Below are 57,671 nucleotides of genomic sequence, written 5' to 3'. Positions count from 1 at the left end.
GGAGTGGCTGCTGGCCGAGGTGCGGGCCAGCGACCCCGACGTCATCTTCCTGGCCGAGGCGTTCACCAAGCCGGCGATGATGCGGGGCCTGGGCTCGGTGGGCTTCCACCAGTCCTACACCTACTTCACCTGGCGCACCGCCAAGGGCGAGATCGAGGACTACCTGCGCGAGCTGAGCAGCATCACCGACCACGTGATGCGGCCCAACTTCTTCGTCAACACCCCCGACATCCTCCACGCCTACCTCCAGTACGGCGGCCCGGCGGCGTTCAAGGTGCGCGCGGCGCTCGCGGCGACGGCGTCCCCCACCTGGGGCGTCTACGCGGGCTACGAGCTCTACGAGCACGTGGCGGTCAAGCCCGGCAGCGAGGAGTACCTCGACTCCGAGAAGTACCAGCTGCGGCCCCGCGACTGGGCCGCCGCCGAGGCGGAGGGCCGCACGCTGGCGCCCTACCTCACCCTGCTCAACGACATCCGCCGTCGGCACCCGGCGCTCCAGCTGCTGCGCAACCTGGTCGTGCACCGCTCCGACGACGACAACATCCTGGTCTTCTCCAAGCAGGCCGGCGACGACCGCGTCATCGTCGTCATCAACCTCGACCCGCACGCCGCCCGGGAGACCACGGTGCATCTCGACCTCGCCGCTCTCGGCCTGGCGTGGGGCGAGTCGTTCGTCGTCCACGACGAGATCACCGGTGCCGACTGGAGTTGGGGCGAGCACGACTACGTGCGCCTCGACCCGTACCACGAACCCGCCCACATCCTCAGCGTCAGGAGGACCGCCCCGTGACCGTCCCGACCGAGCCGCGCGCCCCGCAGAGCGTGGAGCCGGCCCGCGCCGTCGAGCACGCCGCCCACCCCGAGCCCGAATGGTTCAAGACCGCGGTGTTCTACGAGGTGCTGGTGCGCTCGTTCCGCGACTCCAACGGCGACGGCACCGGCGACTTCCGCGGCCTCATCGAGAAGCTCGACTACCTGGCCTGGCTCGGCGTCGACTGCCTGTGGATCCCGCCGTTCTTCCCCTCCCCGCTGCGCGACGGCGGCTACGACGTCGCCGACTACACCGGCGTCCTGCCGGCGGTCGGCACGATCGAGGACTTCCGCGAGTTCCTCGACGCCGCCCACGAGCGCGGCATCCGCGTGATCATCGACTTCGTCATGAACCACACCAGCGACCAGCACCCGTGGTTCCAGGCCAGCCGCACCGACCCCACCGGCCCGTACGGCGACTTCTACGTGTGGTCCGACACCGACGAGCTCTACCAGGACGCCCGCATCATCTTCGTCGACACCGAGCCGTCGAACTGGACCTGGGACCCCGTACGCCAGCAGTACTACTGGCACCGGTTCTTCTCCCACCAGCCCGACCTCAACTTCGACAACCCCGCCGTCGGCGAGGCGATGATCGAGGCCATGTCGTTCTGGCTCGACATGGGCATGGACGGCTTCCGGCTCGACGCCGTGCCCTACCTCTACGAGCGCGAGGGCACCAACGGCGAGAACCTCCCCGAGACCCACGCCTTCCTCAAGCGGGTGCGGTCCTTCGTCGACGAGCACTACCCCGGCCGCGTGCTGCTGTGCGAGGCCAACCAGTGGCCCGCGGACGTCGTGGAGTACTTCGGCGACTTCGAGGTCGGCGGCGACGAGTGCCACATGGCCTTCCACTTCCCGGTGATGCCGCGCATCTTCATGGCCGTGCGCCGCCAGTCGCGGTTCCCGATCTCGGAGATCCTCGAGCAGACCCCCGCGATCCCCGACAGCTGCCAGTGGGGCATCTTCCTGCGCAACCACGACGAGCTGACCCTGGAGATGGTCACCGACGAGGACCGCGACTACATGTGGGCCGAGTACGCCAAGGACCCCCGCATGAAGGCCAACATCGGCATCCGCCGTCGCCTCGCGCCGCTGCTCGACAACGACATCAACCAGATCGAGCTGTTCAACGCGCTGCTGTTCTCCCTGCCCGGCTCGCCGGTGCTCTACTACGGCGACGAGATCGGCATGGGCGACAACATCTGGCTCGGCGACCGCGACGGCGTCCGCACCCCGATGCAGTGGACGCCCGACCGCAACGCCGGGTTCTCCTCCGCCACCCCGGGCAAGCTCGACCTGCCGCTCATCCAGGACCCCGTCTTCGGCTACGCCGCGGTCAACGTCGAGGCGCAGATGGAGAACCCCTCCTCGCTGCTGCACTGGACGCGCCGCATGCTCCAGGCCCGCCGCAACCACCCGGCGTTCGGCCTGGGCACCTTCCACGACCTCGGCGGCTCCAACCCGGCCGTGCTCTCCTACGTGCGCGAGCACCACGCCGCCGACGGACCTGCGGACCTCATCCTCTGCGTCAACAACCTCAGCCGCTTCCCGCAGCCCGTCGAGCTCGACCTGCGGCGCTTCGCCGGACGTCGTCCGGTCGAGCTGCTGGGCGGGGTTCAGTTCCCCGAGATCGGGGAACTGCCCTACCTGCTGACCCTCGCCGGGTACGGCTTCTACTGGTTCCGGCTCACCGCCGCCTCGGGCACGAGCACGGAGGAAGGCGGCATGCTGTGAGCACCGCGACGATCGACCACCTCGACCCCGACGTGCTACGCGCCTACATCGAGCGCACGCGCTGGTTCGCCGGCAAGGGCCGCGACCTGCACATCGGCGAGGTCACCCGCCTCGGCGTCCTGCCGGGCGACGGGCCGGTCGTCGTCGTCCATCTGGTCGAGGTCGTCTACGACGACGCCGCCGGCGGCCGCGAGCTCTACCAGGTGCCGCTGGTCTTCTACCGCGACCCCGAGCCCCGCCTCGAGCACGCGCTCGTCGGATCCTGGGAGGAGCCCGCCGACGCGCCGCTCCCCGGAGCCGTGCACGCCTACGACGCGCTGCACGACCGCGAGGCCACCGCCCAGTGGCTGCGGGCCTTCGCCGCCACCCCGGCCGGCGGTTCCCGCACCGCCGACGCGTTCGTGGTGCACCGGGTGCCCGGCCACGAGCTCGACGTCGACGCCGTCCCGAGCCTCTACCCCGGCGAGCAGTCGAACTCCTCGGTCTTCTTCGGCGAGGACGCCGTCATGAAGGTCTTCCGCAAGGTCACCCCGGGGGTGAACCCCGACATCGAGGTGCACGACGTGCTCACCCGCGCCGGCTCGGAGAACGTCGCGGCCCTCTACGCCTGGCTCGAGCACCTCGACGCCGACGGGAGCCCCTGGCAGCTGGCCATGCTCCAGCAGTTCCTGCGCACCGCCACCGACGGCTGGACCCTCGCCCTGGGCAGCGTCCGCGACCTCCTGGCCGAGACCGTCACCCATGCCCTCGAGGCCGACGCCGCCGACCAGGTGCACGCCCGCGACGCCGGCGGCGACTTCGCCGGCGAGGCGGCCCGCCTGGGCGAGTCGGTGCGCGCCGTCCACGACCTGCTCGCCGAGCAGTTCCCGACCGAGCGCGCCGACGCGCAGGACGCCGCCGCGCTGGCCGCCGTCCTGCATCGTCGCCTCGAGGCCGCCGTCGACGCCGTCCCCGAGCTGGCCGAGCACCGCGACGGCGTCGCCGCGCTCTACGACCGGGTCGCAGCGCTGGAGGGGTTCGAGCGTCAGCGGGTGCACGGCGACCTGCACCTCGGACAGACGCTGCGCACCTCCAAGGGCTGGAAGATCGTCGACTTCGAGGGTGAGCCCGCCGCGCCGCTGGCCGAGCGGGTGCGACCCGACTCCCGGTGGCGCGACGTCGCCGGCATGCTGCGCTCCTTCGACTACGCCCCGCGGGTGGTCGAGCGCGACTTCGCCCTCGACCACCCCGGCACCGACGAGGCCCGCGACCAGCGCGCCGCCGAGTGGGCGCACCGCAACCGCAACCACTTCCTCACCGCCTACGCCGGTGGCGAGCTGAGCGCCGACGAGCGGCTGCTGCTCGACGCCTACACCGCCGACAAGGCCGTCTACGAGACGGTCTACGAGACCCGCAACCGGCCGACCTGGGCGGCGATCCCGCTGCGCGCGGTCGCCGAGATCGGAGCCGCGTGATGAGCGCCTCCTCCCCCGACGCCGCGATCCGGCCCGTGCCGACCGCCGAGCTCGAGCAGATCGCCCGGGGCGAGCACGGCCACCCGCACGCGCTGCTGGGGCCGCACCCCTACGACGGCGCGGTGACGCTGCGCGTGCTGCGCCCGCTGGCCGAGCGGGTCGTGGCCCGCGGCACCTTCGGGGAGATCGCGCTCGAACACGAGCACGAGGGCGTGTGGGCCGGCGTCCTGCCGGTCGCCGACGTGCCCGACTACCGGCTCGTGGTCACCTACGACGGCGTCGAGGTCGGGCCGCAGGACGACGCCTACCGGTTCCTGCCCACCCTCGGCGAGGTCGATCTGCACCTCATCAACGAGGGCCGCCACGAGAACCTGTGGCAGGTGCTCGGCGCACGGGTGCACCACTACGAGGCGCCCGGCGCCGCTGCGGTCGACGGCACCTCCTTCGCGGTCTGGGCGCCCGCGGCGCGCGGCGTACGGCTCAAGGGCGACTTCAACCGCTGGGACGGCCGCGAGCACCCGATGCGCCAACTCGGCACCTCCGGCGTGTGGGAGCTGTTCGTGCCCGACGTCGGCAGCGGCACCGCCTACAAGTTCGCGATCCTCGGCCCCGACGGCCAGTGGCGCGAGAAGGCCGACCCGATGGCCACCTGGGCCGAGCAGCCGCCGCACACGGCGTCCAAGGTCTTCGCCTCCTCCCACGTCTGGGGCGACGGGGAATGGATGGCAGCGCGCCGCGAGAAGCACCCGGTCGCCGAGCCGATGAGCGTCTACGAGATGCACCTCGCCTCGTGGCGCAAGAACTACGACGGCAGCCTGTGGAGCTGGGAGCAGCTCGCCGACGACCTCGTGGCCTACCTCGCCGACCTGCGGTTCACCCACGTCGAGCTGATGCCGGTGATGCAGCACCCCTTCGGCGGCTCGTGGGGCTACCACGTCACCGGCTACTTCGCCGCCGACAGCCGGTTCGGCGACCCCGACGGCCTCAAGCTGCTCATCGACCGGCTCCACCAGGCCGGCATCGGCGTCATCCTCGACTGGGTGCCCGGTCACTTCGCCACCGACGAATGGGCGCTCGCGCGCTTCGACGGCACCCCCCTCTACGAGAGCCCCGACCCGCAGCGCGGCTGGCACCCCGAGTGGGGCTCCTTCATCTTCGACTTCGGCCGCCCCGAGGTGCGCAACTTCCTCTACGCCAACGCCCTGTACTGGCTCGAGGAGTTCCACGCCGACGGCCTGCGCGTCGACGGCGTCGCCTCGATGCTCTACCTCGACTACGCCCGCAAGGACGGCGAGTGGACGCCGAACATCCACGGCGGCCACGAGAACCTCGAGGCGGTGCAGTTCCTCCAGGAGATGAACGCCACCGTCTACAAGCGGGTGCCGGGCATCACCACGATCGCCGAGGAGTCGACGTCGTGGCCCGGCGTCACCCGGGCGACGTCGTCCGACGGGCTCGGGTTCGGCTTCAAGTGGAACATGGGCTGGATGCACGACTCGCTGGGCTACCTGGCCCGCGAGCCCGTGCACCGCAGCTACCACCACGGCGAGCTGACCTTCAGCCTCGTCTACGCCTTCAGCGAGAACTACGTGCTGCCGCTGAGCCACGACGAGGTCGTGCACGGCAAGGGGTCGCTGCTGCGCAAGATGCCCGGCGACCGCTGGCAGCAGCTGGCGAACCTGCGCGCCTACCTGGGCTTCATGTGGGCCCACCCCGGCAAGCAGCTGCTCTTCATGGGCAGCGAGTTCGGCCAGGAGTCGGAGTGGGCGGAGTCGCGCGAGCTCGACTGGTGGCTCCTCGACCACCCCGAGCACCGCGGCCTGCACGCGCTGGTGCGCGACCTCAACGGCGTCTACCGCGACACCGCCGCCCTGTGGCGTCGCGACCACGAGGGCGCGGGGTTCTCGTGGATCGACGCCAACGACGCCGGCCGCAACGTCTTCTCCTTCGTGCGCCGCGGCGCCGAGGGCGATGCCGATCTCGTCTGCGTCGCGAACTTCGCGGCCGTCCCCCATCCCGGCTACCGGCTCGGCCTGCCCGCGGCCGGTCGCTGGGAGGAGGTGCTCAACAGCGACGCGTCGGTCTACTCCGGCTCGGGCGTGGGCAACCTCGGCGGCGTCGAGGCGGTGGCGGGCGACTGGTCGGGGCAGCCGGCCCACGCCGACGTCGTCCTGCCGCCGCTGGCGACGGTGTGGTTCCGCAAGGCCGACTGACCCGACCTGACCTGACCTGACCTGATCGGTCGGCTGGGCGGGGCCGATCAGCAGGCGGCGCCGAGGTCCTCGGCCTCGTTGGCGGCGTAGCCCGTACGCAGCGACCCGATCGAGCCGCCGGTGACGACGTCGTCCTTGACCTTCGCCGGCTTGCTCGCCGGTGCCATCGCGGTGCCCTCGGCCCGGGCGATCGCCTCGCTGACCTTGCGGTGGATGAGCGGGATGTCGGGGTGGGCGGTGTCGATCATCGGCGGCACCAGCGAGAGGGTGGCGATCTTCTGATCGCGCGCCTTCATCGCCAGCGGGATGAAGGTGTCGAGCTCGGAGGCCGGCAGGTTGGTGGAGATCAGCTCGGTGGAGGCCTGCATGATCTTCTCGAAGTTGGTCAGCGCGGTCTGCGGGCTGATCTGGTGCAGCATCGCGTTCATGACGCACTTCTGCCGCGCCATGCGCGAGTAGTCGTCGGAGCCCTCGCGGGCGCGGGCGTACCAGAGCGCCTGGGTGCCGGTGAGCCGGTGGACGCCGGCGGGCACATAGCCGGTGACGTCGTCGCCGAGACCGCCGATCGGGATCGGCTGCCGCACGTTGAGGGTGATGCCGCCGACGGCGTTGACGAGGTCCTTGAACCCCTGGAGGTTGACCATCGCCCAGTAGTTGATGCGCAGGCCGGTGATGCCCTCGATCGCCTGGATCGTGGCGTCGATGCCGGGGTGGTCGGACTTCGGGAACAGCTCGGTGTTGTCCAGCGCCCAGGTGTTGACGCCGTTGAGGTAGTCGGCGTCGAAGCCCTGCGGGAACTGCTGGCGCATCACCGACCCCTTCACGAAGGGGAAGTTCTGCATGTTGCGCGGCAGCGAGATGAGCACCGTGCGCCCGGTCGCGGCGTCGACGGAGGCCACCGTCATGGAGTCCGGGCGCAGGCCCCAGCGGCCGGCGCCGGAGTCGCCGCCGAGGAGCAGCACGTTGTAGCGGCCGTCATGGGCGCCGGAGGCCTGACCGCTGCCGAACATCGTGAGGATGAAGTCGCGCTGGACGCCGACCACGTGGGCACCGAAGAGCAGCGCACCGGCGACGGTGAAGGTGAGGACGCCGTTGACCCCGACGACCGCGCGTCGGTGGGCGAGGCCGAGGGTGAGCGGCTGCCCGAGCCGCCACGCGTCGATGAGGAGCGCGGCCCAGCCGAGCGCGCCGAGGATGAGCAGGAGGCGCAACGCCAGCAGGAACCGGGGCGCGAGCGCGAGGGAGAGCCCGACGTGCGGGTCGAGCGCGAGGACGACGAGGCTGATGGCGCCGACGACGAGGAGCACCAGCCACAGTCGCAGGGCGATGCGACCGACGCGGCGATTGCCCGCCGCCAGCTGCGCCGACCCCGGGGCCACGAGCGTCATCGCCATAAGCGAGAGCGCGCGGCGGAAGCGGATGCGCGCGGCCCGCTCGGCGACGGGCGTGCGCGGCGGATCGACGGCGGGCCGGAGCATGTCGGCCGAGATCCGGCGCTCGGCGGTCGACCCGGGGGAAGTGACGGGCATGGAACGAAGTATCACCAGTCACAGGCGCCCCACGGGTCACGCCACGCCGTCCCTCAGGAACCGTCCTGGCGCTCCGCCTCGATGGCGGCCTTGCGCGCCAACCGGTGCGCGCGCCGGATCTCGGCCTCCCGGTGCCGCCGCCGGTCCTCGTCGGTCTCGAGGATCAGGTCGGGCACCGGCCGCGCCAGGCCGTCGGAGTCGATGGCGACGAAGACGAAGTAGGCGGTCGCCACGTGCAGCGTGCCCTGGCTCGGGTCGTTCCACGGCTGGGTCTCCACGCGCACCCCGACCTCCATCGAGGAGCGACCGACCCAGTTGACCTGGGCGTCGGTGCGCACGATGTCGCCCACGTGCACGGGCCGCAGGAACAGCATCTCGTCCAGCGCCGCGGTGACGGCCGGGCCGCCGGAGTGCCGCTGGGCGACCGCGCCCGCGGTGGAGTCGGCGAGCTTGACGATCTCGCCGCCGTGCACGTTGCCGAGCAGGTTGGTCTGGCTGCGGGCGGTCAGCATCGCCAGGCTCACCCGGGCATACGACGTCGGGCGCGGCAGGAGCAGGTCCGTCATGCACGGCACGGTAGCGTCACCCGGGTGAGTGAACGCCCCGGCGGTGACCACCGCAGCGACGAGCCCGGGTTCGGGTGGCTCTACGGCGGCCGCGACGGTGCCCCGGAGCCCGGCCCGACGCCTGGCCCGACCCCCGGCCCGACGTCCGGCGACAACCCCGACGCCACCCGCATGCTCCCCGTGCAGCCGCGGCCGGCTGGCGGCGCGCCGGCCCCCGGGACGCCGTCGTCCCCGGCCGTGCCACCCCCGTACGGCCCCGGCTCCCCCGGCGGTCCCGGTGTGCCGCCGGGCGGCCCCGGCGGTCCCGGTGGCCCGGCCTCGCCGGGCGGGCCGCGCCTGCCGCGCCCGCGGCTGCGCCCGCGCTTCCGGGTGCGCTACGTGCTCGCGCTGCTGCCGCTCTACCTCGCCTACCTCATCGTCGTGCCGATCATGGCGTGGAACGACGTCGACAAGGTGGCCTTCGAACCCTCCGGCGACCGGCCCGGTGATCAGCCCGGCACCACCTACCTGCTCGTCGGCAGCGACTCGCGCGGCAACCTCACCAAGGCGCAGCGCCGCCAGTACCACACGGGCGACGCCAGCGGCCAGCGCACCGACACGATCATGCTGCTGCACACCGGCTCGGGGCCGAACCTGCTCATGTCGATCCCGCGCGACTCCCTCGTGCCGATCCCGGGCCACGGCACCACGAAGATCAACGCGGCCTACGCCTTCGGCGGCGCCAAGCTGCTGGTGAAGACGATCGAGGAGAACACCGGCATCCGCATCGACCAGTACGTCGAGATCGGCCTGGGCGGCGTGGTCGACATCGTCGACGCCGTCGGCGGCATCACCATCTGCCCCACCTTCGACATGCGCGACCGCCTGGCCGGTCTCAACATCAAGAAGGGCTGCCAGGAGGCCGACGGCGTCACCGCACTCGGCTACGCCCGTTCGCGGCACACCGACCCGCGCTTCGGCGACATCACCCGCGCCAAGCACCAGCGCGAGGTCGTCTCGGCGGTCGGCAAGAAGGTGCTCTCGCCGTGGACCTTCGTCAACCCGTTCCGCTACTGGGGCGTCGTGCACGCGGCCCCGGCGTCCTTCGCGGTCGGCAAGGGCATGAGCCCCGTGCGCGCCGGCCTGTGGGCGATGGCGATGAACAGCGTCAACGGCAAGAGCGGCCTCACCTGCGGCGTCCCGATCAGCGACCTGGCGGTCCACTGGGACCCCACCCGCTCGAAGAAGATGTTCGCCGCCATCATCGACGACGACACCGAGAGCATCGGCAAGGACCTCTGCTCCCCCACCGGACTACCGAAGGCGATCACCGGATGACCACCGCGACCTACGAGACCCTCCGCTTCGAGCTCGACGACGACGGCGTCGGCACCCTGACCCTGAGCCGACCCGATGCGCTCAACGCGTTCGACCTGACGATGGCGCGCGAGCTGTTGCAGTTCTTCGCCGTCGACGCCCACGACGACGCGATCCGCGCGATCGTGGTGACCGGCGAGGGCAAGGCGTTCTGCGCCGGGATGGACCTCTCGGCCGAGGGCAACGTCTTCGGGCTCGACGAGACGCTCTCGCCGACGCCCGAGGAGTTCCGGGCCGCCTACGACCAGGAGCCCTACGAGAACGGGCTGCGCGACACCGGCGGCAAGGTGACGCTGGCGATCCACGCGCTGCCCAAGCCGGTGATCGCCGCGATCAACGGTGCGGCAGTGGGCATCGGCGCGACGATGACGCTGGCGATGGACATCCGGCTCGCCTCGACCCGTGCGCGCATCGGCTTCGTGTTCGGCCGCCTGGGCATCGTGCCGGAGGCGTGCTCGTCGTTCTTCCTGCCGCGCATCGTCGGCTACCAGCAGGCGCTGGAGTGGGTCTACTCCGCCGACATCCTCACCGCCGAGCAGGCCCTGGCCGGCCGGCTGCTGCGGTCGGTGCACGAGCCGGAGGATCTCGTGGGCACCGCCCAGGAGCTCGCCCGCTCGTTCGTGAAGGACCGCTCGGCGGCGGCCCTCGGTCTGGCCAAGCAGCTGATCTACCGCAACGGTGCGGCCGACCACCCGCTCGAGGCGCATCTCTCGGACTCCCTGGCGATGTACTGGACCTCGATCGCCGACGGCAAGGAGGGCGTGGCCGCCTTCCGCGAGAAGCGCACGCCGTCCTTCACCTCCTCAGCACGCGACCTGCCGCGGATCTTCTGATCCGCGGCAGGTCGGGCGTGCGGGGCTGCGATCAGGACGCCGCGCGAGCCGCCTCGGCCTCGGTCGTGGCACCGGCGGTGGCCAGCTGGCCGGCCTTGTCCTCGAGGTGGGCGCGGATGAACCAGTGGAACAGCTCGAGCTGCTCGGTCTGGGCGATGAACATGTCCTGGGTGACCGGGTCGAGCTCCTCGAGCTCCTTGATCCCGGCGCGGTAGCTGGTGATCACGCCCTGGTAGACGAGGTCGAGCGCGCCCAGGTGCTCCTGCGTGGTGGCCCGGCCGATGCTGTACTCGTTCCAGCTGCGGCCGGCGACGATGGCGCCGGGGGTGCCCTGCGGCGAACCGCCGAGGGTGGCGATGCGCTCGGCGAGGTCGTCGGCGAAGCCGCGGACCACCTCCACCTGGGGGTCGATCATCTCGTGGACGGCGATGAAGTGGGGGCCGACCACGTTCCAGTGCACGTGCTTGAGGGTCAGGTGCAGGTCGTTCGCGGCGAAGAGCCGGTCCTGCAGCAGGTCGACGACGCGCTCGGCGTCAGCGGTCTCGATTCCGGGGGTCGTGTACGCGAGCTTCGGCATGTCGGCAGCCTGCCCGCGGACGCCGTCCGGCAACCGCCGGCGACCCACCCGGAGGTGGGGTCAGCGCGGAGCGAGGGTGCGGCCGAAGAGCTCGTGGAGCGCCGCGAAGTGCCGCTCGGCGGAGGCTTCGTCGTACATCGAGGTGTCGGCCATCGTGTAGCCGTGCACGGCGCCGGCGTAGATCTCGTTGCTCGCCCGCAGGCCGGCGTCCGCCAGGACGCGCCCGAGGGCCTCGACGGCCTCGGGCGGCATGGAGGCGTCGTTGTCGGCGTGGCCGTACACGAACTCCGCGCGCGCGGTCGCGAGCTGCAGGTGCGGGCTGTCGGGCGCCTCGGTGACCAGGCCGCCGCCGTGGAAGCCGCCGACGGCCGCCACCCGGTCGGGGTGCCGTCCTGCCGCCCGCGTCGCGAGGCGGGCGCCCATGCAGTACCCGGTCACGCCGACGGGCCCCGCGGCCGCCACCGAGCCCAGGTGGTCGAGCCAGATCGCGGTGTCGGCGTCCGCGAGCTCCGAGGTGAGCGCCGTCATCCGGTCGCCGAGACCGGTGGCGAAGAACCGCTCGCGAGCGCCGGGAAGCCGCAGGTCCTCGGTCGGCGCGAGCTCCTCGGCGCGGCCGGATCGGTGGAACACGTTCGGCGCCAGCACCAGGTAGCCCCACGACGCGATGCGCTCGGCCATCGTCGCGATCTGCGGGCGCAGGCCGATGGCGTCGATGAACAGCAGGACGCCGGGACACCCCTCCTCGCCGGCCACGTAGGCCTCGGCGGCGCCGTCGGGAGTCGGGATCTCGATCGTGCGGGTCACGTCGTCCGACGCTAGCCGGGACGACAAGGGTGGGCCGGGGCCGCCGACGTGGGGGGTGAGGACGGCCCCGGGCCCAGGCCATTCCTACCGGTCCGCGACCCAGCGCGCGGCAGGACCGTGGAATTGCCCCGTCGACCACCCCTCAGGGGCGCAGCCTGTGACGGTTGGGGCCGCTGAGCACCCCATCCGTCCAGACCAGCGATGCACCGCCGACGGCGACAGAAGAGCTTCCAGGGGTCTAGACCGATGGGAGCGACGTTCCTCGCCCGTCGGCGTTCCGGCGCATCATGGCCACGCGGTCGCCAACCGCTGTTCACCCCACCCCCCCTCCCTGGAGCCATCAGTGACGAGTCCCTCCCGTCGCACGGGTCGTCGACCCCTGCGCGCCCTGCTGTCCACCCTCGCCGCCATCGCGATCGCGAGCGCGGGCCTGACCGCGGCGACCACCGCGCCGAGCGCCGCGGCCACCACAACCGTGACCGGGACCGGTACCCCCCAGACGATCCCCTACGTCACCGACGACGTCGCCGAGGTCTACTTCCCCGTCACCGGATCGCCGAGCACGAGCGGCATCGAGCTTTCGCTGACGCTCGCCCACCCGTGCGTGAAGGAGCTCGAGGCACGCCTCTACGCACCCGACAACACCACCTATGCGCAGGTCTTCAACTTCAACAACATCGGGCCGTGCTCGGGCAGCACCGAACCGACCACCTTCACCTTTGTCAGCGACTCAACCCGCGCGGCGGGCAGCATGAATGGTCAATACACGTCCCAGACCAACACCTATCTGCCGGTCGAGGGCTTCCTCTCCACCTTCGCCAACTCGACGTCCACGGGCACGTGGAAGGTCCGCCTCTACGACTTCCTCGAGGGGAAGACCGGCACGGTGACCTCGGCGACGCTCAAGTTCACCAGCGACGACCCGGTCGCTGCAGCGCCCTCGGTGACCATCGACAGCGGCCCGGACGACGAAACCGTCGACGTCGCGACCTACACTTTCTCCTCCACCTCGGCCAACGCCGCCGGATTCGAGTGCCTCGTGTCGAACCAGTTCTCGACCCGCTCGACCGGCCCGACGCTCAATGGCGGCTACCAGTCCTGCACGAGCCCGGTGACCCTCGACCTCGCCAACGGGGAGTACGCCTTCCGGGTCCGCGCCGTCGACTCCTCCGGCGAGCCGGGCGAATCCGAGGGACGCCGCTTCGCCATCGAGCGAAGCGCCGAGCCCGACGCGGGTGGCCCCAGCGTGACCATCACCTCCGGCCCCGCCGAGGGCTCCACCGTCACCGGCGACGTCACCTTCGGCTTCACCACCCCCGCCGACGACTTCGCCGGCTACGAGTGCACCGTCGACGGCGCCTTCGTCGCCTCCTGCACCAACCCCTACACCATCACCGGCCTCGCCCCCGGCGAGCACAGCTTCGGCGTGCGCGGGTACGACACCGACGGCAACCGAGGCGCCCTGACGGTGCGCACCTTCACCATCGCCACCCCCGGCCCCACCCAGGCCTGCACCGACGCCCAGACCGCCTACGACACCGCGGTGGCCCAGGTGACCTCGCTCCAGAAGCAGATCAAGGACGCCAAGGCCGCCGGCCAGAAGAAGAAGGTCAAGAAGCTCAAGGCCAAGCTCTCCCAGGCCAAGGCCGACCGCGACGCCGCCGCAGCAGCCCTCGAGGACTGCTGACCCACCACACCACCACCACGACGGCCCGGGGAGACACCTCCCCGGGCCGTCGTGCACCCCGCACTCAGGACGACGTAGCCGACCACGGAACGTCTAGACCGGCTCTGTGATCGGTGCGGCATGCGAGACGGCCCGATGCATCATGTCTACGCGGTAGCCAGCCGCTGTTCACCCCACCCCCCTCCCCTGGAGCCATCAGTGACGAGTCCCTCCCGTCGCGCGGGTCGTCGACCCCTGCGCGCCGCCCTGTCCGCCGTCGCCGTCGTCAGCGTCGCCGTCGCCGGCCTGTCCGCTTCCTTCGTGGCGGCCGACGCCGTCTCGCCGACCGGCCCGGCCTTCTTCCCGACGGCTCCGTCTGGCCCGTCGAGCCCCTCGAGCTCGGCGGCGTCCACGACGACGACGTACAGCGCCGCCATCCAGAGCGGCTCCCCCGTCAACCTCCCGGACAACAGCGACACCGCCACGGGCGTGCCCATCAACGTCACCTCCGCCCAGTCGCTGACCGACATCACGGCCACCGTGAGCCTCGCCCACGGGTGCATCAAGGACCTCACCGCCACCGTTGTCGCGCCTAGTAACCAGGCCTTCGCCGTCCTCTTCAACGCCGGCGACGGCCCCTGTGACGATTCGGAGGGTCACACCTACAGCTTCACGAGCATCGGAGCCGGTCCGCCGGACACGTTGAAGGAGGCGACCGCGAAGGGCCAGACCGGCATCTCGACGTTCAAGCCTGCCACCAACATGAACGACGCCTTCGGCTCCCTCTCGAGCGCGATCGGCACCTGGTACATCTACGTGCGCGACACGGTTCCGGGGAACACGGGCGGCGTCACCGCCGCCTCGCTCACCTTCGACAACCCCACCAGCACTCCGCCGTCGGTGACCATCACCAGCGGCCCGGACGACGAGACCGTCGACGTCCCGACGTTCTACTTCTCCTCCAGCTCCAGCAACGTCGACCACTTCGAGTGCCAGCTCATCGACGACTACGCGACCCGCTCGAGCAGCACCACACTCAACGGCGAGTACGCGCCCTGCACCAGCCCGGTGACCCTGTACCTCGACAACGGCGACTACCGTTTCTCGGTGCGCGCGGTCGACAGTGACGGCAACTACCAGAACACCGACTACCGCTACTTCTCCGTCGAGCGCTCCGCCTCCGAGCCGGACGCCGGTGGCCCCAGCGTGACCATCACCTCCGGACCGGCCGAGGGCTCCACCGTCACCGGCGACGTCACCTTCGGCTTCACCACCCCCGCCGACGACTTCGCCGGCTACGAGTGCACCGTCGACGGCGCCTTCGTCGCCTCCTGCACCAACCCCTACACCATCACCGGCCTCGCCCCCGGCGAGCACAGCTTCGGCGTGCGCGGGTACGACACCGACGGCAACCGAGGCGCCCTGACGGTGCGCACCTTCACCATCGCCACCCCCGGCCCCACCCAGGCCTGCACCGACGCCCAGACCGCCTACGACACCGCGGTGGCCCAGGTGACCTCGCTCCAGAAGCAGATCAAGGACGCCAAGGCCGCCGGCCAGAAGAAGAAGGTCAAGAAGCTCAAGGCCAAGCTCGCCCAGGCCAAGGCCGACCGCGACGCCGCCGCAGCAGCCCTCGAGGACTGCTGACCCACCACACCACCACCACGACGGCCCGGGGAGACACCTCCCCGGGCCGTCGCGCGTCCGGGCTCAGGACGACGCTCGAGGTCAGCCCAGGGCGGCGCGCACCGTCTGGTGGAGGCGGTCGGCTCCGGTGCGCTGCTCCTCGACGGCGGTGGCGATCTCGCGCTGGAGGGTCTCGATGCGGCCGACGATCTCGGTGATCGAGGCGAGGGTCCCGCCGGCGGCGCCGGCGCCGTCGACGACTGCACCGATGCGCTTCTCGACGTCCTCGGTGGCGTGGGCGGTGCTGCGCGCCAACTCCTTGACCTCGCTCGCCACGACCGCGAACCCCTTGCCGAGCTCGCCCGCCCGGGCCGCCTCGATGGTGGCGTTGAGGGCCAGCAGGTTGGTCTGCTCGGCGATGGTGGCGATGACGCCGACGACCTGGCCGATCTCCTTCGAGGCCCGCTCCAGGCCGGCGACCACCTCCGCGGCCTGCCCGGCGAAGCCGACGGCGTCCTCGACGACGCTCACGGCCTCGCCGGCCCGGGCGCCGATGCCCTCGAAGGCCACGCGGACGGCGTCGGTGGAGGCGGCGACGTCGGCCAATGCCGCCACCCGTGCGGTCGCGAACGACCAGACGACGAAGAAGCCGAGCACGCGGCTGGCACGGTGCTCCGGGTCCTCGAAGACCGGCGCAGCGTAGGCGTCGAGGATCTCGGTGCCCACGCGCACCTGACCGACGAAGGTCTCCCGACCGCGCGCGCGTGCCTGGAGAGCGCTGGTAGCGAACTCGGGGACGGCGAACCAGTCCTGGAGGGTGGTGCCGGCCATCGGCCCCGGCGGGCGCAGCAGGTGGGCCCGCATCACGTCGAGGGAGGCGAGCGCGGCCGCGTTCGCGAAGTCGATGCGCATCCCCTCCAGCGCGTCGACGAACAGACAGGCACGCGGACTCGCGGCCAGGCACCCCCGGTACTGCGCGACGCGGAGATCGGCGCCCACACCGGATGGCGCATCGGCAGGCGTGGGAACGAGGGCGATGCGGTCGGCCATGGGATCTCCAGCGGTCGGGAGCGGGACGTTCGCCTCCCCCATCGGCCGGTGACGCGAACTGCTGAGCCGACCGGACGCCGGGGCGAGGTGTCGTCGATGGGCCGAGTACCGTCGGCACGTGATGCACGGGGTGCTCGACGCCATCCGATCGGTACCGCCGGCTGCGGCCTACGCGATCATCGCCCTGCTCGTCTTCGGGGAGGCGGCGGTGTTCATCGGCTTCGTCCTCCCCGGCGAGACGGCCGTGCTGCTCGGCGGGGTGCTCGCCAGCCGGTCCGACCTGGCGATCGCGCCGCTGATCGTCATCGTCGTGCTCTGCGCGGTGGTCGGCGACAGCGTCGGCTTCGAGGTGGGCAAGCGGTTCGGCCCCCGCGTGCTGGCGCTCGGCATGGTGCAGCGCCACGAGCACCGCATCGAGAAGGCCCAGGCGGCATTGCGCCGTCGCGGCGGCCCGGCGGTCTTCCTGGGCCGGTGGACGGCGTTCTTCCGGGCCGTGATGCCGGGGCTGGCTGGCCTGAGCCGCATGCCGTACCGCACGTTCCTGGTCTGGAACGCGATCGGCGGGATCGCCTGGGGTGTGACGTTCTGCCTCGTCGGCTATCTCGCCGGCGCCTCCTACGAGAAGGTCGCCTCCCGCATCGGCGAGGGCGCGGCGGTCGTCATCGCCCTCGCCGTCGTCGCCGGGCTCGTCGCGTGGCACCTGCGCCGCGAGCACGACGAGGAGGAAGCGGCCCCGGCCGACGGATGATCCGGGGCCGACCGGCACCTCATCTGCGGCGGGCCGGGCGCCACATGCCCCAGAAGTGCGGGCCATCTCCCGGGACGTCGTACTCCGCGACGACCTCGAACCCGACGCTGCGGTAGAGCGCGACGTTCTGCGGCAGCTGGGTCTCGAGCCAGCACGGACGCGCCTCGGCGTCGGCTCGCGCCAGGCCGTCGGCGAGGAGGAGTCGTCCAACGCCCCGGCCCTGGGAATCCCCCGCGACCCCGAGGTAGTGGAGGTACCAGAAGTCCTCGCCGCCGGGGAGGTGGCGCACCATGGCGAGGTCGACCCGCAGGCCGCGCGCGGTGCCGCCGCGCAGCGCCCGGACCATCGCCAGCGCCTGCTGGGGCGGGCGCAGGAGCGGCGGGCGGACGCCGGGCGGCAACCAGAGCGCCGCACCGACAGGACGCGCCCCGTCGATGGCGAGGGTCGCCGAGCCCCGCCGCAGATCGGCAGCGACCTGGCAGGCGAAGAACGCCGGCAGGAGCGCCCGGCGCCGCTCGCGATCGGGGGCGATGAAGACGAAGGACGGATCGTCGATGAACGCGTCGGCGAGCACGTGCGCGACCGCGGCCACATGGACGGCGTCCTGGCGGAGGACGCGATGGATCTGAGCCTGCTGCGGAGCCGTCACGATTTAGTACGCTAGCGTACTGAAACGCGGGTGGTCACCTGCTTCCAGAGTGCCGCCAAGTCAGCCAGCGGGGGATACGTCCCCGCGCGACCTCAGATCTGGCTCTGCACCCCCGCAAGGAGCTGGCGCGCCATCACGATGCGCTGTACCTGGTTGGTGCCCTCGTAGATCTGGGTGATCTTCGCGTCGCGCATCATCCGCTCGACCGGGTAGTCGCGGGTGAAGCCGTAGCCGCCGAGCACCTGGACGGCGTTGACGGTGACCTCCATGGCCACGTCGGAGGCGAAGCACTTCGCCGCCGCGCCGAAGAACGTGAGGTCGGCGTCGCCGCGCTCGGAGCGACCGGCGGCGGCGTAGGTCATCTGCCGCGCAGCCTCCACCTTCATGCCCATGTCGGCGAGCATGAACTGCAGGCCCTGGAACTCCGCGATCGACTTCCCGAACTGGCGGCGCTCCTGGGCGTAGGCCAGCGCGTAGTCGAGCGCGCCCTGCGCGACGCCGACGGCCTGGGCTGCGATCGTGACGCGGGTGTGGTCGAGGGTGCGCATGGCGATCTCGAAGCCCTTGCCCTCCTCGCCGATCATCCGGTCGGCGGGGATGCGCACGTCGTCGAAGTACACCTCGCGGGTCGGCGAGCCCTTGATGCCGAGCTTCTTCTCCGGCGCACCGAAGGAGACGCCGGGGTCGGACTTCTCGACGACGAACGCGGTGATGCCGCGGGTGCGCGCCTCGGGGTCGGTGACGGCGAGCACGGTGTAGAACTCCGACTCCCCGGCGTTGGTGATCCAGCGCTTGACGCCGTTGAGCACCCATTCGTCACCCTGGCGGACGGCCTTGGTGGTCATGCCGCCGGCGTCCGACCCTGCCTCGGGCTCGGAGAGGCAGTAGGAGAAGCCGCCCTCGCCGCGGGCGAGCGCCCCGAGGTACTTCTTCTTCAGCTCCTCGGTGCCGGCGAGCTGCACCGGGAGCGAGCCGAGCTTGTTGACCGCGGGGATGAGGGAGGAGGAGACGCACGCGCGTGCGACCTCCTCGATGACCAGACAGGTGGCCAGCGCGTCGGCGCCGGCGCCGCCGTACTCCTCGGGCACGTGCGGAGCGTGGAAGTCGGCGGCGAGCAGGGCCGCGGCGGCCTCGTGCGGGAAGCGGGCCTCCTCGTCGACGATCGCGGCGTAGGGCGCGACCTTGGCGTCGCAGAGTTCACGGACCGCCTGGCGGATCGCCAGGTGCTCCTCGGAGAGCGCGTAGAGCGGGTAGTCGTCGGCCATATCTCGATACTAGGACGTCCGACTAACGGCCTCCCACGGGTACCGATCGGTAAGCTCGCGACGTGAACGAGATCACGACGCCCTGGCAGGATCCCGACGTCGTCGACCGTCTGCTCGCCGCCGAGACCTGGGCCGTGGTCGGCCTCTCGGGCGACAAGAACCGCGACGCCTACACCATCGCGGCCCTGCTGCAGCGGCGCGGCAAGCGCATCGTGCCGGTGCACCCGAAGGCCGCCACCGTGCTCGGCGAGACCGGCTACGCCAGCCTCGCCGACATCCCGTTCCCGGTCGACGTCGTCGACGTCTTCCGACGATCCGACGCCGCCGGCGCGGTCGCCGACGAGGCGGTGCGCATCGGCGCACGCGGGGTGTGGTTCCAGCTCGGCGTCCTCGACGAGGACGCCTTCGCCCGCACCACGGCCGCCGGCCTCGACATGGTGATGGACACCTGCCCGGCCATCGAGTGGCGTCGCCGCTGAGGGCGACCGCCCCAGCGGATCAGAACCCGACGCGGCGCGGCGCCGACCCGCTGCGCACGACCTCGCCCTTGGCGTGGGCGGTGGCCTTGAGCTCGGCCTGGAAGGCGACGATGCGCTCCTGGAGCGCCGGATCGGCCGCCGCCAGGATGCGGACGGCGAGGAGCCCGGCGTTGCGCGCGTTGCCGATCGAGACCGTCGCCACCGGCACGCCCGCCGGCATCTGGACGATCGAGAGCAGGGAGTCCATGCCGTCGAGGTACTTCAGCGGCACCGGGACGCCGATGACCGGCAGGGCGGTGACGGCGGCGAGCATGCCGGGGAGGTGGGCCGCTCCCCCGGCGCCGGCGATGATCGCCTGCAGGCCGCGTCCGGCGGCGTCGCGGCCGTAGTCGAGCATCTCCTGCGGCATGCGGTGGGCGGAGACGACGTCGGCCTCGTAGACGATGTCGAACTCGGCCAGCGCCTCCGCGGCGGCCTTCATGACCGGCCAGTCGGAGTCCGACCCCATCACGATCCCGACCCGGGCCGGGCCGCTGTGCTCGCTCATCTCACTCGCTCTCGTTGCCGAGGTCGCCGCGGAACCACGCGGCGGCGTGCCGCGCGCGCTCCAGGCAGTCCTCGAGATCGTCGCCGTAGGCGTTGACGTGGCCGACCTTGCGGCCCGGCCGCAGCTCCTTGCCGTACAGGTGCACGCGCAGCCGCGGATCGCGGGCCATCGCGTGCGGGAAGCCGTCGTAGAGTCGGCCGACCTCGGGGTCGGGGCCGCCGAGGATGTTGACCATGACCGTCCACCGCTCCCGCGGCTCGGGCGAGCCGAGCGGCAGGTCGAGGACGGCGCGCAGGTGGTTCTCGAACTGCGAGGTGATCGCGCCGTCCTGGCTCCAGTGCCCGGTGTTGTGCGGGCGCATCGCCAGCTCGTTGACGAGGATGCGGCCGTCGGCGGTCTCGAAGAGCTCGACGGCGAGGATGCCGACCACGCCCAGCTCGCCGGCGATGCGCAGCGCCGCCTGCTGGGCCTGGGTCGCCAGCTCGGGGTCGAGGTCGGGCGCCGGGGCGACGACCTCGTGGCAGATGCCGTCGCGCTGCACGGTGGCCACCACGGGATAGGCGGCCGCCTGGCCGCTGGGCGAGCGGGCGACGATCGCGGAGAGCTCGCGGCGGAAGTCGACGAGCTCCTCGGCCAGCAGGCGGACGCCGGTCTCCGCCGCGACCCGGAACGGCTCGGCGCAATCCGCGACGGTGCGCACGAACCAGACGCCCTTGCCGTCGTACCCGCCACGGGTGGTCTTGAGCACGCACGGGAGCCCGAACGCCTCGACAGCCGCGACGTCGTCCACGACCGCGTTGCGCGGGCACGGGACGCCGAGGGCGCCGAGCCGTTCGCGCATGACGGCCTTGTCCTGGGCGTGCACGAGGGCCTCGGGCCCCGGCCGGACGGCGATGCCGGCGTCCTGGAGGGCATGGAGGTGCTCGGTGGGCACGTGCTCGTGGTCGAAGGTGACGGCGGCGCAGCCGGCAGTGACGGCGCGCAACGTCTCGAGGTCGCGGTAGTCGCCGACGAGGTGGTCGGGGATGACCTGGGCGGCCGAGACGCCGGGCGCCTCGGCGAGCAGCCGGAGCGGGAGTCCGAGCCAGGCGGCGGGCTCGGCCATCATGCGGGCCAGCTGTCCGCCGCCGATGACGGCGAGGGTGGGGGCGAGCTCAGGCACGGGCACACCCTAATGGCCCGGAACGGCCCGGCCGTCACAGCCTCCCGGCCCGGGCGCCCCGGCCGATCAGGCCGACGCGGCCTGGCGGGGGCGTCCGGCCGCGTGCGGGGCCTCGGCCTCGAAGCGCAGACCCTTGCCGCGCACCGTGGTGATGAGGTGCGGACGGCGCGGGTCGTCGCCGAGCTTGCGGCGCACCCAGCCCAGATGGACGTCGATGGTCTTCGAGGAGGTCCAGAAGCTGGTGTGCCAGACCTCGCGCATGAGGGTGTCGCGGCTCACGATCTCACCGGACCGGGAGATGAGCGCGTGCAGCAGGTCGAACTCCTTGCGGGAGAAGGAGATCTCCCGCTCGCCGCTCCACACTCGACGGGTGGAGGGATCGACCCGGACGCCCTGTACCTCGAACACACGACAACCGTACGAACCTCCATGGGGCATCCGCCCCCCGAAGGACAGAAGATGTCAGCGGCAGGATAATGCCACCTATGTAAAGGCTGTGGGATCCGGGGGCTGCGTCAGCGGCGGCGGACGGCGACGGGCTCGACGAGCCCGAAGCCGCGCACCGGACGCGCGGGCAGCCGGCGGGTCTCGAACTCCTCGGTCGGCAGCAGCGCGGCGGTCATGGCGTCGATGATGATGCGGTTGCGACGCGCGACGCCGGTGAGGCGGGAGGCCAGGTTGACCGGTGGTCCGAACACGTCGCCGAGCCGCTGGACGACCGCACCGCTGGCCAGTCCGACGCGGACGTCGGGCATCCGGGTGTCGCGGCCGATGACGTTGATGATCCCCTCGGCGGTGTCGTAGGCCTTCACCGGATCGTCGTTCACGAAGAGCACCGAGTCGCCGATGCTCTTGATGACCCGGCCGCGCTGGGTGGCCACGACGTCGGTGCAGCGCATCTCGAACAGCTCGACCAGGTCGCCGATGCGCTCCTGGGTGAGGGTGTTGGAGAGCGCGGTGAACCCCACGATGTCGGCGAAGCCGACCGTCACCTCGACGGTGTGGAGGTCCTCCTCGCTGGCCCGCAACGCCTCCATGCGGGCGGCGGCCGCCGCCAGGTGGCGACGCCAGGCGTAGATGAGCAGACCCTCGAAGGGGCGGTTGAGCTCGCTGACCAGGGAGATCGCCGTCTCGATGCGGTTCTCGGACTCCAAGGTGGCCAGTTCGTCGACCTTCTGCAGCAGCGCGGTGACCTCCCAGTCGGCGAGCCGCGCCATCGTCTGGCCGACCGCCCGGGTCAGGTTGACCGCGACGTCGAAGTCGACGAAGTCGCCGCCGGTGACGCTCAGCAGGAGCCGGGCGGCGTCGGCGTCGGCGCCGACGAAGCCAGCCTCGTCCGGTGCGAACTCCGGGAAGCCCAGCGACCGCCATAGACGGCGGAACTGGTCGGGCGTCACGCCCGCGACCTCGGCGACCTCCTCGGCGGTCAGGACGGGGTCGGAGCCGAGGATCGCGCGTTCGAGGTCACCGGTCCCGGGGTCGGGGGTCGCCCCCGGCGTCGCGGGATCGGCGACCACTCAGGCGCCCTCGTCCGAGGAGCCGCTGTGCACCCGGTGGAGCAGGTCGTTGAGGGTGCGCTGGGCGTCCTCGACGTGCGGGATGTCGGGCAGCTTCACCGATCCGTGCGTGCTGGCGTCGCTGATGATCAGCGTGCCGCAGCCCAGCAGGCGGTCGGTCAGGTGCAGCTCGATCGCGACGTCGCTGATGCGCGAGAGCGGGATGTCGTGGCCGCGGCGGGTCAGCACGCCGGTGCGGGTGACCAGGCGCCGGTTGGTGAAGGTGTAGGACGCCGTGAACCAGACGAGCCAGGGCCGCACGACGTACCAGAGGGCGGCGACGCCGAGCAGCGCCCAGACGACGAGGTCGACGATCTGCTGGTCGACCGTGACCTGCACGGCGGTGCCGATCGCGAGCAGGACGACGAGGGTCAGGAGCGGGAGGATGAGCGCCTTCACGTGCGTGCGGGTGCTGAGCACGATCGTCTCGCCCTCACCGAGGAGCTTGCTGGAGATGGCCACGCGCGGATCATCCCACTTCCGGAGGCTCCGGCGCACCGGGACGCGCTCCTGGCGGACCCGCGGTCCCCTCGGCCGCCTCCCCGTCTGCCTTCTCGGCCACCTGCCCGTCCGGCCGCACGTGCACGACGTCCCCCACCCCGACCGCGACGACCCCGTCAGGGCCGCGCACCTCGAGTCGCCCCTCCGCGTCGATCCCGACGGCACGGCCCCGCAGCGGCGGCGCAGACGGGAGCTCGACGCGGACGTCGCGGCCCAGGGTCACGCACCCCTCGACATACTCGCGGCGCAGGACGTCCGGGGCCTCGGCGGCCCACCGGGCGTGCCGGGCCCGCAGCGCCTCGACCAGCGCGGCCAGGAGCGCGGTGCGGGACGGCGGGGCGCTCGACCGGGCGAGCGCGAGGGAGGTGGCGGTGGGGACCGGCAACTCCTCGGCGCTCAGGTGCACGTTGAGCCCGATGCCGACGACCGCCGCCGGCCCGGCCGGGGTCTCGACCCGTTCGAGCAGGATGCCGGCGACCTTGGCCTCGGGTCGTCCGCCCGCCACCGTCGGCAGCAGGACGTCGTTGGGCCACTTCACCGCCGCGCCGTAGCCGTGCGTCCGCAGCACGTCGGCCACGACGCAGCCGGTCAGCAGCGGCAGCCAGGGCCAGCGGGACGGCGCCACCTCGGGCCGCAGCAGCACCGAGAAGGTCAACGCCCGGCCGGCGGGCGCCTCCCAGGAACGGTCGAGACGACCCCGACCGCGGGTCTGGTGCTCGGCGACGACCGCCGAGGCACCCGACTCGCCGGCGCGGGCGCGCGCGGCGAGCACCGCGTTGGTGGAGGTGGCGGTCGCCAGGACCTCGATGTCGAGGCCGCCGAGCACCTCGGCGTCCAGGGGATCGAGGGGGGTCGGGGGCGTCGGGACGCCGAAGGATGGGCGCGCGTCGGGCTCGGGATCCACGGGCACTACATTGACCCACGACGTCCGGCGGCGGCCGGACGACCCCCGGCAACCCCACTGAGGAGATCGACGAGTGAGCGCTCAGCCCGCTGCAGGCGAAGGTACGGCCCCGGACATCCACACCACCGCGGGCAAGCTGGCCGACCTCGAGCGGCGCCTCGACGAGGCGGTGCACGCCGGTTCGGAGAAGGCGATCGAGAAGCAGCACGCGAAGGGTCGCAAGACCGCACGCGAGCGCATCGAGATGCTCTTCGACGAGGGCTCCTTCGTCGAGCTCGACGAACTGGCCCGTCACCGCTCGACCGCCTTCGGCCTGGAGAAGACCCGGCCTTACGGCGACGGCGTCATCACCGGCTACGGCACCATCGACGGCCGCCAGGTCTGCGTGTTCTCCCAGGACTTCACCGTGTTCGGCGGCTCGCTCGGCGAGGTGTACGGCGAGAAGATCGTCAAGGTCATGGACCTCGCCATCAAGACCGGCTGCCCCATCATCGGCATCAACGAGGGCGCCGGCGCCCGCATCCAGGAGGGCGTGGTCTCCCTCGGCCTCTACGGCGAGATCTTCACCCGCAACGTGCACGCCTCGGGCGTCATCCCGCAGATCTCGATGATCATGGGCAACTGCGCCGGCGGCCACGTGTACTCCCCCGCGGTCACCGACTTCACGATCATGGTCGACCAGACCTCGGCGATGTTCATCACCGGCCCCGACGTCATCAAGACCGTCACCGGCGAGGACGTCTCGATGGAGGAGCTCGGCGGCGCGCGCACCCACAACACCAAGTCCGGCAACGCCCACTACATGGGCTCGGACGAGGAGGACGCGCTCGAGTACGTCAAGGCGCTGCTCTCGTTCCTGCCGCAGAACAACCTCGACGAGGCCCCGAGCTTCGCCGACGTGGCCGACCTCGAGGTCACCGACGAGGACCGTGCTCTCGACACGATCATCCCGGACTCCCCGAACCAGCCCTACGACATGCACGACGTGATCAACACCGTCGTCGACGACGCGGACTTCCTCGAGGTCCAGGAGCTGTTCGCGCCCAACATCATCGTCGGCTTCGGTCGCGTCGAGGGCCGCTCGGTCGGCGTCGTGGCCAACCAGCCGATGCAGTTCGCGGGCACCCTCGACATCGACGCCTCGGAGAAGGCCGCCCGCTTCGTGCGGTTCTGCGACGCCTTCAACATCCCGGTGCTGACCTTCGTCGACGTCCCCGGCTTCCTCCCGGGCGTCACCCAGGAGCACACCGGCATCATCCGCCGCGGCGCGAAGCTCATCTACGCCTACGCGGAGGCGACCGTCCCGCTGGTCACCGTCATCACCCGCAAGGCCTACGGCGGCGCCTACGACGTCATGGGCTCCAAGCACCTGGGTGCCGACATCAACCTGGCCTGGCCGACCGCGCAGATCGCCGTCATGGGCGCGCAGGGCGCGGCGAACATCGTGCACCGCAAGACCCTCGCCCAGGTCGAGAAGGACGGCGGCGACGTCGAGGCCAAGCGGGCCGAGCTCATCGACGAGTACGAGACGACGCTGGCCAACCCCTACATCGCGGCCGAGCGCGGCTACGTCGACGCCGTCATCGCCCCGCGCGAGACCCGCGCCGAGGTCGTGCGGGCCCTGCGCCTGCTGCGCACCAAGCGCGAGTCGCTGCCGCCGAAGAAGCACGGGAACATCCCGCTGTGAGCGGCGAGGAGACCCCGGTGGCCGAGAACAGCGCACCGACCACCCCGCTCCTGCGGGTGGTGAACCCCGATGCGACCCCGGAGGAGATCGCGGCGATCGTCGCGGTCCTCTCCAGCCTGGGCACCGCCGCGGAGGCGCCGCGGCCGCCCCGCTCGGCCTGGGCCTCCCCGGCGCGCGCCGTGCGTGGCACCCACACGGCGGGGGCAGGCGCCTGGCGCGCCTCGGGACTGCCCCGCTGAGGCGCGTGAGCCCACCCCCATCGCAGCATCGACAGGCCGCCCCGTTCGGGGCGGCCTGTCGCGTTCCCGGGCCCCGCCGGTGCGCGTCGGCGGGATTCTTGAGCGGAACCTTCGCGAATCTTGATGTGTCGGATGCACGGTCGTCACACCGCCACCGCCACACTGGTACTACCCCCGAGTAGCCGTACCACCCATCCCCCCACCCTCCTCCCCCGGAGACCTCTGTGACCGATCTGCACCCCGAGGCGTCCCCCGGCGCCGCGCCCGGCTCCCTGCCCTTCGCCGACCCCGACGGCCAGCCCTACGTCCGCCGTCCCGATCCCGCCCTGGCCGCCTACGCGCAGTCCTTCCTGGACGCCGTCGGCGACCTGCCGACCTACCGCCCCACCGTCGGCTGCGTCATCCCCGCCTACAACGAGGCCGAGACGATCGCCGCGGTGCTCGACTCGCTGCTGCACCAGACCCGGCTGCCCGACGTCATCCACGTGATCGTCAACAACAGCACCGACGCGACGGTCGAGATCGCCAGCCACTACGCCGGCCCGCACACCCGCATGACCGCGACCGGCGAGCAGTCGACGGCGGTCTACGTGCACGACATCGGGGAGAACCCCGACAAGAAGGTCGGTGCCCTGAACTACGGCTACCAGCTGGTCGAGCACATGGACTACCTGCTCGGCGTCGACGGCGACACCACGCCCGAGCCCGACGCGCTGGAGCACCTCGTCGACGAGATCGCCAGCGATCACCGCATCGGGGGCATCTCGGCGATCTACTCCATCGACGACAGCGCGCTGGAGGGCGTGAAGTCGAAGTTCCTCGTCGCCGGCCAACGGGCCCAGTTCGCGGCCTTCAACATGCAGAACCTGCTGCGCGGACGCAACATGGCCGTCCTGGGCGGCCAGTTCTCGATCTTCTCCACCGACGCGCTGCGCCAGGTGCTCATCAGCTCCCACCAGCAGACCCCGTGGGTGCGCGACTCCGAGGTCGAGGACTCCCTGCTCTCGCTGCAGATCAAGAGCGCCGGGTACCTGACCAAGATCAGCGCCCGCTCCCGCGCCCACGTCGGCGGCATGACCACGCTGCGGGCCCTCGACGCCCAGCAGGTGAAGTGGAACTACGGCGCGATCGAGCTCATGTGGCCCGGTCAGCGCGGCGACACCCAGGGGCAGCCCTTCCACCCCAACCTGCGCCTGCGGTGGTTCGAGCACGTCTCCATGCTCATCAACGTCGTCACCCGTGCCATGTTCCTGCTGCTGCTGCTCGGCGCGCTCCAGATCAGCGCCTACGAGTTCTCGCCGCTGTGGCTGATCCCCCCGATGGTCGCCACGCTGCTCAACCTGCGGGTGGCGCGCTCGATGCTGGTGGCGAACCGGCGCGACTACCTCTTCGCCCTGCTCGTCTTCCCCGCCGAGATCTACATGTGGGTGCGCATCGGGCACTTCCTGCGTGCCTGGGCGAAGTTCTTCGGACGCCAGCGCACCGACAACTGGGCGGCCCAGGCGCGAGCCGAGCGGGGCAAGGGCTTCTCCTGGATCTACCCCTACCTCAGCCTCGTCTTCATCGTCGTGGTGGCCGCCGCCATCTGGTACCAGTTGCCGATCCCGACCCGTTCGGACGTGCTGGCCGTCGGCTGGCCGATCCTCGGGGTGATCACGGTCCTCCAGACCGCGTGGATGTCGCTGAAGTGCCTGCGCCGCTACCAGGGCTACAAGGCATGAGCCGCATCGCACGTGGGCTGCGCACCGCTGCCCTGGCCGCCGTCCTCGCGCTCGGCCTCGGCGGTCTCACCGCCTGCGACAACCCGTTCTCGGACGACGGCCCCGGTGCCGCCCCCAGCCCCACCGCGCCCGCCGCCTCGATCAAGGCGGAGATCGCCGAGCCGCTGGCCTCGCAGTTCACCCGCGACGGCACCTTCCAGAGCCACATCCGGCGTGGTCCGCTCGACTTCGTCTACACCGTCTACCCGACGAAGGCGACGCCGCGGACCAACGAGTGGTACCCGCGCGGCCGCAAGTACTTCACCTTCACCTTCCAGGCCTACGACCTCTCGCGCTCGCTGCGGGCACCGTTCGCCACCAAGCGCCTGGTCTATCTCGACCGGATCTCGGTCGACTCGCGCACGATCCGCTCGGGGAAGGGCCGACCCGAGCGGCCCTACCGTCTCGACGCCGTCGCGCGACGGATCACCTTCGACCCCGAGCCGCCGACCACCCGCTACGGCATGCTCATCACCTCGCCGAAGGGCGCCTTCGAGCTGCGCAACCAGGTCATCCGGCCGACCGCCAGCGACACCCGGGGTGTCGTGCTGCGCTTCCGGGCGGTCGTCTACGCCGAGACCAGCGCCGGCAGCGGCCGCTTCCGCCGCGAGATCATCGAGCAGCGGGTGCCGATGGGCATCTTCGCCTCCGACAAGGCGACCGTCGCGGCGTCGATCCCCCGCGACGCCAACTAGCCCGATCCGACCCGGCCTGACCCGACCCGGCCTGACCCCGCGCTCGGGCGCCGGGTCAGCGGGGCGAGGCGAGGCGGTAGCCGACGCCGCGCACCGTCTCGATGAACCGCGGGCTGGAGCTGTCGTCGCCGATCTTGCGCCGCAGGTTGGCGATGTGCACCTCGACCGAGCGCTTGTCGGCCTCGTTGACGAAGTACGACGTCACGTACTGCTGGCCGCGCATCGTCAGCACGAGGTCGGCCTTGCTGCGCACGCGCCGGCCGGTGCTGAGCAGCGAGGCGAGCAGGTCGAACTCGGTGCGGGTGAGGTCGATGCCGCGGTTGTCGACGGTGACGACCCGCGTCTCGTAGTTGAGCGCGAGGCCGTTGAAGTGGATCCACGCACCGTCGGCGGCCGGCCCTCCGGCCTCGGGCGGCACCGGCGGCACCGGCTGGAACGGGACGGCGTGCAGGGTCACCGGAGGGACGCCGGCGGCGGGCGCGACCGGCGCAGCCGGTACGACCGGGAGGGCGTTGGGCGGCTGCGGCGGCACGGCGACGACGGTCGGCCCCGCCGCGGGCTGCAGGGGCGGAACCGCCTGCGGGATCGTCCCCGGGATCGTCTGCGGGGTGGGCGCCCCCAGGGGCGGCACCGGCTCGGCTCGCAGACCCTGCGCGGCGGTGTCGACCCACGTGGCCTGCGCGGGCGCCTGCGCCGGCCCCGGTGCCGGCTCGGGGGCCGGCGGCGGGACGGCGGCCTGCACCCGCCCGCGCGGGCGTCGCAGCATCGAGTCCGCGCGGGCGCGCAGCTCGCGCGGACGGAACGGCTTGACGAGGTAGTCGTCGGCGCCGGCCTCGAAGCCCGTCACGACGTCGATCTCATCGGCGAGAGCGGTGATCATGATGAGGTAGGTGCTGCTGAAGTCGCGCATGCGCTTGGCGACCGCGAAGCCGTCCATGCCCGGCATGTTGACGTCGAGGGTGGTGAGCAGCGGCTGGTGCTCGCGGACGGCGTCGAGGCCCGAGGGCCCGTCGGCGGCGAGCACGGTGCGGAACCCGGACTGTGTGAGCACGATGTCGATCAGATCGCGGACGTCGGGGTCGTCCTCGATGATCACGGCGGTCCAGGACTCCCCTGTCTCCATAGGTAAAGCCTAGTGCGACGAGGCGTCAGCCAAGAGCAATACGTCCTAAAGGTCGGATCGGGCGACCACTCCGGTGCGGGCGCGGATTCGGTGGTGCGGCAGGCTGAGGCCATGACCGCGACCATCGCTCCCCTCTTCGTGCTCGCCTCGGCCTCGCCGGCCCGCCTCGCCACGTTGCGCAACGCCGGCCTCGACCCGCAGGTCGTCGTCTCCGGCGTCGACGAGGAGCAGGTCGTCGGTCTGGCCCCGGCCGACCTGGCCCTGCGACTCGCCGAGATGAAGTGCGCGGCGGTCGCCCCGAGCGTCACAGCGGGCGCCCTGGTGCTCGGCTGCGACTCCGTGCTCGAACTGGACGGCGAGCCGTTGGGCAAGCCGGGCGTACCGGAGGAGGCGATCCGGCGCTGGCAGGCGATGCGCGGCCGCTCCGGCGTGCTGCACACCGGCCACAGTCTGCGGATCGCCGGTACCGACGAGGTCGTCTCGGCGCTCGCCTCCACGGTGGTGCACTTCGCCGACCCGAGCGATGAGGAGATCGCGGCCTACGTGGCCACCGGGGAGCCGTTGCACGTGGCCGGCGCCTTCACCGTCGACGGGCTCGGCGGCTGCTTCGTGACCGGCATCGAGGGCGACCACCACAACGTGGTCGGCGTGAGCCTGCCGCTGCTCAGGGAGCTGACCGCGGCGCTGGGTCGCCGGTGGACGGATCTGTGGGTGCGGTGACCTCGCGGGTCTCCCGGGCCGCCGGCTCGTGGACGCCGGGGATCCCCGGGGACTCGGCGAGCTCCTCGACGGCGTAGAGCTCGGCGAGGTGGATCGGTCGGCGGAAGACGAAGGTCCGGAAGATCCAGAACCGCGAGGCGACCCCGAGCGCCAGCCCGACGACGTTGGCGGCGATGTTGTCCGAGACCGGGTCGTCGAGACCGAGCACGTTGCGGCTGATCCACAGGCACAGGATCGGCAGGCCCATCGTGACGATGTTGACGACGACGAACGCCGTGCGCCCGCCGTCGGCGTGGTCGGTCGGCCGGTCGCGGAAGGCCCAGTAGCGGGCCCCGTGGTAGCTGACGATCATGCCGATGGAGTTGGCGATGACGTAGGCCAGGATCGGGCGGTCGGCGAGCAGCGCCTCCTCGCCCTGCCCCGGCCGGAACCCGTGGGCCAGGCCGTTGAAGAGCACGAAGGCGACGATGGTGGCCACGCCGCCGACGGCGAGGAAGCGCCCCGCCTCGGCGATCACCCGGCGCCACCGCTCACCCATGCCGGCAAGGCTAACCGTCGCGGCCACCCCGTCCGGGGCCGGGCCCGGACCGGGCGCGGCGGTCATCGTCCGCCCGACCGCCGCCCGACCGCCGCTCGAGGGCCGCTCGGCCGTCGATCAGCCGCGCAGCGCAGGGGTCTCGATGACGATCGGATCGGCACCGGGCACCCGCACCACGATGCGCACCCGGCCCGAGCCGGGATCGGTCTCCACGCTCACGCCGGGGTCCTCCGAGGGCGGGGTGTCCGGGTCGCCCGCGCCGGGGTCGCCGGTACCGTCGCCGCCACTCGCCTCACCGGGGTCGCCCTCGCCGGACGGCGCGTCCGAGCCGCCATCGGAGGCACCTGCCGGGCCGACGGGATCCGCGGGGAGGAGGAGCGCCCCGGCGACCACCGGGCCGACCCGGAGCAGGTCCGCGCCGTCCGCGGCATCGCCGGCGGCCGGGTCCGAGGCGGGGTCGGTGGCGGGCTCCGATGCAGGCTCCGAGGCGGGGTCGCCGGGGGCGGTGTCCGCCGTCGTCCCGTCGGAGTCGACCGGCGCCGCAGCGGCAGTCGGGGCGACCTCGGGGCTCTCGTGCACGACGACGGCGGCGAGCACGCCCGCGAGGGACACCGCCCCGGTCACGGCGACGGCGATGAGCACGCCACGGCGTCGGTCGCGGGCGTCCGCGGTGCCGGCCGCGGCGCTGGCCGCGGTGCCGACGACCGGTGCCGCCACGGCACCCGCACGGAGCAGGAACCGGCGGTCGCCGCGGCGCAGCGCCGCAGCTCCGCGGCCGAGCCGCTCGAGGGGTCCGCGGGCGCCGGCATCGGCCGCCAGGGTCGCCCAGCAGGCGAGGGAGGAGTCGCGCAGGGCGAGGACGTCGCGCTCGGTGCGGCCCAGGCGTCGCGCGTCCGCGGCGGGGGTCGCACCGTGCAGGAACCCGGCGATCGCGTCGCGACGCAGCGGGCTGAGGGCGGCGAAGGTGGTCGTCCAGAGGGTGTCCGAGGCGGGGGTCGAGGTCGTCGACTCCGAGGCGGGACGGCGGGTGGCTGTCACGGCTCCCTCAACCGCCGAGAGCGGCGAGGGTTCCGTGAGAGATGGACCGCTCTAGACCAGTGCGGTCACTCGACCGGGAGGCCGAGACCGCGGGCGATGAGCATGCGCTGCACCTCGGAGGTGCCCTCGCCGATCTCGAGGACCTTCGCGTCGCGGTAGAACCGGGCGACCGGGTACTCCTCCATGAAGCCGTAGCCGCCGAAGACCTGGGTGGCAATGCGGGTGGCCGTGACCGCCGACTCGGTGCTGTAGAGCTTGGCGACGGCCGCGGCCTGCTTGAACGCGGCCGCGGGCGCGTCGGCGTCCTTCATGGCCGCGGCGCGGTAGGTGAGCATGCGACTGGCGTCGAGCATCACCTGGAGGTCGGCGATCTGGAACGCGACGCCCTGCTTGCGTCCGATCGGCGCCCCGAAGCTCTCCCGCTCGCCGGCGTAGGTGAGCGCCATCTCCAGGCAGGCCTGGATGCAGCCGGTGGCCAGCGCCGAGATCGCCACCCGGCCGTCGTCGAGGGTGGCGAGGAACTGGGCGTACCCGCGACCGCGCTCGCCGAGGAGGTGGTCGGCAGGCACGTGGGCGTCGACGAAGGTGAGCGGGTGGGTGTCGGAGGCGTGCCAGCCGAGCTTGTCGTAGGCCGGCTCCGCGATGAAGCCCGGCGTGCCGGCGGGGAGCATGATCGCCGAGATCTCCGGGCGACCGTCCTCGCGGGTGCCGGTGCGGGCGGTGACGGTGACGACCGAGGTGATGGCCGAGCCGGAGTTGGTGATGAACTGCTTGGCCCCGTTGACGACCCACTCCCCGCCGTCGGCGGTGAGCTCGGCCCGGGTGCGGGTCGCGCCGGCGTCGGAGCCCGCACCGGGTTCGGTCAGGCCGAAGCCGGCGAGGGTGCGCCCGGCGACCAGGTCGGGCAGGAAGCGCTCCTTCTGCGCCTCGGTGCCGTAGGTGAGGATCGGGTTGATGCCCAGCCCCACCCCGGCCTGGAGGGTGATGCCGAGCGACTGGTCGACGCGGCCGAGCTCCTCGATGGCGATGCACAGGCTGGTGAAGTCGCCGTCGGCGCCGCCGTAGGCCTCCGGCGCGGTGATGCCGAAGAGGCCGAAGGCCCCCATCTTCTGCACCACGTCGACCGGGAAGTGGTGCTCGCGGTCCCACCGGGCCGCGTGCGGGGCGATCTCGGCCTGGGCGAAGGCACGGACGGACTGACGGAATTCCTCGTGGTCGCGGGAGAGCTCGAAGGTCACCCGTCGAGTCTAGGCACCGCGTGACCAACGCCCCGGGGGACATGCTCCGGACATGCCCGCGACACCTCCGCGAAGGCGATAGGTTGACCTATCGGGACGTCCGACAACCGGCCTTCCCGTGATCTGTGGAAGGCCCGCCAAGTTGATCGAGTTCCTGCGCCTCATCGGACACCGGTGGCGCGTCATCGTCGCCACGGTCGTGCTCGCGGTGAGCGGCGCGTCGCTCTACACCTATCTGACGCCGCCGACGTACACGGCGACCACGGAGCTGTTCGTCGCGATCGGCAACAGCAGCGGCGACGACAGCGCCAGCGGCATCGGGGCGGCGGTGTTCTTCGTCAACAGCCGCGTGAAGTCCTACCCCGACCTGGTCAAGAGCCCGCTGGTGCTCGACCCGGTCATCAAGGAGCTCGGCCTCGACACGACCTCCTCGGCGCTGGCCGACGACGTCACCGCCTCGGTCGCCGACGGCACCGTGCTCATGGACGTCAGCGTCTCCAGCGAGTCCGCCAGCCAGGCCGCGACCATCGCGAACGCGACCGGCAAGCAGATGGTCTCCATCGTGGAGGACCTCGACCGCTCGTCGACGGGCACCTCGCCGGTCAAGGTCACCGTCGTGCGCCCGGCCACCGTGCCGACCTCGCCGACCAAGCCCGTGCCGTGGCTCAACGTGCTCATCGGCCTCTTCGCCGGCCTCGGCCTCGGCCTGGCCTTCGCCGCGCTGCGCGAGACCCTCGACACCTCGGTGAAGTCCGACACCGACGTCACCGAGGCCGTCGACCTGCCGACGCTGTCGATGATCCCGACGAACCCGCAGGTCTCCTCCTCGCCGCTTGTCAGCGCGGGTGGGGCCAACCCGGTGTGGGCCGAGTCGTACCGACGCCTGCGCACCAACCTCTCCTACCTCGACCCCGACCGTCCGCACCGCTCGCTGCTGGTCACCAGCTCGCTGCCGGGCGACGGCAAGACCCTCACCGCCTGCAACCTGGCCGCGACCATCGCCCAGAGCCAGAAGCGCTGCGTGCTCGTGGAGGCCGACCTGCGTCGTCCGACCGTCAGCCGCATCCTCGGGCTCACCCCCGACGTCGGCGTCACCAACGTGGTCACCGGCAACGCGAGCATCGAGGACGTCGTGCAGCACGCCGACGGGTTCGACGTCATCACCGGCGGTCCGATCCCGCCGAACCCCAGCGAGCTGCTCGGCTCGCAGGCCTTCAACCGGATGATCCAGAGCCTGCTGGCCCGCTACGACAACGTCGTCATCGACACCCCGCCGATGCTGGCCGTCACCGACGCCGCGGTCGCCGCCACGAGCGTCGACGCGGTCATCCTCGTCGCCCAGGCCAAGCGCACCCGCAAGCAGGAGCTGCGCAAGGCCCTCGACGGCCTCGACGCCGTCGACGCCAACGTCGTCGGCGTGGTGCTGAACCGGATGCCGGCCGGCAGCGGCGGCTACTACGAGTACGAGTACCGTCCGACCACCGGGAAGCGGGTGAACCGATGACCGCCGACACCACCACCTCCGAGAAGCCGGTCTACCTCACCGAGGGCGTCCCGCCGAAGGGCCTCGAGCGGGTGCGCCTGGCGGTGCCGGACGCCGCCGTCCCGCTGCTGGTCAAGGCCCGCGCCAAGCGCAAGCTGCGCAAGCCCGAGGTGCTCGCGCAGGCGCGCGAGGAGATGACCTGGCTCCTCGACGCCGTCCGCACGCCCGAGGAGATCGAGGCGGTCTCGCGCCGCTACGTCGAGCAGGACACCTGGCGCTCGGAGCTGCGCTGGCACTACAAGATGATCGACTTCCAGCCGGTCGAGGGCGCCGACAACCTCGCCCGCGCCCGCAAGCTCGGCCGCGGCGTCATCATCAGCTTCCTCCACCACGGCCAGTACGAGGGCGCGATGGCGTCGGTCGCCCACGCCGAGGCGCCCATCCACATCGCCATCTCCCCGGAGATGATCGGCCCCGAGGCCCCCGCCTTCCTGCGCCAGCACGTGCGCGCCGGTCTGGTCGGCGGCAACACGGGCGTCAACGTCGGGGCCGGGGCCAACATCCTGGTCGAGCAGCTGGCCGCCGGCCGCGTGCTGGCGATCGCGACCGACGTCCCCGGCAAGGCGCCGGTCCGCTTCCTCGGCAAGGACCGTCGCGGATCCTCCGGTGCCGCGCGGCTGGCCATCGGCGTGAACGCGCCCATCGTCGTTATGACCGCGCACCACGAGAACGGCACCATCGGCCTCAAGCTCGGCGAGGCGATCGAGCCCCGCGACTTCGCCGACCACGACGCCCTGCTCGGCCACCTCATGGCCGCCCAGGAGGACGCCGTGCTGGCCTGGCCCGAGGGCTACCACCACCCGACGATGCGCTGGGGCACCCTCGAGGGCTGAACCCCCGGGCCGCCGATCTGCTCAGCGGGAGAGGCGCGCCGCCACCGGGAACGGGAGGGCGGCCAGGGCGTCGAGGACGCCGTCGGCCGATCCGCCGGCCGTGATGCCCTCGATGCCGAACCGCTCGCGGCTGCGCGCCCGCAGGGCGGCGCCAGGCCCGCGCGCCGCGTCGTCCCCGAGCACCTCGGCGACGAACTCCTCGGCCTCGGCGCGACCGGAGATCATCGGGCCGGGCAGGAAGTCGAGCGCGTCGTCGGGCTGGATGCCGCGCCCGGCGCGGTACTCCTCGGCGTCGGGGAAGATGAAGCCGATCGGCCGGTCGAGCAGCAGGTAGTCGGTCCACACGCTGGAGGCGTCGGAGACCAGCGCGTCGGCACCGCCGAGCAGTTCGTAGAGTGCCAGGCCGGCCGCCTCGAGGTCGGCGTCCCCGATCTGGACGGCGCCCGCGATCGTGCGCGCCGCGGCGTCCAACGGGTGGGCCTTGACCACGAAGGTGACCCCGTGCGCGGCGCACACCTCGGCGAGCAGCGCCCCGAGCTCCGCGACACCGGCGGCCTCGCCCCCGGCGACGTCGCTCCACCCGGCGCCCTCGTGGGCGCCGGTGCTGACCCGGAAGGTCGGCATCCACACGATCAGGGGTGTCTGCGGGTCGATCCCCAGGGCCTTCCAGCGCTCGGCGGCCACGGGACGCACGAGGGCGTCGACGCGCGGGTTGCCGACGACGGCGACCTCGGTACGCGGGTCGAGGTCGCTGAGACCGGCGTAGTAGTCGCCCCACACCCGGGCCCCAGAGACGAGCAGGTCGGCGGCCGGACCGCCCACGCGGCGCTCGGCGAGCAACGAACGCGGCATCACCTTCATGCCCGAGCCGTGCCAGACGTTGACGGTGGCCTTGCGCGGCACCCGTCGCGGCATCCCGAAGAGGCCGTGGGTGAAGAAGACGGCCTCGGCGGTCAGGTAGGCGATCACCCCCTGGCGGGAGTACCGCGGGAAGCCGTCGACCTCGACGCCCTGCGCGGCCCGGAAGGCGGCCGAGGGCGGGTCGAGCCAGACGATCCGGCCCTCGTAGCGGCGCTGGAGCGCCCGGACGAGCTCGACGACGTTGCCCTCGGTCGAGGGCACGCCGCACACCACCACGAGGCGGCGGCGGGGCGTGACCAGGCGTGCCCACCGCACCAGATGGGGCAGGGCGACGCGCAGCACCCAGGCGCGCAGGGACGCCGTCATCCGCCGACGACCTGCGGCGGAGAAGCCGGGGCGCGACCGCGATCGCGTCGGCCCCGGGCCCAGCGATGCACCGGACGCTCGATCCCGAACCAGCTGACCGCGGCCAACGGCACCGTCGCCACGATCGCGACGGCCGAGAAGGCCACCAGGCCCCACTCCCGCACGGGCGAGCCGGCCAGGATCTGCTCGATCGGGAAGCCGTAGATGTACATGCCGTAGGACAGGTCGTGGCGCAGCCGAGGACGACGCACCAGGACGCCGAGACCGACCAGCGCGAAGGCGACGAACGGGCCGACGAGGATGCGGTAGCCCGGGACGAAGGTCGCGCACAGCAGGATCGCGACGATCGCCAGCGCGACGGTGCGGGGTCGTACCCGCACCTTGTCGGCGACCACGAAGAGCGCCACCCCCGACATGTACATCAGGAAGAACCGGGCCGCGTCGAGCAGGATGCCGGGCACGAACACGTAGGCGATCAGCGCGAGGGTCTGGATCACCCACGCCGCGACCAGCGTGCCGACCATCAACCGCCGCTTGAGAAGCAGGCCGGTGAGGCCGAGCACCAGCACGCCGAGGTAGCAGAGGAACTCCCACTTCAGGGTCCACAGCGAGGCGTTCCAGTCCCCCGGCCACGGCACGCCGGTCGGCGTCCCGCCGATGCTGTTGTCGAACATCACCAGCGCCGCGTTCGAGACGAGGTACCGGACGCCGTCGACGACGCCGTAGCCCGGATCGAGCCGACCGGTGCGCACCAGCCCGGCGAGCGGACCGGCGATCAGCACGGTGAGGGCCAGGCACACCCAGAACGCCGGGAGCAGCCGCGCACACCGGGCGAGCAGGAAGGAGCGCGGGCGCGGGTCGGCGACCCAGCTGGCCGAGATCAGGAACCCCGAGAGCGCGAAGAAGCCGTCGACCGGCAGCTGCCCGAAGACCTGGTCGATGGCCAGCGAGGCGTCCATGGTGCCGTGGATGACGACGTCGGCGTGCCGCACGATGACCGCCGAGGCGAGCACGAGGCGGATGGCGTTGAGGCTGTTCCCCGGGCGGGCGAACAGCTCGGCGAGCGTGGGCTCCTCAGAGCGGGTGGGGGTCATCGCGGTCGACATAGCTCCCTCATCCTGCGGGCCGTGGCGGCCCACGTCTCGTCGGGACCGGGGGTGAGCCGGGCGAGGTCGGCGGCGAGCGCCCGGCCGATGCCGGCGGCGAGATCGGTCGGGGTCGGCTCGACGCCGATGACCCGGTCGCCGTGGATCTCCACGAGCCCGCCGTCGTCGGTGACCACGCACGGGATGCCGAAGAAGTTGGCCTCGGCGACCGGCAGGCCGAACCCCTCGTCGGTCGAGGCCATCACGACGCACGCCGCGTGCGCGACGAGCGAGCGGTAGCGGTCGTCCTCGACGAAGCCCGGCAGGTGCAGCCGCTCACCGAGCGCCCGGCCGCCGGGGCTCTCGCGCAGCCCGTCGGCGACCTCGCCCCGCGCCCCGAGGACGACGAGGTCGTGCCCGGCGAGGTCCGCGGCGCCCGCGAGCGCGTCGATCACGAGCCCGGGGCGCTTGTTGACGAAGTGCCCGAAGGTCAGCACGTAGGGCCGTGCGATCTCGGCGGGCGCCGGCGTCCCCCAGTGCCGCGCGGCGTCGCGTCCGTTCGGGACGAGCGCCGTGCGGGCGCCGGGCACGAACCGCCGGGTCTCGGCGTCGGTCTTCTCCGAGATCACCGCGACCGCGCCGCTGTGGGCCACCGACCACTCCCAGGAACGCCGGTAGGCGAGCACCGCTCGCGAGTACTCCTCGGGACGACGGCGGTGCCGCCAGTCGTGCACCGTGCACACGCGCCGGTCCCGCGGCATCAGCGGGCTCACCACGCTGCTCAGGGAGATGAGGGCGTCGACGCGGTGGCGTCGCGCCAACCGGCCGGCGTCCCACCACTGGCCGAGGATGCGCGAGCGGGTGCCCTCCGGGCGCAGGTGCACCGTCGCCCGGTCGGCCAGCGGAGCCAGGTAGTCGTAGCCGACGACGTGCAGCTCGTCGTCGGGGTAGGTCTCGATCCAGGCCCGCAGCAGTTCGTCGGTGTACATGCGCATGCCGCCGGAGGACGGCGGAGCGCCGAGCGCGTCGATGAGGATCCTCATCGCGACCCCGCCGGCAGCAGCTCGAGGAAGCGCGCCACCCACCGGTCCAGGCCGTAGGGCCGGATCGCCTCCGACGGGGGCATCGTCGGGTCGGCCACGAAGGCGCGGACGACGTCGAGGTCCCAGCCGGTGGGGTCGGGATCGAGCACGAGGATCCAGCGGGGGTCGAAGAAGTCCTCGTCGCGCACGCGGTGGTTGGTGGTGATCAGCTTCGTGCCGCTGGCCAGCACCTCGAAGGTACGCATGGTCAGCCCGACCTGGCCGGTGCGGGGCACGTCGATGACCGCGCGGGCGGCGGCGAAGGACCGGGCGACGTCGGCCCGGCTGCGCTTGGTGAAGGAGACGTCCGACCACGGGATGGTGCGGATGTCGCGCTGGCGCAGCCAGGTGTAGGCGTGATGCCACCGGGCCGGGGAGAAGAAGAAGTAGTCGTGCCGCTCTCCCGCCGGCGCGAGCCGCCGGCACACGTCGTAGCGGCCCGAGTGCACGGTGCCGACGAACCCGAGGTCGTAGGGCCGCTCGGCGAGCGGCACGCCCGGGGCGAACTCGGAGGTGAAGAACAGCGGCAGGTAGCCCAGTGTCGGGCCGCTCCCGTCCGCCGATCCGCCGTCCGTGCCCGGCCTGATCTGCCGGGTGCGGTAGCGCTCGACGTCGTCGCGATCGAAGGTGAGGGCGACGTCGGCGATCTCGACGAACATCTCCCCGCGCGGGGAGTTGGCGAAGGAGTCGTAGGCGTAGAAGACGACGACCAGGCCGGGGTTGGCCGCGCGCAGCTCGGCGACGAACCACGCGGGCACCACCTCGCCCTTGACGATGATCAGCTCGTCGACGCGGCGTCCGGCCAGCGCGGCGAGCTGGCGCCGGTAGTGGCGCCGGATCAGCACCCCGATGAGGGCCGGCCGGATGCGGGTGGCCGCCTTGACCCACGAGCTGTTGCTGGGCCGCTCGTCGATGACGGTGATGTCGGCACCGGCGTCGACGAACGCGGCGGCGATGGCCTCCTCGTAGCCGAAGAAGCTCGGCGTGACGAGGACGACGTGCGGGCGATCGGTCGGCGCGGACGCGGCGCTCACGCACCGCCCCCGGGCATGAGACCGCGCGAGCGCATCTCGCCGAGGGATCGCTCGTAGTCGCCGACCGTGCCGGCCTCCTCGGCCCGCGCCCACTCGGCGAACGCGGCGACGCCGGCTGCGAAGTCGACCTGGGGGGTGAAGCCGAGGTCGGCCCGGATGCGGGTGAGGTCGGCCCAGTTGTGGCGGATGTCGCCGAGCCGGTACTCGCCGGTGACCCGGTAGTCGGCCTCGACGCCCCAGGTGGCGGCCAGCGTGCGCACGACCTCGAGGACGTCGACGGCCCGGCCGGTGCCCACGTTGTAGACCCGGCTGCCGGGCAGGTCGCTGCCGATCGCCAGCCGGGTGGCCTCGACGACGTCGGAGACGAAGACGAAGTCGCGCGACTCCCGACCGTCCTCGAAGACGTTGATCGCCGCACCGCTGCGCAGCAGCGTGGTGAAGATCGACAGGATGCCGGTGTAGGGGTTGCTCAGCGACTGCCCCGGGCCGAACACGTTCTGGTAGCGCAGGCCGACGGCCGGGATGCCGAGCGCCTCGCCGATGCTCAGCACGAGCTGCTCCTGGGTCGACTTGGTGATGCCGTAGACCGAGGAGGGGTGGATGCGGGAGTCCTCGTCGGTGGCGGTGGCCTGCAACGGCGTCCCGTCGGCGGCCAACGGCTCGAAGCGACCGGCGTTGAGGTCCTCGACCCGACGGGCGCCCGGGTAGTGGACGCCGCCGTCGGCGTCGAGGTAGCGGCCCTCGCCGTAGATCGAGCGGGAGGAGGCGACGACCAGACGCGAGACCTGGTGCGAGGTGTTGGTGAGCAGGTCGAGCAGGCGTGCCGTGCCGACGACGTTGACGTCGGTGTAGCGGGCGGCCTCGTACATCGACTGGCCGGTGCCGGTCTCGGCGGCGAGGTGGACGATCACGTCGTGGCCGTCGTAGGCGCGGGTCCACGCCTCGGCGTCGCGGACGTCGCCGCGCACGAACGCGGCACCGCCGAGGGCGGCCACGACGTCCTCGTCGGAGCGGTCGGCGCCGTGCACCTGGGGCAGCAGGTTGTCCAGCACCGTCACCTCGCTCCCCTGGGCGAGCAGTGCGCGGGTGAGATGGGTGCCGATGAAGCCGGCACCTCCGGTGATCAGGACACGGCGGGCGGACATGGTTCTCCTCGGGGAGGTCGAAGGGATGCGGAGGAGGCCGGGGAGGGCGTGGAACGACGTCAGGACGACGGTGTCGCGACGGGGGTCGGGGTGGCCGGCGTGGAGCGGTCGCGGCCGAGCGGCAGCCAGAGGAACAGCCAGCAGAAGGTGCAGTAGGCGATGGACGCCGAGGCGACCGGCCAGGCGACCTGGGCCGGGGTGCCGAGGGGGTGGAGCGCGACCGCGACGCCGAGTCCGACCAGGGTGGCCAGGAAACGTGCCCAGCCCACCGCACGCGAACGCGACTCGGCCCGCAGGTAGCCCGCCGGCGGGATGACCGCCATGAGGGAGGTGTGGTTGATCGCGAAGCCGAGGATGGCCGCCCAGGTGAGGGCGCCGAAGGCCGGCAGCACCGCGCTGTAGATCGGGGTGCGGGTCATCGCCAGGATCGTGGTGCAGGAGACGAAGACGACGACCACGCCGCCGAAGAAGATCTGCAGACCGCGTCGGTCGAGACGCCCCGACGCGGCGCGGGAGTAGAGGAGCCGGCGGATCGCGAGCCCGAGCACGGTGATGGGGCCGAGGAGCGTCAGCGCCATGCGGGCGTCGGCCGCGGCGCCCGAGGTCGCCGACCGGGCGAGCGCGAGGGCCACGACGAGCGGGACGCCGGCCATGGCGGCGTCGAAGAGCAGCGGCACCGACTCGCGCCGGTCGCTCCACAGCACGTCGCGCGCACGCAGCGCCCAGGAGGTGCGCACCTTCTGGAGCACGAAGGCGGTCCACAGCACCGATCCCGACGCCCACCACACCGCCGGCAGCCAGGTGCGATCGAGGCCGGCGAACGCCGTGAGCGCCACCGCGGCGAGCTGGACGCCGAGCACGAGCAGGTCGCGCAGGTAGAAGGTCGTCGCGTCGGCGGCCGGCGTCCCGAACCGCAGGTAGTCCCACAGCACGTAGACCAGCGAGGTGATCGAGCACAGCAGCAGCGGGATGCTGTGCAGCCAGACCGCGAAACCGATCTCGATCGCCGCGATCGCCAGGGCGAGCACCCGCGCGCTGGCCATGCCGTCGGCCAGCGTGCGCTTGCCGACCATCACCCGCTCGACGCCGATGGCCTGCCCCAGACCGACGCAGAAGGCCGAGGCGGTGATCCACACGGCGTAGTCGTCGAAGGCGTCGCGCGGGAGCAGGATGCCGAAGAGGAACATCTGCACGAGCGTGCTGACCGAGGCGACCGCCTGGAGCAGCACGGCGCCCAGCGACGCTGAGACGCGAGGCAGCTGCGGCAGTGATCGACCCACGGCGCTCAGGGTAGTGCCCGCATCGGGGGCCGTCGCGCACATCCGAGGGTTCGGGACCGGCGTCCCGGGGGGTATCGATGCCGTAGCCTACGACCGTGCTCATCGCCGGCCCGTTCGCGCTCGCCTGCCTGCTCTTCGCGATGTCGGACTGGAAGCGTCGACTGCCGTGGGCCCTGAGCATGAGCCTCGCGCTGCCGGTCACGCCGGCCGTCCCCGCCGGGGGTCAGTCGCTGCCGGCCTTCGTGGTCATCGCCCTCATCGCGGTCGTCGTCACCGGCATCTCGTGGCTGCGCGGGCGCGAGCAGCTCTTCGACTTCCCCGGGTCCACCCTGCTGGCGGTCTTCGTCGGCTGGTGCGTGGTCGTCACGCTCGCCGGCCCCACCTTCTTCGCCGGCATCCCCGTGCTCTCCAGCAGCGGCGGCATCGACGAGCAGGTGCTCAACCCCTCCCGCTTGGACTACACCCTCTCCAACGCGGCCCAGGTGCTCTACCTGCTCGTCAACGCCCTGCTCATCTGCTACCTCGCCACCCGTTCGAAGCTCTCGCCCCACCTGCTGGCGCCGGGACTCGCGGGCGTGGCGTTCCTCAGCCTGTACCGCCTCGGCTCGGACAAGCTCGGCCTGCCCTTCCCGGCCGGCCAGATCGACCAGGGCAACTACGCCCTCATCGACGACCCGACCACCTACCGGCTCCGCGGGGTCTTCCCCGAGCCCTCGGGTCTGGGCATCTCCTCGGTGGTCACGATGGTCTACGCGATCCTCATGATCACCCAGACCCGCGGCCGGCTGCGCGCCTTCTACATCGCGATGCTCGCGGCCGCGACCACGAACTACTCCTTCGCCCACTCCGGCACCGGACTGGCCGGCGGCGTGGTCATGGCCCTGCTGCTGGTGGGCTACGCCACCTACCGCGCGGTCTCCGACGGTCGCTCGATGCTGCCCTTCGCGATCGGCAGCTGCGCGGCCATCGTCGTCCTGCTGCTGCTGCACCGCGAGGTCCACGACTTCGTGGTGGGCGGCGTGCAGAGCAAGCTCGGCACCGGCTCCTACCGTTCGCGCAGCACGGCCGACTCCTTCTCGCTGCGCCTGGGGCTGAAGACCTACGGCATCGGCGTCGGACTCGGCAGCAACCGGCCCTCGAGCCTGTGGCCCATGCTGTGGAGCTGCACCGGCTTCGTCGGACTGTTCAGCTTCCTCGCCCTCCTCGTCCGGGTGATCTCCTCGGCCGTGCCGGCCGCCCGCTGGCGGCCCATCGTGTTCGCCCTCATCGCCGAGGTGGTCTGCAAGACCTTCGCCGGGTCCACGATCGCCGACCCCGTGCTGATCATGTGTCTCGGACTCGCCGCCCACGCGGCCCTGCACCACCGTCCGGCCGTCGAGGTCGTGCCGCCTCGGGTCGTGAGGCGGCAGCGGATGGCCGCCGCGACGCCGTCCCTCTGACGACGGCCTCACCTCGGCCCGCCCCTCGACCCGGCCTCGACCCGGCCTCGGCCCGCCCCTCGACCCGGACTCGCCGTGTGCCCCGAGGGACTCGGTTCACGGTGCCCGGCATCCTCCCCTGCGGCCGCGACCCCGCGGATCGGCCCGGAGCAGCCCCGAGCAGCCCCGAGCAGCCCCGAGCAGCACAGCGCCCCCACGACCGAGGGTCGTGGGGGCGCTGCCGGGGGTTCTGGGAGGGCGGGTCGGTGACCGGGGCGGTCAGTACGCACCCTTCTGCAGGACGACGGCGACCGGCGTCTTGGCCAGCACCGCGACGTCGAGCATCGGGGTCCAGTTGCGCACGTACTCGTCGTCGAGGGCGTGGGCCTCGTCGGCGGCCAGGTCGCTGCGACCGCTGATCTGCCACAGGCCGGTGATCCCGGGCCGGACCAGCAGACGCCGCCACACCTTCTCGGTGTAGCTGGCGACCTCGGCCGGGGTCTGGGGACGAGGACCGACGAGGTTCATGTCGCCCTTGAGGACGTTGAACAGCTGCGGGAGCTCGTCGAAGGAGGTCTTGCGCAGGAGCCCGCCGACGGTCGTGACGCGCGGGTCCTTGGCGAGCTTGAGGTAGCTGCCGGTGACCGCCATGCCCTGCTCGGCGAGCAGGGCCTGCAGCTCGGCGTCGGCGCCGATGCGCATGGTGCGGAACTTGTAGATCGTGAAGTGCCGGCCGTACTGCCCGACCCGCGTCTGCTTGTAGACGACCGGACCGGGGCTGGTGAGCTTGATCGCCACGGCGATGAGCAGCAGCAGCGGCAGGATCAGCAGCAGACCGGCCAGCGCGACGAGCCGGCCGATGGCCGAGAACACGGCACCGACGGCCCGGTGACGCACCGCGAACGGCGCGTCGGCGGGCAGCGGGAAGGTGGGCTTGGCCATCTCAGCCGCCGAGGAGGGAACCGACCAGGCCGGAGACCGGACCCGAGGAGCCGGTCGAGGAGCCCGAGCCGGAGCCGCCGCCGAGCTGGAGGCCGACGCCGCCGACGTTCACGCCGACACCGCCCGAGCCGACCGTGACGCCCACCGAGGGCGCACCCGGCACGTTGACGCCGACGCTCACGCCGCCGTCGGTGGGGGTGACCGAGACCAGCCCGCCGCCGCCGTTGCTCGAGGGCTTGTCGGGCGTCTCCGGCGTGCTCGGGGTGGACGGCGTCGACGGCGTCGACGGGGTCGAGGGGGTGCTCGGGGTCGACGGGGTGCTCGGCGTCGAGGGGGTCGACGGGGTGGAGCCGGCGGTGTTCTTCGGGCCCGCGGCCGTGTCGGTCACCGCAGGGGTGGCGACCGGGGTGGCCTTGCGGATGCCCGCCGGGATGACCACGGTGCGCTCGCGTCGCAGGTCGAGCTTCCCGATCGAGGCACCCGACAGGCTCGTCGGGAGGACGCCCTGGCGGGTGTCGCTGGTCAGCGCCTGCGGGAGGGTCGCCTTGGGGCCGTGGATGGTCAGCGCGCCGACGACGGCGGCCGCGCCGAGCACCGACACGCCGGCCAGCGCGGTGGGCTTGGCCGCCCGGGCCGCGGCGACGCTGACGGTCGAGACCAGCGGGGTGCGCTCGGCACGGGCGATGCCGCGGGTGCGCAGGTAGTCGGCGGCGTGCTCGCCGAGGACGCGACCCGCGAGCACCTCGCGCAGCGAGATGTCGAGGGTGAACATGGCGCGGACCAGGCCGAGGCAGGCGTCGCAGTGCCGGCCGTGCTCGCGCAGGCTGCGGCGCAGGTCGTTGTCGAGACGACCGGGGGCCTCGTGACGCAGGTAGCCGACGAGCTCCATGCAGCCGGCGTCGGTGCCCGCCTCGAGGCGGCGGGCGGTGAGCCGGCGCAGGAGGGCGCGCGCCGAGTGGAGCGCACGACGGGTGTCGATCTCGCCGATGCCGAGGATCGGGCCGATGGCGAGCGCCTGCTCCCCCTCGACCTCCTGGTGCCACAGAGCGGTCTGCCAGGCGTCGGCCATCGAGCGGAAGGAGTGCCAGATGGCGTCCCAGCCGGCGTCGCCGGTGACCCGGTCGGCGGCGATGTCCTCACCGCTGATCGCGGCCAGCCAGAGCATCCGCACGGGAGCGGTGATCGGCAGGTGACCGCTCACGGTCGCCGCGACCTCCGCCCACGACTCGTCGTAGGCGCGCGGGCCGACGGTGTCGGCGATGCCCTGGACGGCGGGCGCGTGCCGCGCCATCAGGGTCGAGAGCGCGCCGGCGTCGCCGGCTCGAGCGGCCGTCACGAGTGCGACGTCGCTGGCGTCATCCCAGACGACTCCCAGGTCGTCCATCTGACGAGCATCGAAAAGTGTCACTGCCGTCCCTCCACGGTCAGACATCCGGCCGGTCCCCATCGACCAGATCTATCTCCCGTCCCAACGAAACAGACCGTGAACAGTTACGGGCGATCCCGGAATGGTCTAGACACCGGGCTCGGACACCGCTCACGAGGTGCGACGCAGAGGAAGGGAGGGAGGTGACGGGGGGTGATCAGGTTCGATCGTGCGCAGTCTCCCAGAAACCGACCCCGGCGCGCATCCGAACGGCGCTCTTGGTTCGTGGTCGGCTCACGGTCGGCTCCTGGGCGGCTGCTGGGCGGCTGCTGGTCGGCTCGTGGTCGGCTCGTGGTCGGCTCGCTCGCGCGAGCAATCGGTGCACCGGCGTCGTACCGGGCCGCTCCTTCTGAGACCCGCCGAGAGGGACGCCGAGGCGAGCGGTAGCCTGCGCTCCGGCGGTCCACCTGCGCGATCGCCCCTGCCCCCGTCGCCGCATCAGGAGAGTCGTCGTGCCGGATATCAAGCCATTGCAGAAGGTCCTCGTCGCCAACCGGGGCGAGATCGCGGTCCGCGTGATCCGTGCCTGCAAGGACGCCGGGATCGGAAGCGTGGCGGTCTACGCCGAGCCCGACCGGGACGCCGTCTTCGTGCGGATGGCCGACGAGGCCTACTCGCTGGAGGGCGCGACCCCCGCCGACTCCTACCTCGACATCGCCAAGATCATCGCGGTGGCCCAGCGCTCGGGCGCCGACTCGGTGCACCCGGGCTACGGCTTCCTCGCCGAGAACGCGCAGTTCGCCCAGGCCGTCATCGACGCGGGCCTCATCTGGATCGGTCCCCCGCCGGCGGCCATCGACGCGCTCGGCGACAAGGCGAAGGCCAAGCACATCGCGCAGAAGGCGAACGCGCCCCTCGCCCCCGGCACCAAGGACCCCGTCAAGGACGCCGACGAGGTCGTCGAGTTCGCCAAGGCCAACGGCCTGCCGGTCGCCATCAAGGCGGTCTTCGGCGGCGGCGGTCGCGGCCTCAAGGTCGCCCGCACGCTCGAGGAGATCCCCGAGCAGTACGAGTCCGCCGTCCGCGAGGCCGTCACCGCCTTCGGCCGCGGCGAGTGCCTGGTCGAGAAGTTCCTCGACCGTCCGCGCCACGTCGAGACCCAGTGCCTGGCCGACCAGTACGGCAACGTCGTGGTGGTCTCCACCCGCGACTGCTCGCTGCAGCGCCGCCACCAGAAGCTCGTCGAGGAGGCGCCCGCGCCGTTCCTGACCGACGACCAGATCCACCGCCTCTACGAGTCGTCCAAGGCCATCCTCAAGGAGGCCGAGTACGTCGGCGCCGGCACCTGCGAGTTCCTCGTGGGCCGCGACGGCACCATCTCCTTCCTCGAGGTCAACACCCGCCTCCAGGTCGAGCACTGCGTCTCCGAGGAGGTCACCGGCATCGACCTCGTGCGCGAGATGTTCCGCATCGCCGCCGGCGAGGAGCTCGGCTACGGCGACCCCGAGATCCGCGGCCACGCCATCGAGTACCGCATCAACGCCGAGGACGGCGGCCGCAACTTCATGCCGGCCCCCGGCACCCTGACCGCCTGGAACCCGCCGCAGGGCCCCGGCGTCCGCGTCGACGGCGGCTACGAGAACGGTCAGACCATCCCGGGCGCGTTCGACTCCCTCATCGCCAAGCTCATCGTCACCGGCACCACCCGCCAGCAGGCGATCGAGCGCTCGCGCCGCGCGCTGGCCGAGTTCGAGGTCGACGGCATGCCCACCGTCATCCCCTTCCACCGCCGCGTGCTGGAGGACCCCGCCTACATCGGCGCCTCCAACCCGACCGGCGAAGGCTCCTTCGACGTCTACACGACCTGGATCGAGACCGACTTCGACAACGACATCGCCCCCTACAGCGGTGCGTTCGGCGAGGCCGAGGACGCCGGCGAGCGCCAGAAGGTCACCGTCGAGGTCGGCGGCCGACGCCTCGACGTCGTCCTGCCGGCCGGCCTGGGCGGTATCGCCTCGGCCCCGGCCGGCGGCAAGGCCAAGCCGAAGCGGGCGGCCGGCAAGAAGGCCGGCGCGGCCGCCTCGGGCGACGCCGTCACCAGCCCCATGCAGGGCACCGTGGTCAAGATCGCCGTCGAGGAGGGCCAGAGCGTCGCCGAGGGCGACGTCGTCGTGGTCATCGAGGCGATGAAGATGGAGCAGCCGCTCAAGGCGCACAAGGCCGGCACCGTCACCGGCCTGTCCGCCGAGGTCGGCGCGACCATCTCCAACGGCGCGGTCATCTGCGAGCTCAAGGACTGAGGCGGCGAGCCCGGTGAGCACCCAGGCCACTCCGTCGGCGGCGGCGACGCCGTCCGCCGGGGTGCGCCTGGACTCCCTCACCGGGCTCCGCTTCCCCGCCGCCCTGGCGGTGTTCGCCTTCCACGCGAGCACCCACTCCCTCGACGGCACGGTGCACGACGTCGCGATGGCGATCGCCGGGCGCGGCTACATCGGTGTCGCCTTCTTCTTCATGCTCTCGGGCTTCGTGCTCACCTGGTCGCGCCGCGAGGGGGACGACGTCCGCGGGTTCTACCGCCGCCGCTTCGCCCGCATCGCGCCCGTCTACTGGGTGTGCCTGGCCGGCGCCACGCTCCTGCTCCTCCTCGCCTCGGGCAACCCGATCAAGGCGATCGTCGCCGCGCTGCCGTCGGTGGTCGCGCTCCAGGCGTGGATCCCGGTGCCGGCCGTGTACTTCGGCGGCAACGGCCCCGGCTGGTCGATCTCGGCCGAGGCCTTCTTCTACCTGTGCTTCCCGCTGCTCGTGCTGGCCCTGCCGCACCGACGCGGGCGGATCGGGCTGGGCGTGCTGGCCGCCGTCCTCATGCTGGGGCCGGCGCTGGTGCTGCACCCGACCGGCTCCGACCAGACCGACCCGGCCTTCTGGGCGATCTACGTGCTGCCCGCGACCCGCATCTCCGACTTCATCGTCGGCATGCTGGTGGCCCACGCGGTGAAGAACGGCTGGCGGCCGCCCGTCGGGCTCGGCGGGGCGCTGCTGCTCTCCCTGGGCGCCTACGCGCTCACCGGGGTCACCCCGCCGTGGAGCACGGTCAGCATCGTCACCGTCGTCCCGTTCGCGCTGCTGCTGGCCGCCGCCGCGACCTCCGACCTCTCCGGACGCCGCACCGTCATCACCTCGCCGGTGGCCATGCGGCTCGGCGAGTGGTCCTACGCCTTCTACCTCGTGCAGGCCTCGGTGCTGAAGGTGCAGCACGAGTTCGCCCAGCGCCTCGGCGGCGGGCCGGCCCTGGAGTGGTCGCTGGTGCTCGTGGCGTTCGCGGTGTGCCTCGCCCTCTCCGGAGCGCTCTACACCATCGTCGAGAGGCCGATGGAACGCCGCTGGCGGCACGCTCCCCGGCGCCTCACCGAAGCGACCTGAGACCCATCTGCCGACCGGCCGGCGTCCGGTATCCGAGCAGCGCGTCCCGGGTGTGACGCGGATCAAGACGCTTCATACCCATGCAACGTGGCCGTGGGTAGCCTCCCGGCCATGTTCTCCAAGGTGCTGGTGGCCAATCGCGGCGAGATCGCCGTCCGCGCGTTCCGGGCGGCCTACGAGGTGGGCGCGCGCACCGTCGCGGTCTTCCCCTACGAGGACCGCTGGTCCGAGCACCGCCTCAAGGCCGACGAGGCCTACGAGATCGGCGAGCGCGGCCACCCCGTGCGCGCCTACCTCGACCCGCAGGCGATCGTCGACGTCGCGGTGCGCGCCGGCGCCGACGCGGTCTACCCCGGCTACGGCTTCCTCTCGGAGAACCCCGCACTCGCCGAGGCCTGCGCCGCCGCCGGCATCACCTTCGTGGGTCCGAGCTCGCAGGTGCTCGAGCTGACCGGCAACAAGGCCCGCGCCATCGCCGCGGCGAAGGCGGCCGGCGTCCCGACACTGGCGAGCGTGCCGCCCTCGACCGACGTCGAGGAGCTGCTCGCGGCAGCCGCCGACCTGCCCTTCCCGCTGTTCGTCAAGGCCGTCGCCGGCGGCGGCGGGCGCGGCATGCGGCGCGTCGACGACCCCGCCGACCTGCGCGAGGCGGTCGAGACCTGCATGCGCGAGGCCGACGGCGCGTTCGGCGACCCGACGGTCTTCATCGAGCAGGCCGTCGTCGACCCGCGCCACATCGAGGTGCAGATCCTGGCCGACGCGACCGGGGAGGTCATCCACCTCTTCGAGCGCGACTGCTCGGTGCAGCGCCGGCACCAGAAGGTCGTCGAGATCGCGCCCGCCCCGAACCTCGACCCCGAGCTGCGCGACCGCATGTGCGCCGACGCCGTCCGGTTCGCCCGGGAGATCGGCTACTGCAACGCCGGCACCGTCGAGTTCCTCCTGGATTCACGTGCCGTCGCGGCACACCGGGGGGCGTGGGGGGACGACGTCCCCCCACCGTACGTGTTCATCGAGATGAACCCGCGCATCCAGGTCGAGCACACGGTCACCGAGGAGGTCACCGACGTCGACCTGGTGCAGTCGCAGCTGCGCATCGCCTCCGGCGAGACCCTCGCCGACCTCGGACTCTCCCAGGACACCGTGCGGCTGCGCGGTGCCGCCCTCCAGTGCCGCATCACCACCGAGGACCCCGCCAACAACTTCCGCCCCGACACCGGCATCATCACCACCTACCGCTCCCCCGGCGGCGGCGGCGTGCGGCTGGACGGCGGCACCACCTACACGGGCGCGGAGATCTCGGCGCACTTCGACTCGATGCTCGCCAAGCTCACCTGCCGCGGCCGCACCTTCGAGGCCGCCGTCGACAAGGCCAAGCGCGCGATCGCGGAGTTCCGCATCCGCGGCGTCTCGACGAACATCGCCTTCCTCCAGGCGGTGCTGGCCGACCCCGACTTCGCGGCGGGCCACATCACGACGTCCTTCATCGAGACCCACCCGCAGCTGCTGAACGCCCGTGGACCCGGCGACCGCGGCACCAAGCTGCTCACCTACCTCGCCGACGTGACCGTCAACCAGCCCCACGGTCCGGCGCCGGTCTCGATCGCGCCGTCGGCCAAGCTGCCGGCCACCGACCTGGGCGTCGCGCCGCCGTCCGGCACCCGGCAGCTGCTGCTCGAGGTCGGCCCGGAGGAGTTCGCGCGCCGCCTGCGCGCCCAGGACCTCGTGGCCGTCACCGACACCACCTTCCGTGATGCCCACCAGTCGCTCCTCGCGACCCGGGTCCGCACCCGCGACCTGCTCGCCGTCGCCCCCCACGTGGCCCGCACGACGCCGCAGCTGTGGTCGCTGGAGGCCTGGGGCGGGGCGACGTACGACGTCGCCCTGCGCTTCCTCGCCGAGGACCCCTGGGAGCGGTTGGCCGCGCTGCGCGAGGCCGTGCCGAACATCTGCCTGCAGATGCTGCTGCGCGGGCGCAACACGGTCGGCTACACGCCGTACCCGACGAAGGTCACCACCGCCTTCGTGGAGGAGGCCGCCCGCACCGGCCTCGACGTGTTCCGCATCTTCGACGCCCTCAACGACGTCGAGCAGATGCGTCCGGCGATCGAGGCCGTGCGCGAGACCGGCACGACGCTGGCCGAGGTGGCGCTGTGCTACACCGGCGACCTCTCCAGCCCGGGCGAGAAGCTCTACACCCTCGACTACTACCTCAAGCTGGCCGAGCGCATCGTCGAGGCCGGCGCCCACGTGCTGTGCATCAAGGACATGGCCGGCCTGCTGCGCGCACCGGCCGCTCGGACGCTGGTCACCGCGCTGCGCCGCGAGTTCGACCTGCCGGTGCACCTGCACACCCACGACACCGCCGGCGGCCAGCTCGCCACCCTGCTCACCGCGATCGAGGCCGGTGTCGACGCCGTCGACGCCGCCACCGCCTCGATGGCCGGCACCACCAGCCAGCCGCCGCTCTCGGCGCTGGTCTCGGCCACCGACCACGGCACCCGCGAGACCGGGCTCGACCTGGCCGCGGTCAACGCGCTCGAGCCGTACTGGGAGGCCGTGCGCCGCGTGTACGCGCCGTTCGAGTCGGGGCTGCCCTCCCCCACCGGCCGGGTCTACCGCCACGAGATCCCCGGCGGCCAGCTCTCCAACCTGCGCCAGCAGGCGATCGCGCTGGGCCTGGGCGAGAAGTTCGAGCAGGTCGAGGACATGTACGCCGCGGCTAACGACATCCTCGGCAACGTGGTGAAGGTGACGCCGTCCTCGAAGGTCGTCGGCGACCTCGCCCTGGCCCTCGTCGGCCTGGGCGCCGACCCGGCCGAGTTCGCGGCCGACCCGCAGCGCTTCGACATCCCCGACTCGGTGATCGGCTTCCTCAGCGGCGAGCTCGGCGACCCGCCGGGCGGGTGGCCCGAGCCGTTCCGCACCAAGGCCCTGGCGGGCCGCACCTGGACGCCGTCCACGGGCGAGCTGGACGACGCCGCGTCGGCCGCCCTCGACGACCCCGATGCCGGCGTGCGTCGTCGCACGCTCAACGAGCTGCTCTTCCCCGGCCCGACCCGCACCTACGCCGAGAGCGTCGAGCGCTACGGCGACCTGTCGGTGCTCGACACCCTCGACTACCTGTACGGGCTGCGGCACGGCGAGGAGCACGAGGTCGAGCTCGACGAGGGCAAGACCCTCATCCTCGGCGTGCAGTCGGTGAGCCAGCCCGACGAGCGCGGCTTCCGCACCGTCATGGCGCTCATCAACGGTCAGCTGCGCCCGATCAGCGTGCGCGACCGCTCGATCGCCGCCGAGGTCGCGGCCGCCGAGAAGGCCGATCCCGGCAACCCCGGTCACGTGGCAGCGCCGTTCCAGGGCGCGGTCACCGTGGTCGTCGAGGAGGGCCGCAGCGTCGAGGCCGGCGAGACCGTGGCGACCATCGAGGCGATGAAGATGGAGGCCTCCATCACCGCGCCCGTCGCCGGCACCGTGCAACGGGTCGCCCTGCGCAGCACCCAGGCCGTCGAGGGCGGCGACCTGGTGCTCGTGCTCACCCCCGCGTGAGCGACACCGCCACCGACCGCGACCACGCCCGCCTGGCGCCGATCCTGGCGGGCGTGGTCACGGCCCTGGTCGGCTTCACCAGCAGCTTCGTCGTCGTCCTGACCGGCCTGCGGGCGGTCGGCGCGAGCCCCGCCCAGGCCGAGTCCGGCCTGGTGGTGCTGTGCCTGCTCCAGGGCGTCGCGATGATCGCCCTGGCCCGCCGCCACCGCATCCCGATCGCGCTCGCCTGGTCGACACCTGGCGCCGCCGTGCTCGCCTCGACCGGCCCCGTGGACGGCGGGTGGCCGGCCGCGGTGGGGGCGTTCGTGGTGGTCGGCGTGCTGATCGTGCTGACCGGTCTGATCACCGCGCTGGGCGATCTGGTGGCCGCGATCCCGGTGCCGCTGGCGCGCGCGATGCTGGCCGGCGTCCTGCTGCCGCTGTGCCTGGCGCCGGTGACGGCGCTGGCCGACTCGCCGGGCTTCGTGGCGCCGGTCGTGCTCACCTGGCTCGTCATGCACCGCGTGTCGCGCCGGTGGGCGGTGCCGGCCTCGCTCGGGGTCGCGCTGGCGATCATCGCCGTCGACGCCGGCGGCCGGTTGCAGGCCGGCGACGTGCTCCCCTCACTGACGCTCACGACGCCGTCGTGGACGCCGGCGGCGCTGGTCTCGATCGCCCTGCCGCTCTACGTCGTCACGATGGCCTCGCAGAACGTGCCGGGCGTGGCGATCATGCGCGCCTTCGACTACCGCGTGCCGTGGCGGGAGTCGATGGGCGTCACCGGGGTCGCGACGATGCTCGGCGCCCCCTTCGGCGGTCACGCGGTCAACCTCGCGGCCATCACCGCCGCCCTCGGCGCCGGACCGACGGCCGGTCCCGACCGCGACCGGCGCTGGCTCTCCTCGATCACCGCCGGCAGCCTCTACCTCGTGCTGGCCGGCGCGGCCGGGCTGCTGACCGCGCTCGTCGCCGCGGCACCGGACGGCGTCGTCCAGGCCGCCGCGGGTCTCGCCCTGCTCGGCACCCTGGCCTCCGCCCTCGGCGAGTCGCTGGCCGATCCGAGCGAGCGGGAGGCGGCCGCGGTCACCCTGCTCGTGGCGGCCTCCGGCGTGACGGTGGCCGGCATCGGCGCGGCCTTCTGGGCGCTGGTCGCCGGGCTCGTCGTCCGCGCCGTCGTGCGGGAGCGGGTCAGCTCGTCCGCAGCGTGAACCAGGTCGAGCGCAGCCCGAAGGTCGAGCGGAACGCGTCGCCGCTCACCCGCACGGTGGCGTCGGTGCCGACGAGCGTCACGCCCCCGACCCGACCGCCCCAGTCGCCGTTGCCGTCGCGGCCGGTCACCCGCACGCTGCGCAGCTCGCCGAGCGTGGGGTAGGCCTTCTCGATGGATGCCACGCTCAGGCGGGTGCGCCAGGTGTGCACCGGGTTGCCCGACCACCCGTCGTAGGGATCCTCGACGGCGCGCAGGTAAGGCTGGGAGCCTGCGGCGCTCCAGCCGCCGTTGCTCGACCCGAACTGGGTGAAGGCCGGCTCGCCGTCGGCGGTGAGGATCTCGTGCTCGGTGGCCTCGATCGCGGCGTCGGAGGCCGGCTGCTCGGCGTCGGCGCCGGCGTAGACCTGGCAGGCGCCGGTGTCGCAGAGGTCGTAGGTGGTGTTGCCCGGGAAGCGCTCGAAGACCGCGTAGGTGCGGGCGGCCACCGCCTGCGCCTGCACGGCCGCCGGGCTCCACGACGCCGGGATCTCGCGCGGGACCACGCCGCGCAGGTAGGTCTCCAGTCCGAGCGCGTTGACGACGACCGGCTGGCCGCTGGGGATTCGGGCGACGTAGAGCCGGCCCCGATAGGACGGCGTGCCGCTCACGCTCAGCAGCCGGATCGGCCGGCCACCGGCGGCGAACGCGCCGGTGCCGCGCACCTGGAGCACGCGCCGCCAGCCGGCGTCGTCGTGGGCGCGCAGCACGCTGCCGGTCAGCCGCCAGCGGTCGACACCCGCGTCGTCCAAGGGAACCCGTCGGTCACCGGCGGGGCGGCCGTCGTCGATGAGGGTGAGCCCGTCGGTCGCGGCGACCTCGATCGCCCGGGGGTCGGCGGCCGAGAGCCAGACCCGGATGCGCCCGCCGGCGTCGTCCAGGCGGGTGCCCGGGTAGTAGAAGGCGAGGATGCGACGGTGGTCGAGCCCCTGGCGGGCAGCGCCCTCGGCGCCGTACTGCGACATCCCGTGCCCGTGGCCGTAGCCGTGCCCCAGCACGCGGAAGCTCGTCGCCGATCCGACCTGCCACACGGTGTCGCGGGACGCCGTCCCGGCCGCGACGGCGGGCGCGACGGGCATGCCGACGAGCGCTCCGAGCAGCGGTGCGAGGGCGGTCAGGGCGAGGATCCGGCCGAGAGGTCGAGGGAGCACGTGCCTCATCGCATCACAGGTCCCACGCGCCCCGCAGCCCTCGCCAGTAACTACAGATCTGTAGTTCTCCCGGGACGGCGCCGGGCCGTTGCGCACCCCTCGTCAGGCGAGCTGGAACCAGGTCTCGCGCAGGCCGAACCGGGTGCGGAACGTCGCTCCGGAGACCACGACCGAGCCCGCCGTGCCCGCGATCGTCATCGACAGCACCCGACCGCCCCACTCCCCGTTGCCGTCGCGCTGGTCGATGGTGATGCCGGTGAGGTCGCCGATCGCGGGCCACTGGGCCTCGATGTCGGCGGCCGTGAGCGTCGCCGTCCAGTCGGTGTAGGGGTTGCCGCTCCACCCGTCGTAGGGGTCCTCCTGCGCGGGCAGGTAGTCGTAGTCGCCGGCGGCGGTCCAGCCGCCGTTGCTCGCCGAGAACTGGGCGAAGATCGGCTCGCCGCCCTCGGTGAGCACCTGGCCGGCGGTGGCCTTGACCGCGGCGTCGGACGCCGGGTGCTCGGCCGAGGCGCCACCGTAGACCTGGCAGGCGGCGGTGTCGCACAGGTCGTAGGCCGCACCCCGGGCATCGGCCCGTTCGAAGGCCGCGTAGGTGCGGGCGGCGATCGCCTGGGCGCGCACCGCGGCGCCGTGCCACAGCGCGGGCACCTCGCGCGGCACCACGCCCCGCAGGTAGTTCTCCAACGACACGTGGTTGACGATCTCGCGGCCCTCGGGGGTGGCCTCCGACCGCACCGAGCGCAGCGTGCCGCGGTACTGCACCTCGCCGTCCGCGGTCTTCACCGTCAGCGGGGCGTCGGCGGCGAACTCGACATCGCCCGCGACGCTGCGCCACAGCTTCCACGAGCCGCCCCGACGGCGTTCGACCCGGTTCGTCGTCCCGTCGGGGACGACGCGCCACCAGGTGGCCTTCGCATCGATCGCCCGCGTGCGGTGGCGGCCCGATCCGACCTTCGCGACCGTCAGGCTCGACTGGGCCTTCACGACGAGGCGGTCGTCGAGGTCGGTGAGGAGCACCCGCACGGTGCCGCCGAGGCGACCGACCTTCGTGCCGGGGTAGTAGAAGCGCAGGATCTGCCCGGTCGAGAGGCCCTCGCGGGCGGCGCCCTCGGCGCCGTACTGGGAGAGCCCGTGGCCGTGGCCGTAGCCGTGGCCCTCGAGGGTGATCGAGTCGAGGCGGCGTGCGGCCGGATCAGCCAGCGTGGAGGCCGATGCCGGGACGGCGCTCGCGAGCGCGGCCGTCGCGACGATCGAGGTGAGGAGGGTCCGAGAGAGGAGGGTCACCGGCGCCAGCATGCCAGGGGGACGCCGCCAAGCCCAGCCCGGTTGCCGTCCGGGCCGGGCGGATCGGGCGGTTCGGGCGGCGCGACTCAGAAGTGGTGCAGGCGCCGCGCGGCCTCGGCCACCGAACCGCTCATCGAGGGGTAGACGGTGAAGGCCTGGGCGAGCTGGTCGGCGGTGATCGACTCGGCGACGGCGAGCGAGACCGGGTGGATGAGCTCGCTGGCCCGGGGGCCGACCACCACTCCCCCGACGACGATGCCGGTGCCCGGGCGGCAGAACAGCTTCACGAAGCCGTCGCGCACGCCCTGCATCTTCGCGCGCGGGTTGCCCGAGAGCGGCAGCATGACGACCTCGGCCGAGATCTCCCCGGCGTCGACGGCCTGCTGGGACCAGCCGACGGTCGCGATCTCGGGCGAGGTGAAGACGTTGGAGGCGACCTTCTTCAGGTCGAGCGGGTGCACCGTGTCGCCGAGGAAGTGCCACATCGCGATGCGGCCCTGCATCGCCGCGACGCTGGCGAGCATGAGGACGCCGGTGCAGTCGCCGGCCGCGTAGACCCCGCGGGCCGAGGTGCGCGAGACGCGGTCGACGTTGATGAAACCGCCGTCCTTGAGGATGACCCCGGACTCCTCCAGGCCGATGCCGGAGGTGTTCGGCACCGAGCCGAGCGCGAGGATGCAGTGGCTGCCCTGCACGGTGCGGCCGTCGGTGAGCGCCACGGTGACGACGTCGCCGTCGCGGGTCACCGACTCCATGCGCGAGCGGGAGAGCACGGTCATGCCGCGGCGGGTCAGCACCTCCTCGAGCACCGCCGAGGCGTCGGCGTCCTCGCCGGGCAGCACACGGTCGCGGCTGGAGACCAGGGTGACGGGGATGCCGAGGGCCAGGTAGGCACTGGCGAACTCGGCGCCGGTGACGCCCGAGCCGACGACGATCAGCTCGGTGGGCACCTCGGTGAGGTCGTAGACCTGCTCCCAGGTGAGGATGCGCTCCCCGTCGGGCTGGGCGCTGGGCAGA

50 protein-coding genes (2 of these 50 only partly in view) are annotated in these 57,671 nt (G+C 72.4%); 22 read left to right on the top strand and 28 right to left on the bottom strand.

Going from position 1 to position 57,671, the window contains the following annotated elements; genetic code table 11:
- The 4 genes in view from ABD671_RS05900 to glgB are tightly spaced (at most 32 nt apart) and all read left to right on the top strand, a layout consistent with a single transcriptional unit that may run on beyond the window.
- On the top strand, positions 1-790 hold the final stretch of the coding sequence (locus ABD671_RS05900; protein ID WP_344732334.1) for an alpha-1,4-glucan--maltose-1-phosphate maltosyltransferase. It extends 1,178 nt beyond the left edge of the window; only the last 790 of its 1,968 coding nucleotides appear in the window; its start codon lies beyond the left edge, outside the window; its stop codon occupies positions 788-790.
- Positions 791-822: 32 nt separating this feature from the next.
- Positions 823-2,547, top strand: a complete 1,725-nt coding sequence (treS, locus tag ABD671_RS05895) for a maltose alpha-D-glucosyltransferase (protein ID WP_344732505.1) — start codon at positions 823-825, stop codon at positions 2,545-2,547.
- Complete coding sequence (locus tag ABD671_RS05890; RefSeq protein WP_344732333.1) at positions 2,544-4,001, top strand: maltokinase N-terminal cap-like domain-containing protein; 1,458 nt, start codon at positions 2,544-2,546, stop codon at positions 3,999-4,001. The genes treS and ABD671_RS05890 overlap by 4 nt, the downstream gene beginning before the upstream one ends.
- Positions 4,001-6,214 carry a 1,4-alpha-glucan branching protein GlgB gene (gene glgB / locus ABD671_RS05885; protein ID WP_344732332.1) on the top strand — a complete coding sequence of 738 codons (2,214 nt, stop codon included), beginning with the start codon at positions 4,001-4,003 and terminating at the stop codon, positions 6,212-6,214. Before ABD671_RS05890 ends, glgB begins: the two co-directional genes overlap by 1 nt.
- Before the next feature lie 47 nt (positions 6,215-6,261).
- Here the strand turns inward: glgB and ABD671_RS05880 are convergent, their stop codons facing one another.
- Positions 6,262-7,743 (bottom strand): LCP family protein, encoded by a 1,482-nt coding sequence (locus tag ABD671_RS05880; protein ID WP_344732331.1) that lies wholly within the window; start codon positions 7,741-7,743, stop codon positions 6,262-6,264.
- Between the two features lie 53 nt (positions 7,744-7,796).
- The gene (locus ABD671_RS05875) at positions 7,797-8,309 is read right to left on the bottom strand and encodes an acyl-CoA thioesterase (RefSeq protein WP_344732330.1); all 513 of its coding nucleotides are present in this window, start codon (positions 8,307-8,309) and stop codon (positions 7,797-7,799) included.
- 24 nt (positions 8,310-8,333) lie between these two features.
- Between ABD671_RS05875 and ABD671_RS05870 the strand changes: the two genes are divergently transcribed.
- Positions 8,334-9,626, top strand: a complete 1,293-nt coding sequence (locus tag ABD671_RS05870; protein ID WP_344732329.1) for an LCP family protein — start codon at positions 8,334-8,336, stop codon at positions 9,624-9,626.
- Complete coding sequence (locus ABD671_RS05865; RefSeq protein ID WP_344732328.1) at positions 9,623-10,498, top strand: crotonase/enoyl-CoA hydratase family protein; 876 nt, start codon at positions 9,623-9,625, stop codon at positions 10,496-10,498. The genes ABD671_RS05870 and ABD671_RS05865 overlap by 4 nt, the downstream gene beginning before the upstream one ends.
- A gap of 31 nt (positions 10,499-10,529) precedes the next feature.
- On the opposite strand, the gene ABD671_RS05860 is transcribed toward ABD671_RS05865, so the two are convergent.
- On the bottom strand, positions 10,530-11,075 hold the full coding sequence (locus ABD671_RS05860) for a Dps family protein (RefSeq protein WP_344732327.1): 546 nt from the start codon (positions 11,073-11,075) through the stop codon (positions 10,530-10,532).
- Positions 11,076-11,135: 60 nt separating this feature from the next.
- Entirely contained in the window at positions 11,136-11,879 is a 744-nt protein-coding gene (locus tag ABD671_RS05855; RefSeq protein ID WP_344732326.1) for a dienelactone hydrolase family protein, read from the bottom strand.
- A gap of 343 nt (positions 11,880-12,222) precedes the next feature.
- Between ABD671_RS05855 and ABD671_RS05850 the strand changes: the two genes are divergently transcribed.
- Both ABD671_RS05850 and ABD671_RS05845 read left to right on the top strand, forming a co-directional pair.
- Complete coding sequence (locus ABD671_RS05850; RefSeq protein ID WP_344732324.1) at positions 12,223-13,566, top strand: hypothetical protein; 1,344 nt, start codon at positions 12,223-12,225, stop codon at positions 13,564-13,566.
- Between the two features lie 198 nt (positions 13,567-13,764).
- Positions 13,765-15,192 carry a hypothetical protein gene (locus tag ABD671_RS05845; protein ID WP_344732323.1) on the top strand — a complete coding sequence of 476 codons (1,428 nt, stop codon included), beginning with the start codon at positions 13,765-13,767 and terminating at the stop codon, positions 15,190-15,192.
- A gap of 81 nt (positions 15,193-15,273) precedes the next feature.
- Here the strand turns inward: ABD671_RS05845 and ABD671_RS05840 are convergent, their stop codons facing one another.
- Entirely contained in the window at positions 15,274-16,221 is a 948-nt protein-coding gene (locus ABD671_RS05840; RefSeq protein ID WP_344732322.1) for a methyl-accepting chemotaxis protein, read from the bottom strand.
- A gap of 121 nt (positions 16,222-16,342) precedes the next feature.
- On the opposite strand from ABD671_RS05840, the gene ABD671_RS05835 reads away from it, so the two are divergent.
- Positions 16,343-16,969 (top strand): DedA family protein, encoded by a 627-nt coding sequence (locus tag ABD671_RS05835; protein WP_344732504.1) that lies wholly within the window; start codon positions 16,343-16,345, stop codon positions 16,967-16,969.
- Positions 16,970-16,988: 19 nt separating this feature from the next.
- On the opposite strand, the gene ABD671_RS05830 is transcribed toward ABD671_RS05835, so the two are convergent.
- Both ABD671_RS05830 and ABD671_RS05825 read right to left on the bottom strand, forming a co-directional pair.
- Positions 16,989-17,618, bottom strand: a complete 630-nt coding sequence (locus ABD671_RS05830; RefSeq protein WP_344732321.1) for a GNAT family N-acetyltransferase — start codon at positions 17,616-17,618, stop codon at positions 16,989-16,991.
- Positions 17,619-17,710: 92 nt separating this feature from the next.
- The gene (locus tag ABD671_RS05825) at positions 17,711-18,883 is read right to left on the bottom strand and encodes an acyl-CoA dehydrogenase family protein (protein WP_344732320.1); all 1,173 of its coding nucleotides are present in this window, start codon (positions 18,881-18,883) and stop codon (positions 17,711-17,713) included.
- Positions 18,884-18,945: 62 nt separating this feature from the next.
- Here ABD671_RS05825 and ABD671_RS05820 point away from each other — a divergent pair, with 62 nt between their 5' ends.
- Positions 18,946-19,362: a CoA-binding protein gene (locus ABD671_RS05820; RefSeq protein WP_344732319.1), complete on the top strand. Its 417-nt coding sequence runs from the start codon at positions 18,946-18,948 to the stop codon at positions 19,360-19,362.
- Positions 19,363-19,381: 19 nt separating this feature from the next.
- On the opposite strand, the gene purE is transcribed toward ABD671_RS05820, so the two are convergent.
- The 6 genes from purE to ABD671_RS05790 form a co-directional block, all read right to left on the bottom strand.
- Positions 19,382-19,909, bottom strand: coding sequence for a 5-(carboxyamino)imidazole ribonucleotide mutase (gene purE / locus ABD671_RS05815; RefSeq protein WP_344732318.1), 528 nt, complete (start codon positions 19,907-19,909; stop codon positions 19,382-19,384).
- 1 nt (position 19,910) lies between these two features.
- The gene (locus ABD671_RS05810) at positions 19,911-21,071 is read right to left on the bottom strand and encodes a 5-(carboxyamino)imidazole ribonucleotide synthase (protein ID WP_344732317.1); all 1,161 of its coding nucleotides are present in this window, start codon (positions 21,069-21,071) and stop codon (positions 19,911-19,913) included.
- Positions 21,072-21,137: 66 nt separating this feature from the next.
- On the bottom strand, positions 21,138-21,479 hold the full coding sequence (locus ABD671_RS05805; RefSeq protein WP_344732315.1) for a winged helix-turn-helix domain-containing protein: 342 nt from the start codon (positions 21,477-21,479) through the stop codon (positions 21,138-21,140).
- 107 nt (positions 21,480-21,586) lie between these two features.
- Entirely contained in the window at positions 21,587-22,588 is a 1,002-nt protein-coding gene (locus tag ABD671_RS05800) for an adenylate/guanylate cyclase domain-containing protein (RefSeq protein WP_344732313.1), read from the bottom strand.
- Positions 22,589-23,089 carry a PH domain-containing protein gene (locus tag ABD671_RS05795; protein WP_344732312.1) on the bottom strand — a complete coding sequence of 167 codons (501 nt, stop codon included), beginning with the start codon at positions 23,087-23,089 and terminating at the stop codon, positions 22,589-22,591.
- A 7-nt stretch (positions 23,090-23,096) separates the two neighbouring features.
- Entirely contained in the window at positions 23,097-24,032 is a 936-nt protein-coding gene (locus ABD671_RS05790; protein WP_344732311.1) for a biotin--[acetyl-CoA-carboxylase] ligase, read from the bottom strand.
- 73 nt (positions 24,033-24,105) lie between these two features.
- Between ABD671_RS05790 and ABD671_RS05785 the strand changes: the two genes are divergently transcribed.
- The 4 genes from ABD671_RS05785 to ABD671_RS05770 all read left to right on the top strand — a co-directional run bounded on the left by ABD671_RS05785 (position 24,106) and on the right by ABD671_RS05770 (position 28,413).
- Complete coding sequence (locus tag ABD671_RS05785; protein ID WP_344732310.1) at positions 24,106-25,719, top strand: acyl-CoA carboxylase subunit beta; 1,614 nt, start codon at positions 24,106-24,108, stop codon at positions 25,717-25,719.
- A 17-nt stretch (positions 25,720-25,736) separates the two neighbouring features.
- Entirely contained in the window at positions 25,737-25,958 is a 222-nt protein-coding gene (locus ABD671_RS05780) for an acyl-CoA carboxylase subunit epsilon (RefSeq protein ID WP_344732309.1), read from the top strand.
- A 224-nt stretch (positions 25,959-26,182) separates the two neighbouring features.
- Positions 26,183-27,679 (top strand): glycosyltransferase family 2 protein, encoded by a 1,497-nt coding sequence (locus ABD671_RS05775; RefSeq protein WP_344732308.1) that lies wholly within the window; start codon positions 26,183-26,185, stop codon positions 27,677-27,679.
- Entirely contained in the window at positions 27,676-28,413 is a 738-nt protein-coding gene (locus tag ABD671_RS05770; RefSeq protein ID WP_344732307.1) for a hypothetical protein, read from the top strand. The genes ABD671_RS05775 and ABD671_RS05770 overlap by 4 nt, the downstream gene beginning before the upstream one ends.
- A 55-nt stretch (positions 28,414-28,468) precedes the next feature.
- On the opposite strand, the gene ABD671_RS05765 is transcribed toward ABD671_RS05770, so the two are convergent.
- Positions 28,469-29,536 (bottom strand): response regulator transcription factor, encoded by a 1,068-nt coding sequence (locus tag ABD671_RS05765; RefSeq protein ID WP_344732306.1) that lies wholly within the window; start codon positions 29,534-29,536, stop codon positions 28,469-28,471.
- A 111-nt stretch (positions 29,537-29,647) separates the two neighbouring features.
- On the opposite strand from ABD671_RS05765, the gene ABD671_RS05760 reads away from it, so the two are divergent.
- Complete coding sequence (locus ABD671_RS05760; protein WP_344732305.1) at positions 29,648-30,256, top strand: Maf family protein; 609 nt, start codon at positions 29,648-29,650, stop codon at positions 30,254-30,256.
- On the opposite strand, the gene ABD671_RS05755 is transcribed toward ABD671_RS05760, so the two are convergent.
- From ABD671_RS05755 to ABD671_RS05745, 3 genes are all read right to left on the bottom strand, one after another.
- Complete coding sequence (locus ABD671_RS05755; protein ID WP_344732304.1) at positions 30,201-30,794, bottom strand: GtrA family protein; 594 nt, start codon at positions 30,792-30,794, stop codon at positions 30,201-30,203. The two genes, ABD671_RS05760 and ABD671_RS05755, sit on opposite strands and share 56 nt — an antisense overlap.
- 117 nt (positions 30,795-30,911) lie before the next feature.
- Entirely contained in the window at positions 30,912-31,832 is a 921-nt protein-coding gene (locus ABD671_RS05750; protein WP_344732303.1) for a hypothetical protein, read from the bottom strand.
- 65 nt (positions 31,833-31,897) lie between these two features.
- On the bottom strand, positions 31,898-33,070 hold the full coding sequence (locus ABD671_RS05745) for an acyl-CoA dehydrogenase family protein (RefSeq protein WP_344732302.1): 1,173 nt from the start codon (positions 33,068-33,070) through the stop codon (positions 31,898-31,900).
- Between the two features lie 142 nt (positions 33,071-33,212).
- Between ABD671_RS05745 and ABD671_RS05740 the strand changes: the two genes are divergently transcribed.
- Positions 33,213-34,574: a tyrosine-protein kinase domain-containing protein gene (locus tag ABD671_RS05740; RefSeq protein ID WP_344732301.1), complete on the top strand. Its 1,362-nt coding sequence runs from the start codon at positions 33,213-33,215 to the stop codon at positions 34,572-34,574.
- Positions 34,571-35,446 (top strand): lysophospholipid acyltransferase family protein, encoded by an 876-nt coding sequence (locus ABD671_RS05735; RefSeq protein ID WP_344732300.1) that lies wholly within the window; start codon positions 34,571-34,573, stop codon positions 35,444-35,446. The genes ABD671_RS05740 and ABD671_RS05735 overlap by 4 nt, the downstream gene beginning before the upstream one ends.
- Before the next feature lie 21 nt (positions 35,447-35,467).
- Here the strand turns inward: ABD671_RS05735 and ABD671_RS05730 are convergent, their stop codons facing one another.
- From ABD671_RS05730 to ABD671_RS05705, 6 genes are read right to left on the bottom strand one after another with little or no spacing between them, the layout of a single operon-like run.
- On the bottom strand, positions 35,468-36,673 hold the full coding sequence (locus ABD671_RS05730) for a CDP-glycerol glycerophosphotransferase family protein (RefSeq protein WP_344732299.1): 1,206 nt from the start codon (positions 36,671-36,673) through the stop codon (positions 35,468-35,470).
- Positions 36,670-37,779 carry an acyltransferase family protein gene (locus ABD671_RS05725; protein WP_344732298.1) on the bottom strand — a complete coding sequence of 370 codons (1,110 nt, stop codon included), beginning with the start codon at positions 37,777-37,779 and terminating at the stop codon, positions 36,670-36,672. The genes ABD671_RS05730 and ABD671_RS05725 overlap by 4 nt, the downstream gene beginning before the upstream one ends.
- Positions 37,764-38,801, bottom strand: a complete 1,038-nt coding sequence (locus ABD671_RS05720; RefSeq protein ID WP_344732297.1) for a glycosyltransferase — start codon at positions 38,799-38,801, stop codon at positions 37,764-37,766. The genes ABD671_RS05725 and ABD671_RS05720 overlap by 16 nt, the downstream gene beginning before the upstream one ends.
- Entirely contained in the window at positions 38,798-39,874 is a 1,077-nt protein-coding gene (locus tag ABD671_RS05715; protein WP_344732296.1) for a WaaS/CpsH family glycosyltransferase, read from the bottom strand. The genes ABD671_RS05720 and ABD671_RS05715 overlap by 4 nt, the downstream gene beginning before the upstream one ends.
- The gene (locus ABD671_RS05710; protein WP_344732295.1) at positions 39,871-41,019 is read right to left on the bottom strand and encodes an NAD-dependent epimerase/dehydratase family protein; all 1,149 of its coding nucleotides are present in this window, start codon (positions 41,017-41,019) and stop codon (positions 39,871-39,873) included. Before ABD671_RS05710 ends, ABD671_RS05715 begins: the two co-directional genes overlap by 4 nt.
- Positions 41,020-41,078: 59 nt before the next feature.
- A complete protein-coding gene (locus ABD671_RS05705; protein WP_344732294.1) occupies positions 41,079-42,299 on the bottom strand; it encodes a hypothetical protein in 1,221 nt (406 codons plus the stop codon).
- Between the two features lie 95 nt (positions 42,300-42,394).
- Here ABD671_RS05705 and ABD671_RS05700 point away from each other — a divergent pair, with 95 nt between their 5' ends.
- The gene (locus ABD671_RS05700) at positions 42,395-43,738 is read left to right on the top strand and encodes a hypothetical protein (RefSeq protein WP_344732293.1); all 1,344 of its coding nucleotides are present in this window, start codon (positions 42,395-42,397) and stop codon (positions 43,736-43,738) included.
- 258 nt (positions 43,739-43,996) lie between these two features.
- Here ABD671_RS05700 and ABD671_RS05695 read toward each other — a convergent pair whose 3' ends face one another.
- Both ABD671_RS05695 and ABD671_RS05690 read right to left on the bottom strand, forming a co-directional pair.
- Complete coding sequence (locus tag ABD671_RS05695; protein WP_344732292.1) at positions 43,997-44,659, bottom strand: sugar transferase; 663 nt, start codon at positions 44,657-44,659, stop codon at positions 43,997-43,999.
- Position 44,660: 1 nt separating this feature from the next.
- Positions 44,661-46,043 carry a hypothetical protein gene (locus ABD671_RS05690; RefSeq protein WP_344732291.1) on the bottom strand — a complete coding sequence of 461 codons (1,383 nt, stop codon included), beginning with the start codon at positions 46,041-46,043 and terminating at the stop codon, positions 44,661-44,663.
- A 494-nt stretch (positions 46,044-46,537) separates the two neighbouring features.
- Here ABD671_RS05690 and ABD671_RS05685 point away from each other — a divergent pair, with 494 nt between their 5' ends.
- From ABD671_RS05685 to ABD671_RS05670, 4 genes are all read left to right on the top strand, one after another.
- Positions 46,538-48,325, top strand: coding sequence for an acetyl/propionyl/methylcrotonyl-CoA carboxylase subunit alpha (locus tag ABD671_RS05685; RefSeq protein ID WP_344732289.1), 1,788 nt, complete (start codon positions 46,538-46,540; stop codon positions 48,323-48,325).
- 13 nt (positions 48,326-48,338) lie between these two features.
- Entirely contained in the window at positions 48,339-49,445 is a 1,107-nt protein-coding gene (locus ABD671_RS05680; protein WP_344732288.1) for an acyltransferase family protein, read from the top strand.
- Between the two features lie 111 nt (positions 49,446-49,556).
- The gene (locus ABD671_RS05675; RefSeq protein WP_344732287.1) at positions 49,557-52,994 is read left to right on the top strand and encodes a pyruvate carboxylase; all 3,438 of its coding nucleotides are present in this window, start codon (positions 49,557-49,559) and stop codon (positions 52,992-52,994) included.
- The gene (locus ABD671_RS05670) at positions 52,991-54,181 is read left to right on the top strand and encodes a benzoate/H(+) symporter BenE family transporter (RefSeq protein WP_344732286.1); all 1,191 of its coding nucleotides are present in this window, start codon (positions 52,991-52,993) and stop codon (positions 54,179-54,181) included. The genes ABD671_RS05675 and ABD671_RS05670 overlap by 4 nt, the downstream gene beginning before the upstream one ends.
- Here ABD671_RS05670 and ABD671_RS05665 read toward each other — a convergent pair.
- From ABD671_RS05665 to ABD671_RS05655, 3 genes are all read right to left on the bottom strand, one after another.
- Complete coding sequence (locus ABD671_RS05665; protein ID WP_344732285.1) at positions 54,162-55,370, bottom strand: SpoIID/LytB domain-containing protein; 1,209 nt, start codon at positions 55,368-55,370, stop codon at positions 54,162-54,164. The genes ABD671_RS05670 and ABD671_RS05665 overlap by 20 nt on opposite strands.
- 102 nt (positions 55,371-55,472) lie before the next feature.
- Complete coding sequence (locus ABD671_RS05660; protein ID WP_344732284.1) at positions 55,473-56,654, bottom strand: SpoIID/LytB domain-containing protein; 1,182 nt, start codon at positions 56,652-56,654, stop codon at positions 55,473-55,475.
- Positions 56,655-56,740: 86 nt separating this feature from the next.
- On the bottom strand, positions 56,741-57,671 hold the 3' portion of the coding sequence (locus tag ABD671_RS05655; RefSeq protein ID WP_344732283.1) for an NAD(P)H-quinone dehydrogenase. 464 nt of this gene lie beyond the right edge of the window; the window shows 931 of its 1,395 coding nt (coding positions 465-1,395); its start codon lies beyond the right edge, outside the window; its stop codon occupies positions 56,741-56,743.

The sequence above is a fragment of the Nocardioides fonticola genome, from assembly GCF_039536805.1.
Lineage (GTDB): Bacteria > Actinomycetota > Actinomycetes > Propionibacteriales > Nocardioidaceae > Nocardioides > Nocardioides fonticola.
The sequence above is the reverse complement of the archived record's forward strand: the minus strand, read 5'-3'. Positions and strand labels throughout refer to the sequence as shown.

What these genes read in the sequence shown, in the direction of transcription:
- glgB (WP_344732332.1), top strand. Translation starts at nt 4,001, where the DNA reads ATGAGCGCCTCCTCCCCCGACGCCGCGATCCGGCCCGTGCCGACCGCC.
- ABD671_RS05690 (WP_344732291.1), bottom strand. Translation starts at nt 46,043, where the DNA reads ATGGACGACCTGGGAGTCGTCTGGGATGACGCCAGCGACGTCGCACTC.
- ABD671_RS05770 (WP_344732307.1), top strand. Translation starts at nt 27,676, where the DNA reads ATGAGCCGCATCGCACGTGGGCTGCGCACCGCTGCCCTGGCCGCCGTC.
- purE (WP_344732318.1), bottom strand. Translation starts at nt 19,909, where the DNA reads ATGAGCGAGCACAGCGGCCCGGCCCGGGTCGGGATCGTGATGGGGTCG.
- ABD671_RS05765 (WP_344732306.1), bottom strand. Translation starts at nt 29,536, where the DNA reads ATGGAGACAGGGGAGTCCTGGACCGCCGTGATCATCGAGGACGACCCC.
- ABD671_RS05720 (WP_344732297.1), bottom strand. Translation starts at nt 38,801, where the DNA reads ATGAGGATCCTCATCGACGCGCTCGGCGCTCCGCCGTCCTCCGGCGGC.
- ABD671_RS05835 (WP_344732504.1), top strand. Translation starts at nt 16,343, where the DNA reads ATGCACGGGGTGCTCGACGCCATCCGATCGGTACCGCCGGCTGCGGCC.
- ABD671_RS05735 (WP_344732300.1), top strand. Translation starts at nt 34,571, where the DNA reads ATGACCGCCGACACCACCACCTCCGAGAAGCCGGTCTACCTCACCGAG.
- ABD671_RS05730 (WP_344732299.1), bottom strand. Translation starts at nt 36,673, where the DNA reads ATGACGGCGTCCCTGCGCGCCTGGGTGCTGCGCGTCGCCCTGCCCCAT.
- ABD671_RS05710 (WP_344732295.1), bottom strand. Translation starts at nt 41,019, where the DNA reads ATGTCCGCCCGCCGTGTCCTGATCACCGGAGGTGCCGGCTTCATCGGC.
- ABD671_RS05675 (WP_344732287.1), top strand. Translation starts at nt 49,557, where the DNA reads ATGTTCTCCAAGGTGCTGGTGGCCAATCGCGGCGAGATCGCCGTCCGC.
- ABD671_RS05825 (WP_344732320.1), bottom strand. Translation starts at nt 18,883, where the DNA reads ATGGCCGACGACTACCCGCTCTACGCGCTCTCCGAGGAGCACCTGGCG.
- ABD671_RS05860 (WP_344732327.1), bottom strand. Translation starts at nt 11,075, where the DNA reads ATGCCGAAGCTCGCGTACACGACCCCCGGAATCGAGACCGCTGACGCC.
- ABD671_RS05865 (WP_344732328.1), top strand. Translation starts at nt 9,623, where the DNA reads ATGACCACCGCGACCTACGAGACCCTCCGCTTCGAGCTCGACGACGAC.
- ABD671_RS05755 (WP_344732304.1), bottom strand. Translation starts at nt 30,794, where the DNA reads ATGGGTGAGCGGTGGCGCCGGGTGATCGCCGAGGCGGGGCGCTTCCTC.
- ABD671_RS05725 (WP_344732298.1), bottom strand. Translation starts at nt 37,779, where the DNA reads ATGTCGACCGCGATGACCCCCACCCGCTCTGAGGAGCCCACGCTCGCC.
- ABD671_RS05875 (WP_344732330.1), bottom strand. Translation starts at nt 8,309, where the DNA reads ATGACGGACCTGCTCCTGCCGCGCCCGACGTCGTATGCCCGGGTGAGC.
- ABD671_RS05760 (WP_344732305.1), top strand. Translation starts at nt 29,648, where the DNA reads ATGACCGCGACCATCGCTCCCCTCTTCGTGCTCGCCTCGGCCTCGCCG.
- ABD671_RS05840 (WP_344732322.1), bottom strand. Translation starts at nt 16,221, where the DNA reads ATGGCCGACCGCATCGCCCTCGTTCCCACGCCTGCCGATGCGCCATCC.
- ABD671_RS05695 (WP_344732292.1), bottom strand. Translation starts at nt 44,659, where the DNA reads ATGGCCAAGCCCACCTTCCCGCTGCCCGCCGACGCGCCGTTCGCGGTG.
- ABD671_RS05880 (WP_344732331.1), bottom strand. Translation starts at nt 7,743, where the DNA reads ATGCCCGTCACTTCCCCCGGGTCGACCGCCGAGCGCCGGATCTCGGCC.